Source organism: Treponema sp. OMZ 840 (genome assembly GCF_050937815.1).
Classification (GTDB): domain Bacteria; phylum Spirochaetota; class Spirochaetia; order Treponematales; family Treponemataceae; genus Treponema_C.
In genome coordinates this window covers 1-52,677 of the sequence record NZ_JACDIJ010000013.1, presented here as the reverse complement: position 1 = coordinate 52,677, position 52,677 = coordinate 1, and the positions used below count along the sequence as shown (strand labels likewise).

The window sequence follows — 52,677 nt, the reverse complement described above, 5'->3', positions numbered from 1 at the left end:
TTTGATATGACAAAAAAACAGACTTTTTCCGGAAAAAATGCACATTTTTAATTAACCGCACCGGGAAACCGCAAGAAGCGCAGAAACCGCAGGAGGAATTTGAGGGGCCTTCTCTACTGCTTTGCGAACTTTGCGCAAAGTGCGGTTTTCCCCAAAATACCTCTTATCCGCTGAACATCGGTATATGCCGTTAATTTAAAACTCCTATTTGATTTTTTCGGCCGTATCGCATATAATAAGTAAAATTCATATTTATTACGGAAGGTAGTTGTTATGGTTATTTTAACGCTGAACTGCGGAAGTTCGTCCGCAAAATATCAAGTGTACGATTGGGACGCCAAGGACGTCCTCGCGTCGGGGGTTGTGGAGCGGGTTACGCAGGAGGGGTCGGGGATTACCCATAATGCCAAGGGAAAGGACGAGTTTGTCAAATTAAAGCCCTGCCCCACTCACAAAGAAGCGATTGAATTGATTATCGAAACCGTTACCGATAAGACTGTCGGCGTTATTTCGGATATGCAGGTTATTAAGGCGGTCGGCCACCGCGTGCTGCACGGCGGCGATAAGTTTACAAAGTCGGTGCTGGTTACGCCGGAAGTGCTTGAAACCTTCCGCTCGGTTCAGGATTTGGGCCCTCTGCACAATCCGGCAAATATTATGGGTATTGAAGCGGCGCAAAAGGTGCTGCCGGATGTTCCCCACTGTGCGGTTATGGATACGGCCTGGCACCAGACAATGCCGCCGTCTTCTTTTATGTATGCGATTCCGCACGAATGGTACGAAAAATATGCGGCCAGACGCTACGGGTTCCACGGAACTTCGTTTTTATACACGGCAAAGCGCGCAAGTGTGCTTTTAGGAAAAAAGCCTGCCGACACGAATGTGATTATCGCCCATATCGGAAACGGCGCTTCAATGTGCGCGGTTAAGGGCGGCAAGTGTTTCGATACCTCGATGGGTATTACGCCGCTTGAAGGCTTGGTTATGGGTACGCGCTGCGGCGATATGGACTGCGCCCTTCCCTTTTACATTATGCGCAAAACGGGTATGACGGCCGCCGAAATGGATACGGCTTTAAACAAAAAAAGCGGTTTGCTCGGTATTACGGGAAAATACGTTGATCGGCGCGACGTTACAAAGGCGGCCCAAGAGGGCGATGAACGGGCACAGCTTGCCCTCGATATGGAATGTTACCGGCTTCGCAAATACTTCGGTGCATATTTGGCCGCGGTCGGACCGGTGGATGCGATTATCTTTACGGCGGGCGTCGGCGAGTTTGCCCCCCTTATCCGTGCAAAATCGGTTGAAGGCCTTGAGTTCCTCGGCATTAAGATGGACAGCGCGAAAAATGAGCTTGCACGCACGCGCAATGCGGAAACCTGCATAAGCGCCGACGATTCAAAGGTGAAGATTTTCGTTATTCCGACTGATGAAGAATTGGTTATGACCGAGGACGCCTACGCTCTTATGAAGGGAACCTACGATGTGCACACGAACTTTACCTACAGCTTCCAAAGCAAAGATTATGTAAACAAGGCGCGCGCCGAGGGTTTAAAAAAGGATTTGGAAAAAAATCCGGCTTTGGCAAAGATTATCGCCGAGCCTAAATAAGCGGTACGGTCTAAAAAGTTGGGTACTTTTTAGACCGCGTATTGTTCCACGACTAACTTACAAATTTAAAATATAAAGGGGCGGCGCGGCTAAAAAGCCTAAAACAGCATGCCCCTTTTTACATCGGAAGCGGTTTTAGAGTCGGTAAGCAGGGCGGCCAATTCAAAGCCGAGGGCTGCTGCCGTACCGGGTCCGCGCGATGTGAGCACCTTACCGTCGAGGACGGTTTCGCGCACAAGATATGTTCCGGGTTTTGCCTGAGGGGCCGTTTTGGTTACGTCTTCGGTTCCCGGATAGCCGGTAAAACTTTTTCCGTCAAGCAAGCCCAACGGGGCAAAGACAACGGCGGGGGCGGCGCATATTGCGGCAAGGATTCCTCCGTTTTGTTTTACCGCATGCAAAACGGATACGGTATCGGCGCTTTTTACCAAATTGGTGCTGCCCGGCATGCCGCCCGGACAAAAAACCGCATCGGGTATGTTTCCGTTTTCAATTTCGGCAATCAGTTCGGCGCTTGTCGTATCGGCTTCAATTTTAATTCCGTGAGAACCTTTTACGCACGGCGCCGTAGTGCCGCTTCCCGTGCATTCTACTGCAACAAGACGGACTTGAACGCCTGCACGGCGCAATATATCGGCAGGTACAACCGCTTCGGTTTCTTCAAAGCCTTCGGCCAATAACACAACGCATGTTTTCATAGTTCCTCCTTGCAAACAAAAGAGTTTTTTGAGAAATTAAACAAATTTTTATTCATAACCCGTAACAAAGTATTGTAATAATAGCCGTTTTAAGATAAAATGTATACATATGAAACAAGTTTTGCTTATAGACACACCGCCTCTGTTTCGTGAGTTTCTAAAAGAAAAACTCACTTCGGAAAAAATAAGCGTCGAAACGCTTGGCGGAAGGCGCGATGCGTTTGCAAAAACCGTTTCAATGCTGCCGGATCTCATTATTATCGACATTTCCGATACTTTCGACGATTTAACCGAATTTTGTGAAAAAAAGCGATCCGACCCGAATGCATATTCAATACCCATAATACTCACCGGGCCGATACCGCCCAGAGAAATACTTACAAAGCTTCCCGCGTATCAAGTAATAAAATATTTTAACAAACCGATTAAGTTCGATATCTTTTTCGATTTTATCGGGCAAACGCTGCGTATTCCCCTTTCCATAGATACGACCCCGTCTATTATGGAAATTCACTTAAATAAAAATATTATCTTTATCGAATTGGCTCAGGGGTTAAACAGAGAAAAGCTGTCGCTTCTAAAATACCGGCTCGACGAAATGATAGAAGCGAATAAACTTATTTCTCCCAAAATAGTATTAATGATAAGCAATTTAAAATTGTCGTTTGTAGATGCCGTCAACTTGGAATTGCTTTTAAGTAATGTTACCTTCGATCCGCGCATTCAGCGGAAAAACATTAAAATATTATCTACGGATAAATTTATCGGCGAATTTGTAGAAGGCCACGAAGAGTTTAGAGGAATTGAAGTTGCCGGAGAGCTGTCGCAGGTATTGCGCACACTGGTAAATGCAAACCCCGCCGATAATATTACCGATATAATAAGCGAAGATATTCTCAGATCGACGGGCGATACAAAAGAAGGAACCGTCGAAATGCGTTTTTTTTCGGAAAGCGGCGTTTTTAATTCCGGTAACGGTGTTGAAAAAAATCAAAAATTACAAATAGCGATAGTTGACGACGATCCGATTACCCGCAAAATACTTGAGTCGGCCTTTGCTTCTTTAAACAGCACTATCGAAACCTTCGATTCGGGTGCGCGCTTTCTTGTTGCGGCAAACCAAAAAGTATATGATTTAGTTATCTTGGATATCTTTATGCCCGGAATTTCCGGTTTTGATATTCTTGTAAAATTGCAAACAAAGCAATACCCCAGTCCCATTATCGTATATTCTTCGGCAGCACAAAAAACGTCGGTTATTCAAGCTTTAAGCTTGGGGGCAAAAGCATATCTTGTTAAACCCCTAAAACCGGAAGCTATTATTCAAAAAGCTTTGGAAGTTTTGAATGCCAGGATATAGGCTATGAAAAACCAAAGAATAGACAATGCGGCCGACAGCCAATTTCTTGCAAACACTATACACGAAATTCGCACCCCCATTCAAACCATTATAGGAACGGTGGAGCTTTTACAGCAAACGAATTTGGATTCCGAGCAAACCGAATATGCGCGGCAAATACAGTTCGGTGCGGATATTCTTTTATCATTGGCAAACAATATTTTGGATTTTGCAAAAATTCAATCGGGTAAATTTACCGTAGAAAAAATACCGATGAACGTTATCGATATTACCGAACAAGCGGTCGATTTGATTTGCATAGAAGCTCACAACCGCGGTTTGGAAATCGTTACCGATATCGATTATAATATTCCCGCTTTAATAAAGGGGGATCCGATCCGTATTCAGCAAGTTTTATTGAATTTTATAAAAAATGCGGTAAAATTCACATCACGCGGCTATATCCGTATCAGACTTTCGAGAATTCAAAACGGCCGTTCTTTACTTTTTGAAGTTGAAGATTCGGGCATCGGTATTCCGGAAGAAAAGCAAAAAAACCTGTTTAAGGATTTTTATCAAGTCGATACGTCAACTACCCGTAAATACGGCGGTACCGGTTTAGGACTTTCCATATCCAAGGGTTTGGTCGATGCAATGTCCGGCCAACTCGGTATGAAATCAAATCCCGTCGGCGGTTCGATTTTTTGGTTTGCTATTCCGTTGGAGCAAGTAACTCAAGAGGCCGGCAATTCAGCCGAAAACGGACAACCGCCGGTTTTACCTGCGCCGGCTTTACCGGAAATTCCGAAAAACGTTTCTATTTTGCTGGTAGACGACAATAAGCTTGCTCAAAGAAGCTTGTGTGCAAAACTCCAGCTTTTTGATATAGAACATATAGATACGGCTTCTTCGGGCGAACAAGCCCTCAAACAAATGAGAAATGCCGCCGCTGCGGGGACTCCGTACTCTTTGGTTTTTATCGATATGCTTATGCCGAGAATGGACGGCTGGCACCTTGCTACGGAGATAAACAGCGACACCAGTATAAATGCGACAAAACTTTATTTAATGATTCCCGAAGGCCAAATGGGCGGCGAAGCAAAAATGAAATTACTCGATTGGTTTAACGGGTATTTATATAAACCGATAAAATTCGCCATGCTCACTGAAATGTTGGTCAATCATTTTAATACTCCCCTCGACTTGGAAGTTATAGAACCGTCCGTTCCGAAAGATGAGTTTTCGGCGGCCGGACTTACCGTTTTGGCCGTAGAAGATCACCCGGTAAACCAAAAATTGATAAAAACGTTTATTAAGCAATTCGGAGCCGAAGTATTGACGGCGAACAACGGACAGGAAGCTATAGATTGCATAAAAGAAAGTCCGTCCATAGATTTGATTTTTATGGATATATTAATGCCGATAAAAACGGGATTACAGGCAACGATAGAAATACGCGCGGGCGGTTATACGGGTATTATTATCGCTTGTACGGCAAATACCGATACATCGGATTTTAATTTGTATTTGTCGAACGGAATGGATGATATTTTAACAAAACCGTTTAAACGTAAAAACATTGAGGACATTTTAAAAAAATGGGAACACCGCTTACGCGCACATCACAAACAGGTTTTGCCCCCGCCTCCAAAACCGCCGCAGGTAAAAACTTTTTCACAAGCCGGCATCGATACCGACTTTTGGGATATCGGCGTTTTAATGAATGCGTCGAAACAAAGTCCGAAAAAAGCCCGAGAACTTATAGACCGCTTTATGTTTCAAAGCAGGCATCTTATACGCAAAGCCCGCGAATGTTGTGAAAAAAAGGAATTTTTGCGTTTAAGCCGTATAGGTTCGACGCTAAAAACAAGCTCGGCATTAATCGGGTTTTATTTTTTGCACAATGCGGGCAAACAATTCGAAGAATGTGCCGTAAAGGCGGATACGGAAGAACTGTATAAAATCTTGGCTTCTATAGAAACCGGTTTTGCCGATTTTAAAACGGCGGCTGTTCAATTGCAATCTTACCGGTAAAACACGGAGAACATCAGCATGTATATTACCACAAATTATCATACGCATTCTACTTTTTGCGACGGAAAAAACACACCCGAAGAAATTGTCCGCGAAGCCGAAGCACAAGGTATCGCCGTTTTAGGTTTTTCATCTCACACCATGTACCCGTTTACAACACGCTGGCACTTGAACCCCGGCAAATACGAAGAATATTTTTCGACAATAGAAAAATTAAAAAAAGAATACCGTGATTCGATGGAAATTTTATGTGGTATAGAAGCCGAGTATTTCAGCGGGGTTACGGTTCCCGACAAAGCCTTGTATGCGGCCTTTAAGCCAGACTATATTATCGGTTCTGTCCATTATATTTTTCCCGAAAAATCCGGCGCTTTGCCCGCTTTTTTTGCCGTTGACGGAGGCGACAGAGAACTGCGCGAGGGAATACAAAAGCATTTTAAGGGCAATGCAAAAAAGGCCGTGCAAACTTATTTTGCGTTTGAGCGGGATATGATACGAAACTGCAACTTTGATATTATAGGGCATCCGGACTTAGTACGCAAAAAAAACGGCGCCTTACGTTTTTTTGACGAAACGGAAAGCTGGTATCGCCGCGAATTAAAAGAAACGGCGAAGGTAATTGCACAAAGCGGCAAGGTTGCCGAAATAAATACGGGCGGAATGAGCCGTGCCGGCATGACAAGCCCGTATCCGTCGGCGGACTTTTTACGTTTGCTCCGCACGTACGATGTGCCGCTTATGCTGAATTCCGACAGTCATGAAGTGAAAACGCTAACGGACTATTTCGAAACGGGCTTACAGGCTGCCCGGCAAGCAGGATACGAAGAATTATGGTATTTAAGCGGCGGCGTGTGGCGGCGGCAAAGCATACCGGCGCCCACATGCTGGGGGGGGGGGGGGGGGGGGGGGGGGGGGGGGGGGGGGGGGGTAGAGTATAATGAACTGACCCCACATTTTAGGACAGTTTAAGCCGATTTTTTGACCGGCGGTTGCCAGCCCAGATTTTTTTGAATACGTTCATTATTGTAGTATGTTATAAAATTGTCAATCAGAGCTCTCACTTCTTTTTCTGTCGGCGTTCTGACTTTGATCAGTTCGTTATATCCGCTTTCGACTTTGAGAGTTCCGAAAAAATGTTCCATACAAGCATTATCCCAACAGTTTGCCCTGCGGCTCATGCTTTGAGTGATTCTTTTTTCTATAAGGCGATTTTTATATGCATTCGAAGTGTATAGTACCCCTTGATCGGAATGAAGAAGCGCTCCATGTGCAAGTTCGGGAAGTTTATCCAACATATCCATAACCAATTGTTCATCATTATGAGTCGACATATGGTAGGCAATAATTTGCCTTCGGTACAAATCGAGTACAGGACTTACATACAGCCAACCTTTTGTAGTACGCAAATATGATATATCCGTACATAGTTTTTTAAGCGGTTCTGCCGAACAGAATTGACGATTCAGAATATTCTCGGGCAGATGCTGCTTGTTTTGCCTGTGTTGTTCGTAATAATGCTTAGGGAACTTCCTTCTCCTGTTCTTCGCAAGAAGGCCGTATGCACGGCAAATGCGTTCTATACGCTTGTGATTCACAACAACAGCGAATCTCTGTCTGAGAATATTCGCTTTTGCCTTATTTCCTCGCCGTAGTAGGATTTTCTTGGGTAGTGTCTTAAGCAAAGTTACGATTTCTGTGTCCTTCTGTACCTGCATGTCGTTATTCCGGTTGTAATAGAATGTTGACTTTGAAATCCCTGCAACTTCACACAGTTTCCGTATCTTCGTTTGCGGTGCTATTGTCAGACTGTCCTTCAGCGTTTTCAAAACGAGTTTTTTTTTACCTTGTTTTGCAAGTTCTGCTTCGATATTCTTTGCATATGTTTCCCAAAAAAGAGCAGCTGTTTTGTAATATTCAAGGTCCTGCTCTTCGTTGTTGATGTGTTTTTTGCGAGCCATGGAAATTACCTCTTGCAGATGTGGATTCAGACACCAGTCTCGCACGGTGTCTCGAGAAACTCCGTATGCTCTGGCAAGCTTCTTGTACCCGTATATTCCCTGTTTGTATTTTCCTACAACATGTAGTTTGAAGTCAATACTATACTTCACTGTTTTCCCCATTACTACACCTCCTGTAAGTGTCCTAATTTATGGGGTCAGTTCAGAAAGTTTTCATATTCATCATGAGCCTTAATTTTGTCCGCACTGTATGCAAAACTGAAAAACCAATATGTTGCATGCGCACCGCGTGCAAAAAAAGGAGCAGCTTATGAAACAAAACAAAGCACTTGTATTTTTGAATGTATTGTGGATGCTTTCCATCCTCCTCTTTTTTACCGGATGTCCGCAATCAACCGGCAGCGGAGGCTCGCCAAACAGTCCTGTCAGCGATAGGGCGGGAATAATTGTTTTAAAAGACGGTACCTTTGTCGAACCGGCTGACTATACGGCATTTGATGCGGAAAATCCGCCCCTGGCGATTTTAATCGGCACAAAGGATAAAAACGGAAAAGCAATCGCTATCGCCCTGCATTCGGGTACCTCTAAATACTGGGCAAAGACGGGTACAACCGGTTATACTACCAAATTCGACAGCATAGTGTGTACGCCGAGTGCAACGGGACCCGGGACGGCCGCAACAGCAACCTTTACCGGAGATACTGACGGAAGCGATAACTGGAGCGAAATCTGCAACACGGAGCCGGCAGGAACGGCAAATGCGGCAGAAAACTACCCCGCCTTCCATTGGGTAAATACCTATAACACAAGCTACGCTGCCGTCTTGGCAGGGGCAACTCCCGCCTGGTATATGCCCAGCCTTGCAGAACTGTGCGACGTGTATAAAAATAAAGATGCAATAAACGCAAGCCTTGCAAAAATAAAGGGGCTTAACAGCGCCGCCGCCGACAGCAGTCTGAAAAACTGGTATTGGGCATCGTCGCAGAATGATTTCCACGAAACCCTTGTGTGGTCAGTCGCTTTCAGCAATGCCGCGGTGGAAACAGCCGGTAAGGCAAACCCTCTTTCGGTGTGTTGCTTGGCGGCCTTTTAATGACACACAATCGGACGTCCTGTCCGATTGTGTGTTTTAAGTTTGCCATGGGGCAAACTTGCTTACATACAGCTTTCCCGTACGTCCTGTACGGGCGCAAGTGAGCGGCTCATATAGCGCCGCTCACTTGCACGACGAGTTTTGCTTCGCAAAACATCGCAGCGCGGTATCGGTCAGCGAAGCTTCCAGACAGTCTTTTTGAGCGTGTATCCGAACGCATCGACAACCGGAACAATCAAACGTAACTTCGATTTTGAATTAAAAAATCGTTCAGTAAGATATATCTTCTCTCAGTTTTTGATGACAAATCCTTAAAACTATTCTATAATGGTGATTCGGACGGCTATTATGATAAGCCGCATTAATGGAGGATGTATGAAAAAAAGCGAACATTTTGTGTTGGGTGCGGATTTCGGTTCGGATTCGGTACGTGTTGTTGTCTTGGATGCCTTTGACGGAAGTGTTGCCGGTTCAAAGGTAAGCTGGTATCCGCGCTGGAAAAAAGGTTTGTTTTGTAACGCAAAAGAAAACCGTTTCCGCCAACACCCGCTTGATTATATAGAAAGCTTCACCGAAGCGGTAAAAGGCGCCGTTGCACAAGCCGCCGAAAAAAGCGGTATTGCCGGTATTTCATCCCGTATATGTTCAATCTGTATCGATACAACCGGTTCGACGCCCGCCTTTACGGATAAAGACGGTATGCCCCTTGCCCTGTCAAAGGAATTCGCCGATGACCCGGACGCGATGTTTGTTTTATGGAAGGATCATACCGCCGTTGCCGAAGCCGATGAAATAAACCGTTTGTGCAAAACATGGGGCGGTCAGGATTATACCCTCTATTCGGGCGGTACATATTCGTCCGAATGGTTTTGGTCGAAACTGCTTCATATTGTCCGCAAAAATCCGAAAGTAAAAAAAGCCGCCGTTTGTGCAGTCGAGCATTGCGATTGGATGACAGCCCTGCTGTGCGGTACTGCCGCACCCGATAAAATAAAACGCAGCCGCTGTGCAGCCGGACACAAATGTATGTGGCATAAAAGCTGGGGCGGTTATCCTTCAACGGCTTTTTTAGCAAAACTCGATTCCAAACTTGCGGACATTCAACCGCTTTTGGGAAGCGAAACGTTTACAACCGAAAAAAAACAAGGATTGCTTACAAAAGAATGGAGCGATACGCTCGGCTTAAAAGAAGGAATCACGGTGTGCGTCGGCGGTTATGATGCCCATGTCGGTACGGTCGGCGGCGGTGTTGCCGACGGCGTTATGGTAAAAAGCATGGGAACGTCAACCTGTGATATTATCGTCGCCCCGCTTCCCTCTTCCGACCGCCAAGAAACATGTATTGCCGGAATCTGCGGCCAAGTTGACGGTTCCGTCATAGAGGGTAAAATAGGCTATGAGGCAGGTCAATCGTCCTACGGCGATTATTACAATTGGTTCCGTACGCTGCTGCTATGGCCTTTTAAAAACGGTGCAGGAAAAGCGGTACTCGGCAGGGATCCGACCGAAGAAGAAATCGACGCATATGAAAAACATATATTGGCAGATTTGGAAAAAGCATGTGAAAATATTCCCGTAACGGAAACGCTGCCGGTTGCATTGGATTGGATAAACGGCAGAAGAACGCCGCACGCAAACCAAAATCTTACCGCATGGATGAGCGGTATATCTTTGGGAACCGATGCCCCCGCTTTTATGCGTATGCTTTTGGAAGCGACCGCCTTCGGTTCGCGTTCCATTCTCGAATGTTTTGAAAAAAACGGAATTGCAATTAATAAGATTATTGCAGTCGGCGGGGTTGCCCGAAAAAGCCGTGCGGGTATGCAGATTTTAGCGGATGTAACAAACCGTGAAATTCAAGTAACCGAAAGCGATTTATCGCCGTCGATAGGAGCTGCCGTATTTGCCGCAACAGCTGCGGGTTTATACAAAACAGTTGAAGAAGCCCAAAAAAAACTCGCCCCCGGCGTTGACCGGACATATAAACCGGATCCGAAAAAGCATGCCGTTTATGAAAAACTCTATAAGCAATATCTTGAACTGGGTGCAGCGGCGGAAAACGGTTTAAAAAATCGCGGCAAAAGCGAAAAATAAACATAGTTCTCCACGAATAAAAACGGAATTTACAGGCCGGAAGCGGTAAAAAAATCGCGGGCGATTACGATATCTTTTTTTACCTGCTGTTTTACCGCTTCAAGGCCGTCCAATTTCAGTACGTCGCGAATAAAGCTGCATATTTCAAGTTTAATTTTTTGCCCGTAAATCTGTTCGGAAAAATCGAACAAAAAAGTTTCAATCGTTACGGTGTTTTCATTATCAACCGACGGACGCCGGCCGATATTGGTAACTCCCCTATGAACTTTGCCGCCGATATGCATGAGAGTTGCGTAAACTCCCTCAGGCGGGCGCCTTTTGCAAGCCGGAATACTTAAATTAATTGTAGGCATCCCGACTTTTTTACCGCGGCCTTTACCGTGTATAACGGTTCCCGTCATACTGTAGGCGCGGCCGCATAAACGCGAAACGGCAGGAAAATCACGTCGAGAAAACGCATCGTCAAGAGCAATCGAAGAAATTATCGTGTCGCCGTCGAAAATCGGTTGACAAGTCATAATAGGAACCGTCCGTTTATTTTTGTGTACGTTATACGGCACAGAGCAGGAGCCGGTACCTTCGGCAATAAAAGAAGTATCAAGTCTGTGTATAAAAAAACGCATATCGATTTCCGATACGCCCACTGCGGGATGGGAAATAAGCACATCAAGATTGTTTTCTTTTAATATACATTCTTTTTCTTCTTCGGTTGTATATACGGCAGTTTCACCGACATTGATAAAATCGACTAAAACCGACGTTAATCCGCGCTCACAAGCTTCTTTTACAAGTGTTTGAACCAAAGACAGGTGCCCGCGATGCAAACCGTCAAAAGAACCGAATGCAGCGCAGGTTTTTTCCATTTTTTCAATCGTATATAAATGTTTCATAGCATCGGTTTTAGTTCATTGCATATCACAATAAGCTGCAAAAAACACATCCTATTTATAATATTTTCCGTATTTTTCTTTTATAAACGAAATTGCCTGTTTTGCAGCCGTATCGGGATCCGGAACGGGGAATATTTCCACCGACGTCCAGCCGTCATATTTAATATCCTGCAAAGCCGCAAATATTTCATCCCAATTCATATGCCCTTGACCGGGGGCATACCGGTTAGTATCGGCAAAATGGACATAATCCACATAGTCCTTGTTACGGCGCAGTGCTTCACCGATATGCGCATCTTCTATATTCATATGAAAAACATCGGGCATCATTTTCAAGTTCGTGCATCCGGCTTTTTTAATCAGTGCGGCGCATTCATCGGTATTGTTTATAAAATCGATTTCATAGCGGTTAACCGGTTCCAGCAGTAAAGTTACTCCCCTCTTTTCGGCATAATGCGCTAAATAACCGGCCATATCGATAAATAAATCTTCGCAAAATCCTTGCTCTCTGCCGTTAAACCCGCCCCGTATACGTCCCATATTCACTTTTTGTCCGAAATCGGATGCAAGATCGATAAAACCGCAAAAAGCTTTTTTTAATTCTTCGCGTTTTTGAGAATCTTCATCGGTAAAAGACAACTTTCTCGCCGACCATACTTGACCGGTTGAAACGGCGGAAATAGATAATCCGTTTTCGCGCAATACGGCTTGCAAATGATTTTTTTCAACTTCATCGGAGCTTTTTAAAGCCAACTCAACACCGTCATAACCTAATTGCGCGGCTTTTTTTATTGAGGTATCAATTCCCCGAAAAACAACAAATGCACTGGGGAGCGCATCCGCACCCGCTATTGCAACAGACAACTTCATACTAAAACTCCTTAATTATAATTTTACAGCAAATACGTCATGTGTTTCAATAATATTGCCGTGTAAAAAAACCTTATTAACTTTGGACAATGCCCGACAATCGGAAAGGGGATTTCCGCTAACAGCTATCAAATCGGCATCATAACCGACAGTCAATTGCCCGGTCATACGGTCCGATATTTGTGCAGCATATACGGTTATACCTTTTAAGGCTTCTTTAATATCCATGCCTAAACACAACATACATTCAATTTCGCGGTATAAAAGCCCGTGGTACGCATCCGAACCGATAACAAAACGCGGCTTTGCTGCAACAAATCTCGAAAGCCGTTTTTGCGATTCTTCTCGTATTTTTAAAATCTTATCGGCATGATCGGATGATAACATGGGTAAGCGCGAATCGTCCATAATAATACCCGAAGTAAAACATACGCAAGCATTGTGTTTTATAAAGGATTCAATTTCCGTATCGGTAATCCAATAACAATGGTCTATGATATCGACCCCCTCGCAAAGACAATGCTCAAGACCTTTTCCTCCGATACAATGGGCACTGACTTTTAATCCGCAGTTGCGGGCTTCTTCTACAACGGTACGGACTTCTTCCCGCATTAAAAAACAATCTACACTTTTATTTTCTTCAAGCGGAGGCAAGCCCGGACTCATAAATATTTTTAGCCAATCGGTTTTATGATATATATTTTCACGGCTTTGCCGCCTAAAATCTTCCGCACCCGAAAAACCTTTGCCTACATATCCGTGCCCGTGAAGCCCCTTCATACCTATACCGGCAACTTGCATCCACGGCAAGTTAAGATTCCCGTTTTTTTGCAAATCCCGAAGCATTACGTCAATATAATACCGGTCTCCTACGCATCGCAAGCCCGTAATACCTGCGGCCAAATTATCGCGGGCCGATTTTAAAGCCCGCAGTAATTGTTCTTTTTCCGAGTCATCGGTAGTTCCCAAATGGTTCGGAATGCGCGCATCGAGGGCAAGATGGGAATGACAATCGATCATACCGGGCATTAATGTAATATCGCCGTCCAAAACAATATCCGCACCCTCAGGCAAACCGTCTTGTATGGATACTATTTTTCCGTTTTCAACAACAAGAACTTGATTGATTTTTACTTCAAGTTCCGGGCCGGCTAATATGCGAGAGGCAAAAATTTTCATCTTTTTTCACTCCGTTTTTTAATTTTTTTACTTATCAGCGGCCAAAATAAAGACGCAATAATAAAAAATGCAAAGATATCAACAATCGGGCGCGTAAAAATCATAAAAAAGTTCGGATACATTGTTCCGGTCAACATTATAGATTCTTCCAGCATCGGCCCCAGCAATAAACCGAGCGCTATCGGAGAAAGGGGGTATTTATATTTAGTTAAAAAATATCCGACAATGCCTGCAATAAACATTGTAATAACGTCGCTTATATTTTGCTGAATGGAATAAGAGCCTACCACGGTAAGTATAATGATAAGGGTTACAAGCACTTGCTTGGGAATGATAAGAATTTTTTTTGCAACCTTACAAAACAGCAAACCCACAAAAAGTATCATAATATTTATAACGGCAAAGCCGACTATCAAAGTATATACTTCGGACGCATGGCTCGTAAAAAGAAGAGGGCCGGGGCGCAATCCTTTTATAATCATTGCTCCGAGGAAAATAGCCGCCGGAGCGGAACCCGGAATCGCCAAAGTAAGCAAGGGAATAAGAGAACCTCCGGTTACCCCGTTGTTTGCACTTTCGGAGGCAATAAGACCTTCACATGAGCCGTGTCCGTACATATGCTTATTTTTGCTTGCTTTTTTTGATTCGTTATATGCAAGAAAAGAAGCAATATCGGGGCCTGCCGCCGGTATTATACCGACTACAATACCGATAATCGATGAACGCAGTAAATTCAACCAATTTGTATTTATTATTTTCCACGGAAGTGTAACTTTATTTTCGGAAGAAGCAAGGATGAGTTTTTTTTCATCACGAATGGAAATTACGGTTTTAAAAACCTCCGGAAGACTGAATAAACCGATTAAAACGGAAACAACCTCAAGACCGCCGGAAAGTTTATAGTTCCCGAACGTAAAACGGGGAAATCCGAGTACGGGATCTTGGCCTATACAGGCAATAACTAATGAAACAAAACAAATAAAAACACCCCGCACCATATTTCCTTCCGAAAGCATTGAAACAACCGAAAGGCCTAAAACAGCTATCATCATTTGCTCCGGCGGGCCGACACGCATAGCAATCAAAGCCAACAGAGGAGCACAAATCAATAATGCAATCGATGAAGTTAAACCTCCGAAAGAAGACGCAAAGGTTACAAGACCGAGAGCTTGTCCCCCCTCGCCCTTTTTCAACATAGGGTGTCCTTCCATAGAAGTCGGTACACTGGCCGGCGTACCGGGGATACCCAATAACACAGCCGGTATGGATCCTCCGTAAATTGCGCCGCAATATACTCCGCTTAAAAGCAGCATAGCGGATCCTGCATCAAGAACATATGAAAAAGGAACAAATACCGCTACTGCCATAGTGGCGCTGAATCCCGGTAATGCCCCGAAAATAATACCGACAACAAGTCCGATTACCATAAAAAGAAAATTATATGCAGTAAATACACCTGCAAATCCCAATGCAATATTTGTAAACATGCAAATCTCCTTGTTACAATGCAACGCTAATTAAAAATCCCTCGGGCAAAAGTACATGAAGTACTTTGTTAAACAGAAAGTAAATTATTAACGTAATGCAGATGGGATATAAAAAAAATAAAAGTTTATTGTTTTTTAAACCTAAAAAAAACAAAGCAGCATATAAAAACAACAAGGATGCAATAATATAGCCTACGGCATTTTGTAACAGTATATATATAAGAACCATAACGCCTAAAATTACACAGTCCAAAACTTGACGTTTTGTGAATATTTCCGATGACCCTTTTCCGGCTTTAAAAACTATAATGTATATACATAAAACCGTACTGGCAATGAGTAGAACCATTGGGTAAATACGACCGGCCTGTGGAATTTCGCTCAATTGTGTAAAAAAAGCTATCAAGGCCGTTAAAATGCACAATAAAAAGAGCCGTTCATCCGTGATTTTTTTCTTATTCATAGTAATACCTCATTCAAAAAGAAAATCAAACTGTTTTAAAATATTTTTCAATAGTCCGCCGATTTTAAAATCAAGGAACTGTCCGAAAATCAAAATTTTCGGACAGCCCCGCCCTTGTCTTTCAATTCATTTTATACTATCGAAAATTATTTGTTATCAGTCGATTTTAAAGCATCCGTAATCAACTTATTATAATTGTCATGAGATTTATGAAAATACTCTTTAAATTGGCTGTAGGGCATATACTCCATTGTCGAGCCTGCCAACGCAACTTCTTTTTGGTATTCGGGATTAGCGAACACTTTTGAAAGCATTGCATCAAGTTTGATTAAGATATTTTCGGGTATATCTGCCGGTCCTACCAAAGCCCGCCACATTGCATGGCTGAAATCCAAGCCCTGCTCTTTCATTGTCGGTATGTTGGGAACCATATTATTTCGTTTATCGGATGAAATTGCAATCGGTATAACATTTCCTGCCTGTATTTGTGCAAGCGCTTCGGAAACAAAGGGAACTGCCACATCACAATTTCCTCCGGCAACGGCAGTTACGGCGGCAGCACCGCCTTGAAACGGCATCCTTCTGAATTTAATTCCTAATTGATTTTCCAATTTAATACGTAAAAAATCATGGCTTGACCACGCTCCTCCCAAACCGAAGGTAACGGAATCGGGATTTGCTTTGACTTTGTTGATTAAATCGGACAGGGTTTTGATACCCGATTTTTTGGAAACAATTAAAATGTGCGGATCGTTTGCAAACTGTGCAATGGGACTAAAAGACGTATTGTCATACTTTATGCCTTCAAAAAGCAGTTTTCCGTTTGACATATTGCAATCTCCGTAGCCGAATGTATAACCGTCCGGCTTTGCTTCGGTAATTGCACTAAACCCGATAGTACCGCTTCCTCCCGTTATGTTCGCAACAATAACGGGTTGCCCGATTTCTTTTTCAAGCCATTTTGTAATCAAACGAACCGTAATGTCAGCTCCGCCGCCTGCTCCGTAGGGAACGATTACCTTTATGGATTTATTGGGCCAATTCGTGCTGTCCTTTGCATCGGTATCGCTTTGTCCCGCAGCAAAAGCCGTCAACGAACAAAGCAATAAAAAAACAATAACTAAACCGAATCTTTTTTTCATACACATACCTCTTTTACATTATTCGTATCGAACTGTAACGTATTTCAAAACTTTTTATTTCGAACTTCAAACGGGTTTTATACGGGACTGTCTTAAAAGTCGATTGCTTTTTGCTTTTTCGATAGCCCCGTAAAAGATACACGCTATTTAAGAATATTGATAATATCAGTGCCGTATTGGGCTGCAAACATATCTACCGAACCGCTCATAGCTTTTTTAAAAGCTTGTTTGTCGGGATTTTCGTTAACTTTTACACCGGCATCCTTGATTTGCTTCAGCAGTTTTGCCGAATTTTCATCATTTATGCGGTATACTTCTTGCTGAGCTTCTTTAGCGGCTTTTTTCAGTGCATTTTGCTGTTCCGCAGTCAAGCGATTCCAGGTAATGGAACTGGCGCTGAGCAGCATCGGAGTGTACACATGTCCGGTAAGAGAAAGATACTTTTGCACTTCATAAAATCTTTGGTTGTAAATTTCACTTAACGGATTTTCCTGTCCGTCTACAACACCCTGCTGGAGAGAGGAATAGAGTTCGGAAATATCCATCGGAACGGGAATGGCACCGGCAGCTTCCCAAGCTTTTACTTGGAATGTTGCAGGAAGACATCTGAGTTTTACACCTTTAAGATCTGCAGGCGTATTTATCTCTCTTTTGTTGTTTGTCAATTGGCGTACACCGATTTCCCAAAAGGCTAAGGGTTGGATTCCTTTTTTTGCAAGTTTTTCCATTATAAAATCGCCGGCTTTACCGTTTATTTTGGTTCTTGCTTCGGAAATTGAATTAAACATATAGGGTAATTCAAATGCTTGAATTTCCGGAACCAAACCCGAATAGTAAGCATCTCCGCACACGCAGATATCAACGGTGCCCTGCTGCAAGCCGTTCACCAAAGAAGAAGGATTTCCGAGCGTGGTGTCGTAGAATACCTTTACAGTAACAGAACCGTTTGAATACTCGTTGACAAGCTCGGCAAACTTTGTCAAGGCTTTTCCTGCGGGGCTGTTTACGCTCATACCGCCTGAAGATGCGGCCAATTCGATTTTTGACCCCTCTTTTTGCCCGTTTGCAAATACCGCAGCAAATAAGAGAACCGATACCAATGCTGATAAAGCAATTTTTTTCATACATTACTCCTTTTTATTATTTAGCCATCATCGGCAATAATAAACTTAACTGGGGTACCAAAATAATGATAACCACCGAAACAAACATGGAAATAAGGAAAGGCATAATTTCTTTAGACACGGACATAACAGGACGGTTTCCGATACCGGCGGAAACGAACAATGTCATTCCTACCGGCGGCGTAACAAGTCCGATACAAAAGGTTGTAACCATAACCACACCGAAATGAATCGGGTTGATACCCATTGCCGTAGCTGCAGGTACCAAAATCGGGGCAAAAATCAAAACTGCCGGAACGGGATCCAAAAAACACCCGACTACCAATAAAATCAAACTGATAACCAGCATAAATACACTGGGATTGTCGCTGATTGTCGAACAAAGGGCGGCAATTTCTTGAGGCAAGCCCGCACGGGTAAGAATCCAACTGAAAAGCTGGGTTACCGCAACGATTCCGAGAATCTGGCCGACTATTTTAACGGAATTATACAAGCAGCGCATAAGATCTTTGATTTTAAGCTCTTTATAAACGAACAATCCTACAATAATCGCATAAAAGCAGCTTAAAGCGGAAGCTTCCGTAGGCGTACAAATTCCGCTGTATATACCGCCCAAAATAATGACCGGAGTCAACAGGGCAAAAATAGAATCTTTAAAATTTTTCCAAATATTCTTTAAACTGATTGTTCCTTCGCCTTTGTACCCTCGTTTTTTTGAAATAAACAATGTTACGAGGATGAGGTTAAAAGCCACAAGCAATCCGGGAAATAATCCGGCAAGAAGCATATCCCCTACACTGTTGCCGGTCGAACAGCTGTACAGCACCATCAAAATACTGGGAGGAATTATCGGGCCAAGTGTACCGCCGGCAGCTTGAAGCGCACAGGAAAAATCCACATCATAGCCGTTATTCACCATAGCCGGAATCATCATACCGCCTATAGCCGCAACACAAGCAGCTCCCGAACCGGTCATAGCGGCAAAAAAAGCGCTTGCAATAACAACAACAAGCCCCATGCCGCCCGAAAAAGGGCCGACAATGGAAGTTGCAAAGGAGATTATGCGTTTACTGATACCTCCCGATTCCATAAGAGCGCCGCTTATTATAAAGAACGGAATTGCCATTAAGGGAACGGAAGAAACTCCTGCCAAAACCTGATTGCCGACGATATTTAAAGGAATATTCATAAATCCTACTATATAAACAACCGCAGCAAGTCCCATTGCCCCTATCACCGGAAGCCCTAAAAACAATAAAATTAAAAAAAACAAAATCATCAACGAACTAAGCATGTAGGGCCTCCTTGCTCGCCAGCTGCTTAATAAGCATTACCGTTTTTGTAATCATTACCGCCAGCCATGCGGTTGCTCCGAGTACTAAAGACAATGTGGTTATCCATACGGGTAAATTCAATATTGCGCTATGCTGCCCCGTAGATATCTGGAGTTTACAAATAGAATAGCTTTGCCAACACAAAACGCCGATAAATATCATTAAAAGGAAATTTTGAATTATCTTCAAAATCAGCTTTTTATTTCCCGTAAGTGCATCGGTTAAAATTGAAATCTCGATATGCTTATCATCAATGCTTGCAAGAGCTATTCCGATAAAAATTATCCAAATAAACAAAAGTACAAAAACTTCTTCACTCCAAGCGAACGACAGTTTTAAAATGTATCTGGAGAAAATGGCAAAGTTTTCCAAAATTATCCAGAAAAACACTACGCCCCCCAAAAACAGTTTGAACCATTTTTCAATTTTTAAAAACAGCTTTTTACTCATACCATCTCCTTTATTACACTTTGGCGACCGCCCTCACCGGACATCCGTCTATATGATCAAGTTTTAAGGGTAAACAGAAAAATTCGCATGTATCCAAGGGTATCAAATTAAAATTGCTCAAATACTCGATAAGCAAAATATTATTTTTGAGCAGCAAAGAATGAGTTTTTTGTTCTTCCGGGCCGACAGGTCTTTCTATAAGAAGGCGGATGGAGTAGTCTTGAGGAAAATCAAAAGCAATTGCATTGATATCTCCCCTATGCCGCAGCCAGTCAATCGCATCATCGGTCAGATAGGGTGCTTTAGTCCAGAATTCCTTTTCCATATGAGAACATTCAAGTCCCCAGTCGCTTCTGAGCAAAAGAATTTTTTCAAGCTTGTCCCTTCCCTTACATGCGCGTTCCAAATCCTCACTTGTAAAACCGTAATTTTCCACGCTTTTTTTTGTTAAATTCAATACCGATGCGTTGCCGTTATAATAATCAAGAGGGAACTCGTTGCTGTCGGGATACTGTATTCCTATATGGCGCGGAAAATCCATATGACTGAACCAATGAGAACCAAGATAAAAACCGGTAACTTGCCAGAGATTGCCGTTTTCAAAAGACTGTATTTTTTCTCTGTGAAATTTACCGTAGCGCCAATGTTCTTCTATCGTCCAAGTTAAATCTATTAACATATCTCTCCCTTACTTTTTTTATTATAACAAATGAATAAACGGTTAGATTCGAACCCGCATCTTTATGGTTAAAATACCGATTTTTCATATCGTCATTAAAAAATCAGCAATTTTTTGTTGACACAGGCGGGGTGATGCAAGCGCCGGAATTCCTGTAACGGCTATTATTTGATCCGCCATATGCGCGGTTGACGCTTGTGCAAAAACAATTACATCCGCATTTTTAACTTTTTGTGCCATTTCCAATACTAACGTATCATGTGTTTTTTTATCGCCGCTTTTTAAAGCGGCAATTGCTTCAGGATTGCAATAAGAAACTACTTTTAAATTTCTGCCTTGCATTTGTCCCATCGATTCCAATTTTTGTACGATAGGAGTAACGGCCGATACGGCTGTAGCCAAAACCGCAACGGTATCGCCTTTTTTTAAAGCTTCTTCACACATCGCATCGTCGATAGCCATAATGGGAGTTGTAAAATAAGTGCGCAATTCGGGAATATACGGCGACAAGGTACTGCACGTTACAACAATTAAATCGGGCTCTGCAAGTTGAGCGCTTTCCAAATCCTTGTGTAATCTTAATCTGTTGTTTTTTGAAAAAACACCTTCATTACGGGCAGGATCATCGGCAAGAAAATCGTCGAGGATATTATTTAAAATAATATCTTCCTTTACCAATTCTTTTAACTGCGCTCCGAAAGATTCATAAACCGTTTTTACGGTATGAAGTAACATTATTTTTTTCAATGCAAAGCCCTCATAAAACGGCTTTCGACGAAATCCGTCAAAAGCCGCAAGCTAAGAATCTTATTTTCCCTTGCCGATTTTTTTCAGATATTCCGTTTCAAATTGAGCCATAAAAGCGGCGGCTTCTTCCCAAGTCATATATTGCTTAATTAAACCGTTTTTTGCTATGTAATCATTATCCCATTCGGATGTGGTGCTGACTTTTTTCATTAAATCGCTGTAAAATTTAACGGCGGCATCCGACATGGCGGCAGGTGCGGCAACGCCGCGCCAAACGGGAACTTCTACGTTTTTATATGAACCGACTTCGCTTAAGGTCGGCGTATTGCTGAAAACACCGCCGAATCGTGTTGTAGAAAGCGCCAAAACGGCTTTCATTTTACCGGATTCGACATAGGCTCTGGAGGCGGCAGGTTTTCCCATAGCGACGGTTACATGTCCGCCCAATACGGATGTTAAGGCATCGCTGGTCGAATCATTATTGATATAGGGAACGGTTTCTTCGGAAAATCCGAGTTCGGCCATCAATGCTTTGTACGTCATATAGTCGTCTTCACGGCTTCCGGCAATGGTTAATTTTTCGCCGGCTTTTACCGCGTCGATGAAGGACTGCATCGTTTGATACTTCGAATCGGCTTTTACAAGCAAAATCTGCTTATCGACAGCCATTAAGGCTATCGGTTTAAAGTTAGCCAATCTATTATTGGTATTTTTTACCATCGGCATTAAATCGCCGCTGTTAAAAGTTAATAAAGTATAATTGGCAAGATCTCCTTTTGTCGTTGCAACGGCATTCCGTCCCACTTCACCGCCGCCGTCGGTTTTATAACCGATTAAAAAGTTTTTATCCACAAAACCGTTTTTTTTGGCGATGTCAGTTATCATTCTTGTGTATATGTCCGAACCGCCGCCGGGCTTTGAAGTTACCGTCCAATTGATATCTTTTACAGGCTTAAACGCCTGATCCGTTCCGCCTTCCGCGCCTCCCATTGCCTGCAAAAATACGGCAAGAGACATTGCTACAAAAAAACATACGCTTTTTTTCATTTTTTTACTCCTTTTCATTCTATATTGACAGAGGCCTCGCCTCGTATCCAACTACTATTGTTTATGCCTTTTGTTCGGCTTTCGGTTTGATAATGCCAGTCTTTGTCAGTATTGCACGTACAGCCGGTGTCAAAACAATCAAAAATAATAAAATCATAAAAAAACATGCTATCGGCTTATTAAAGAAAATCGAAACGCTTCCGCGGCTTATAATAAAGGCTTTACGCATCTTTACTTCAAGAAGCGGCGAAAGAACGTATGCAAGCAGCATGGGGCTTGTCGAATATCCGTGTTTTTCCAAAATATAACCGATAACACCCGATATGCCCATAACAATAACTCCGTACATGGAATACGTCGCACTGTAAGAACCGACGACACAAATCGCTATAATACAGGGTATCAACACTTTAACCGGGACGGCAAGGATTTTGAGCAAAAAGGGAATTAATCCGAGTGCGATTCCCAATGTTAACAAATTTGCCATAAACAAGGATGCAATGAGTCCCCATGCAAAATCGGGATGCTGTGTAAACAAAAGGGGTCCGGGATTAAGCCCCCACATCATTAAACCGCCGAGTAAAACCGCCCCCGTTCCGGATCCGGGAATGCCTAAGGCAAGCAAGGGAGCAAATGCACCCGCCGCCGCCGCATTATTCGCCGCTTCACTGGCTGCAATTCCCTCTATGGCACCGGTACCGAGCGGTTCCTTTGTTTTAAATCCCTTAGCCATAGCATAACCTAAAAACGAGCCGGTAGTAGCTCCCGCTCCCGGCAAAACACCGACAAAGGTACCCATAACTCCGCTGCGTGCGGCAAAGGGAAGCAAACGTTTAAGGTCGGTTTTATCTAAAAGACTTGCTTTAATAGTAAGTTTGTCATAATTCATACTCACTTTGTCTTGGCGGGTTTCCATTAAGCGCATAACTTGGGCAAAGCCTACCGTACCGATAACAAAGGGAGTAAAGGGAATGCCGCCGAGCAAATACATACTGCCGAAATCGAAGCGGGGTGAACCGGTTAAAGAATCCATACCCACACAGGCGATAAGAATACCTAAAAAAGTTAAGAGTACGCCTTTTATCGGGTTCGCACCGAGCAGCCAGCCGATACTTGTCATAGCTACCAATAAAAGAGCAGTCATTTCCGGATCTCCGAATTTCAAACCGATTTCAGCCAAAAGAGGGCCAAGCATAACCAATATGAGCATCCCGATCATACCGCCCACAAATGAAGAGGTGTTTGCCGTCATAAGCGCTTTACCGGGCAGTTTACGGCGGGAAGCCATAGGATATCCGTCTAAGGTAGTCATAATAGCCGGACTGTCGCCGGGAATATTCAATAAAATTGCACTATAGGAGCCGCCGTACATATTCGAATAATACAGGGCGCCCAGCATAATGATAGCCGTCGTAGGATTAAATTTATACGTTAAGGGTAACAAAAGCGCAACACCGGCTAAAGAACCGATGCCGGGCATGGCGCCTACAATAATTCCCAATACGGCTCCGGTAAAACAGGCAAAAATATTTTGAAAAGCAAAACAAACTTTAAAGCCTTCGATTAACATCGCAAAATTATTCATACAGCCCTCTTAGAACAATAACGGTAACAATAATCCTTTCGGAAATTCAATTTGCAGCCACATTTGAAACACAAAAACAACAATAGCCGTCATTACGGCACTTGTTATAAGCGTGGTTTTCCACGAAAGTTTTTCCAATTTTCTAAACCACAGCAATAAAAACACCGCCAAAGAAGGCACCATACCGATTACATACGAAGATATGACGATTAACAACAACGCAAGCGGTACAAGCCAATTTGCTTTGGGCATAACGGCTTTAGTTGATTTGAAAGATTGAAAAAAAGCCGGAATACTGATGCCTATTAAACACACGGAAATAATTGCAGGATAAAAACCGGACTTAGGTCCTATAACATTATCCCAAAAACCGTACTTAATTAAACTGAATGCAAGTATAATAAGGCCCAAAATAAAACACAAAAGAGGAATCAACTTATGTACAAAGCTGCCGTTTTTTTTATCTTTTTCCGCCATCCTAATTCCTTCCGGCTATATGATTTGCCATTCGCGCCGCCATTTTAACTGCATTTTCGAACGAATGCGTTTTCACAAGGTTTTTACCGGCAATATCGTATGCCGTTCCGTGTCCGCATGTAACAATCGGATACGGCTGCCCTCCGCCGATAGTAATGCCTTCATCAAAACCTTTGAGTTTTAAAGCTATTTGCCCCTGATCGTGATACATCGTAACAACACCGTCAAATTCTCCTTGAAAAGCTTTTATAAAAAGTATATCACTCGAATAGGGGCCGAATGCCGCAATCCCTTGTTCATTTGCTTTTTTTATTGCAGGCTCTATTATATCGATTTCTTCGCGCCCGCAAAGGCCGTTTTCACCGCAATGAGGATTTAAAGCGGCAACCGCTATACGCGGCGATGCTATTCCGCTGTTTTTAAGCGTGGAAGAACAAAGCGAAACTGCTCGAAGAATCCTTTCGACCGACAGATTTTGCGAAACATCTTTTATAGGAATATGGCTGGTAGTTCTCGTAGTCCATACCGAGCCTACCACGTTTATTTCGCAAAAGGGACCGGTTAAATGGAATAAGTCGGCAAGATAGTGATGCTCGCTTTCAAAATGCATACCGGCAACCTTCATACTCGCTTTATTTAGAGGCGCAAAACAAAAACCTTCTATTTTTTCAGTTTTACATAATTCAACGGCAATATTAAGCTCCGTAAGACAGGTTTTTCCTCCGGCCAAAGACACTTTTCCGAATTCGCAAAGTTCCGCATTCGGATCGTCAATATCAAACAATTGAATTGCATTTGAATTAAAATCTATAGATTCCGCATCCCGAACGGACACAATCGGAACCTTAGAACCGATTACATCAAAAGCTCTTTCAAGTACACGGCGCTCACCTATAACCACGGGATTGCAATATTCTTTTATAAAACCGTTGACAATGAGTTTTGCAATAATTTCAGGTCCGACTCCTGCCGGATCTCCCATTAACATTCCAAGAACAGGTTTTTTCATATAGTTCCCCTTTTTTATACAACAAAAGCAAGAATCGTGCCAATTTTTTTTCTATTCCGGAAAACAAAACCTTATTTTATTTGTATACGGTATAATAAATTAAATATACGAATTTTTATTTGTGGAAAAATATGAAAAAATATTACAGCCATATGAAACAATTTGTTTCATATGGCTGTGTAGCTGAAACAAATACAAAACAAAATGTTTCACATTAAGCTGTCTAAACCAAGCCGTGATTTAAAACGGTTCTTTATTGCTTTTTTCCGATTGCATACGCCGCCAAAGTGTCGTACGGCTTATTCCCAATGATTTGGCAAAATCTTCTTGCGACAGTCCGCTTATCCGCAACTGTTTGCGAAGCGTTTTTTCGGTATCGGACACGGGCGATAAAAAACTTTTTGCATGTACCTCGTTAAAATTGTCTACAGAGGTGGCATTAATATCCAATTCCAATATTTGTTCTTTGCCGACTACCGCGGCGCTGTTTAAAATTGCAAGGCGTTCAGCATAGTTGCGTAATTCCCGGATATTACCCGGCCATGAATACTGATTTAATATTTCATAAGCTTCAGGTAAAATGTGCGGAATACGAAAGTTATGTTTATCGCAATAATGTTTAACAAACCATTCAAATAAAACCGGAATATCATCCATATGTTCCCGCAAAGGCAGCAAGCGGATACTCAATAAACTGATACGGTAAAATAAATCGATACGAAACAATCCTCTGCTCACTTTTTCACTTATATTGACATTTGTCGCGCTGATTATCCGGACATCCACCGGTATATTCGTATCGCCGCCCAATTTGCGTATTTCCTTTTCCTGAAGCACTCGAAGCAATTTTGCCTGTAAATTGATGGACATTTCTCCGATTTCGTCTAAAAAAATCGTTCCGCCGTGGGCAAGTTCAAACAAACCTATTTTTCCGCCTCGGCGTGCACCGCTAAACGCACCTTCCACATAACCGAACAGTTCGCTTTCCAAAAGATTTTCCGGCAAAGCGGCGCAGTTTATTGCAACAAAGGGATTGCCGTGCCGCCGCGACGAATTATGTATGCTTTGCGCAAACAATTCTTTTCCGGACCCCGTTTCGCCGATTAAAAGAACGGACTCATCCACTTGGCTGTAGCGATGCGCTTTTGCAACTAAAGCTTGCATACGAAAATTCTGCGTTAAAATATTTTGAAAAGTATATTTTGCGACAAGGCCCTTATGCGCCAATTCCGTCCGTATTTTTTGTTCAACACGTTGTAATCGTTCAATATTTTGAAACGTCAATAAAACACCGATTCCCGAAATCGGCTGCTGGACAACCAACATATATTGGCCGCGGACAGTTTGCACCATTTCAATTCTGTTGTTTTTTGAAATCGCATCACACCAATTTACTTGGGGATACACCTTTTCTATACTCCCCCCTTTCAAATCTTCACCGAACAAAACGGCGGCGACTCTATTTGAAGCTATAACCGTTCCATCGGCATTTACCGCCACAATAGCGTCTTGTGCATTATTAAGAAGAGTCGCCAATAAATTCGCCCTTGATACGGACATCTCCAAAGAACGGCCGGCTGCAATGGCTTCGTCTATCGCGCTTTCTATAGCATGAACGCTGGTTTTTACATGCACGTAAGAAAAACCCACATCTTCACAAAAGCGGCACACGGTAAGCCCGCCGACAAAAACCTCACAGCCCATATCATGCAAATATTCTACCGAACCGGCAACATCAAATTGATCCGATATCTTTGCATAAAGTAATTCACACCCTATAACTGCCGAGATTTCAGCCGATACGCCTTCCAAATCGTATTGGCTTCCTATCCATCCTATTTTTTTCCCCGGATAAAGTTTTTTACATGTATAGAGGGCTTCCAAAAAATCATATACGAGTAAGGGAATACCGATTACGTGAATGTCGGGTCTGTTTTTGGATATCGCTTCTTTGGTAATCCCGCGTGCAACAACAATATCTTCATCTATGTCGGCAATAGCTTTTTTGTCCGTACCGTAAAGATGCATCGACTTAACGGAAAACCCTGTCGAATCTATAGAACGGAGTTTTGTATCTACAAATACTTGAAGTTCCTGATACGGAACAATGACAAGGATTCTAATCATTGTTCGCTATAAATCACGCATATAGGCCGATAAAATAAATGAAAGTCTTGTACGTAAACATAAATCAATTTACTCCTGTTTAAGAATTTCAAAAACAATACCGTTTGGAAGCTTTATCCAGTTAAAACCTTGAGGTAAAGAGATTCCTCCGTAATCGTACAGTTTTTCGATTACCGCATCCGTATCCGAAACGCAAAAGGCAAGATGTCCGAATACTGTATTTTCAGCACTAATTATATCACGAACTTCATTTAATTGCAAAACATTGTCAAGCCACACTTGGGAGGGATGATTTGAATCACCGTTATATTTGCTTATCTTCATACCGAAAACATTTGAAAATAATTCGATACACCACAAAATATCACTTACCTGCAAACATACGTGATCCAAAATCATAAAAATCCCTCCGGTTTATGATAATGAATTTGCGGCATTCATTATCATGTATATGTATTAATCTCGCAATGTTCCGCCGTTAACGGCCATCGTTTCCGCAGTAACAAAAGAAGCTTCTTCACTTGCCAAATAACATACTGCATAGGCAATATCGGCCGGAGAACCGAGTCTTTTGATAATACTTTTATCCAAAAACTTTTGCGTTTGTTCCGGTGTCGCCGTTGCGGTCATTGCAGTTTCTATACGGCCCGGGGCGATTGCATTAACGGTAATGCCGTCAGCACCCACTTGTTGCGCTAAATTCCGTACAAAGCTGAGCACGGCGCCTTTTGTTGCGGCATAATGCACGGCCGCTACCGTACCCCCATTTTTTCCCGCTTCCGATGAAATACTGATAATTCTTCCGAATTTACGCTTCCGCATGCCCGGTATAACCGCTTTGCAAAAAAAGAAATGAGCCTTTATGTTCACCGCAAACACTTTATCCCATTCATCACTTGAAATTTCTTCAATCGCATGTAAGGGATGAATCGCAGCATTATTTACCAAAATATCTATTTTACCCAACTGTCGTTCCACATCGGAAACGAATTGATTTACCTGTGCCTCGTTTGAAATATCGACTTTCTGCATATACACTTTTTTTCCCGTAGCGTTTTTTAATTCGGCACATGCAATTTCCAATTCATCTTTTTTGATATCACAAATAGCAATATCGGCACCTCTCTGAGCCAAACCGAGTGCAATGGCCTTTCCCATACCCTGGGCGGCTCCGGTTACTACTGCAACTTTTCCCGTTAAATTTCCAAAGCTCATAGAAACTCCTTTTTGTTAAGTTTTACTTAACATTGTCCTTTTATATTTTTCTTTGTTGTGCCCGTTTTCCTAACTTTGTATACGGCACAATAACAAATAAAATCGATACTATAAAAAATATAGTGGCAACAGGTCTACTGAATAAGTCTAAAAAATTACCGTTGGAAGCAATCATACCGAGTCTATAATATTTTTCCACAATGGGGCCGAGTATGTAGCCTAAGATAACAGGGGTTAAATCAATATTCAATTGTTTTAAAACATATCCTACAATTCCGAACAGTATTAATATCCACACATCAAAAATACGGTTATTCATTGCAAATACGCCGAGTACGCAGCATAAAATTATAGCCGGAAATAATAAGGAAAGTTTTATATTAATCATTTTTACAAACACTTTCATAAGTCCCAATTCCATAAAATACATAACAAAATTGGCTATAAAATACACCGCCATGGTTGCGCCTACTACGTCGATATTTGTTGTAAACAGCAGCGGTCCCGGCTGAATACCATGAATCATTAAACCGCCTATCATCATGGCAGTAGTCATATCACCCGGAATACCGAGAGTAAGCAAGGGTATGAGTGCCCCTCCGTTTACAGCATTATTTGAAGACTCCGACGCACAAATTCCTTCCGGACTTCCTTTTCCGAATTCTTCCGGATTCTTTGAAACACTTTTAGCATAATTATATGAAAGTATTGTCGCTGCATTTTGTCCGATACCGGGCAATATACCGATTCCGGTACCGATCAAACTTCCGCCCAAAATGGAGCGGCCGCATTGTTTTAACTCTTTCCATGGAGGTAAAAACGAAACTTTTTCCAATCGAATTTTTTCACGGCTTTTATTCATATCTTTCGTTTGGTCAAAAATCTCTCTTATTGCAAACAATCCCATCATCAGCGCGGTTGAAGTTATACCGCCTTGAAGTTGCCATTGACCGAAACACAGTCGCGACGAACCTGTAATAACATCCAAACCTACTGCGCCCAAAATCAATCCGATGAGTGCTCCCATCAAACCGCGTATCAAATCGTTCCCGCTCATCCCGACAACAATTGCGACACCCATTAACGAAACGGCAAAATATTCCCAATTATTAAAATACAGTGCAACTTTAGCAAGCTGAGGAGCTATACCAAACAGAACTATTGCCGAAAAAGTTCCACCTATCAAAGAAGCTACAACCCCCAGCGCAAGCGCAACATCGGGTCTTCCTTTTTTTGTCATCGGATACCCGTCCCAACAGGTAAAAATTGAAGATGGAGTTCCGGGTATATTAATTAATGTCGCTGTAATAAGACCTCCGCTTATTCCGCCGACATAAATACTTACAAGCAGTGTAATTCCGGCAACGGGAGCTAACTTATACGTAAAGGGAATCATAAGACACACACCGAGAGTTGCCGTCAATCCAGGAATCGCGCCAAAAAAGATTCCCATAAAGATACCAAAAGCCACTAATAATAAGTTCATCGGATTTGCAAAAAGAACTTCAAAACCCATTAAAATTGCATTCATGCCAGATTCACCTTTTCAAATAAATAACAGGACTTGTCTTAAAAGAGTTTCTTTTTTTGAAAGCCCGGGCGTACTTACAATCAAAGCGTGAGTCTAAAAACTGAGTTTTTAGACTCACGCAAACATCTGAAAAAATAACATCAATTAAACTGTGAAAAAAACGGCGTCAATTCTTCCACCCATTTTTTTACTTGCGCTTTGGAAGAATCACCGTCAACATATTCAACCTGCCATCCGAGTTTTTCAACCGTTTCTGCAAATTCAGGCATTTCTGTAACCTTTTTTATTGCATCCGCAAGATAATCCAATGCATATTGGGGGGTTCCCTTGGGAGCATAATATCCGCGCGGTTTTGCCGTTGTTATATTGATTCCTTTTTCAACGGTAGTGGGAACATTCGGCAAAGCCTTAATTCGATCTTTGGCAACAACCATTAACGGAATTTCATCTCCCGACAATAAAGAAGAACGAATATCGGCACTTGAATTGGTTTCTACTTGAATATGGTTACCCAAAAGAGCGGTTTTTGATGCCGCACCGCCGTCATACGGAACTAAAGTTACCAAACCCTTTAATCCCAACGCTTCGACAATTCTCAATGTATCGACCATGTTCACAGTTTGCGCTCCGGTAACACCCCAGCGAATTTTACCGGGATTCGCCTTTGCATAGGCAACCATTTGTTCAAGTGTTTTCCATCCGCTTTGTTTGTTTGTGGCAATGACATTAAAATCAGAAACAACCATGCAAATAGTTTCCAAATCATTCCAGACGGGAGTGTCCGTTTGCCCGCTTAAAGTATAGGAAACGACATCCATCGCGTTATGAGCTAAAATCGTATAACCATCGGCCTTCGTATTATAGGCTTGCATACATCCTATATACCCGCCGGCACCTTCAACGTTAATTGCCACAAAAGAACGATCCATCTGAACATACTTCATAATCGTTCTTGTCAAAATATCAGATCCGCCTCCCGGAGCATAGGGAATGATAACACTGATATTTTTAGTCGGATACTGAACTTTTCCGTTCCCGTCAGATTGTCCGCCGGCAAAAACAAATGAAATTGCACAAAGCAAAATCATAACACTCAATAATACCCTTTTCATTTTATACCTCCTATTTTTATGGCAATGAAATGCCAAATAAATACGTAAACAATAAATACATAAGAACAACTAAAATAACAGTATAAGCGAAATCCATTATTAAAAGTTTTTTTATCTCGCGTTTTTTAAGAACTGTATCCTGAATATCGCGCAATGAAGGTGTTGCAAATAAAAACACAAGGTAAAAAACCAAGACAGTTGTAGTAATTGCAAATCCTACTATGGGTAATAAAAAAGCATATAAAATTAATGCAATTGTCGCATACACAATCTCTCTATTCAAATAAAAATGAAATTTGTTATCGGTATTTTCTTTTGAATCATTTATCTTTCCAATGGATTTGAATGCAAGGATAAGCGCCAATAGCATAAGCGATACTGAAAGCATTTTTAAATAAACATCGGGCCGGGCAAAAAAGCCCCCCTCTTGCTTACTGGACATATTCGTTACCACACCGGGTGCAAACGTAATATAAGAGCCGATAGCGAAAGTAAAAATCGATAAGACAAAATTATTCATATGCTTTATGCCGAATTTAAATCCCTTTGCCATAATCCGAACGCTCCTAAATGATATAAATAGTAACTTTTATAATTGCCGTAAACTTTAGTAACACTAAAATATATATAGCCGAACTGAAAGTGCATTATGCAATATACATAAAAAAATGTAAATATACCGAATCCGTTTTTAATTGAATTTTATAAAAAGATTTTTACTCCTTTATACCCGTTGACTTTTACTTGCAAAAAAACATTGACAACTTAAAAATGAGGATTTATAATAATGGTGTTGAACCGGTTCAACACCATTACAACAACAAGGACTTCTAGTGTCAAAAATAACCATAAAAGATGTTGCTGCCGCGGCAGGCGTTTCCGTAGGTACCGCATCTATGGCAATAAATAATTCTCCCCGTATTTCAGCACAAACAAAACACTTAGTACTTGATACCGTTACCCGCTTGAATTACCGGCCTAATCCATACGCGCGTTCCTTTAGTCTTTCATCTTCAAACACAATAGGATTTTTAGTTCCGGATTTGCTCAATTCATTCTTCGGAGAGATGGCGGGATATTTGCAAAAAGAAGTTGAACGCCGCGGGAAAGCCCTTATGTTCGGACTCACAAACGAATCGAGCAAACAAGAAGCAAAATTAACGCACCAATTCATTGATCGCGGTATCGATGGGCTTATTATTGTACCCGTTATCGAAAACAAACCCGATTTAAGCCATATATATAAACTACAAGAGGATAATTTTCCTTTCGTTTTTATTTCAAGTTATTATAAACACATTTCAGCTAATTGTGTAATGACGGATTTATATAAGGGTTCCTACGACCTCACATTAGAGTTATTGGATTCCGGCCACCGGTATATTATATTAATTTCCGGAAACCCTCATTTAGTTCCTTTTGCGGAGCGAATAAGAGGGTTTATCCAAGCACATAAAGACCGACATATCCCTTTTTCAGAAAACCAAATTATAACAACCTTATCAATGAGTTTTCAAGGGGGATACGACGCCATCAGAAAAGTATATTTTGCACGAAAAATAGATGCAATTCTTGCAATAAACGATGTTATGGCAATGGGAATTATAGGCAGCTTACGTGCATGCGGTGTACGCATTCCAGAAGATGTATCGGTTGCAGGATATGATGATATTTCCATCGCAGGCTTACAAGAGACACCTTTATCAACGGTACATCAACCTTTGGATGAAATGAGCCGTATCGCAGTGGATATGTTATTCCGACATATTGAAGGCGATACCACTATTACAAAACCGATATGCCTTAAACCGACCCTGATTCTTCGCAAATCAAGCACAAAGGAATAAATGTGCAATACATAATCATTATATGACTGAAAAATGTCTTTAGGAGGAAATAGTGAAAACCGCTGCAGAATATCGAGATGATTTATCGAACATATTATGTAATAAAATAATTCCGTTTTGGTTAGAACGTGCAGTAGATACAACATACGGCGGTTATCTAACCAGTTTTAATGAAACCGGAGAATTATTTGGCAGCCTAGAAAAAAATATTGTAACACAAAGCCGTATGGTATGGGGTTTTTCGAATCTCATCCCCTTTGCGCGGGAAAAAGATAAAACCAACATGAAAAAAGCAGCATCACAAGGTGCACGATTTTTGATAGATTGTTTTTGGGATACAGAATTCGGAGGTTTTTACTGGCTTTTAAATCGTGACACAACTGTTAAAGATCCTGCAAAATTAACATACGGACAAAGTTTTGCCATTTATGCATTATCAGAGTATTATTTAATGAGCAAAGACACACAGGCACTTGAATATGCAAAAAAAGGGTTTGATTGTCTGCAAAAATATGCAACGGATACGCTACACGGCGGATATTTCGAGAACATTGAACGGGATTGGAGCCTGTCCCCCAGCGGTAATTATGCTGGCGATCGAAAATCATTGGATATTCATATGCACTTGCTTGAGGCTTATACAACACTCTATGCTGCCACAGGAGAACATATCCATGCACGCAAACTGAGAGAAGTATATGATTTAATTATCCGCTATATGGTCAATAAAGAAAAAGGATACGGTTACAATCAATTTGATTTGGATTTTAATAAACTTCCGGCTATCAATATACAGAGAACGTGGAATGCGGAACGGGAAAGCGGTGAAAAAATAGATAATCCTACAGATACTACCAGCTACGGCCATAATGTAGAATTAAGTTGGCTTGCAGACCTTGCGTTGAAAACACTTAATGAACGATCGATAACGGACACCGATCTTATGCGAAAACTTCTCGACCATGCGCTTGAATACGGCTACGATTATGAATTCGGCGGTGTGTATCGAGATGGAATTGCAGATACAAAAGCATTGATATACGACAAAGAATGGTGGCAAAATTTCGAAGCTATGACAGGATTTTTAAACGGTTATATTTTGTTTGGAGATAAAAAATATTTTAAAGCCTTTGCAAATACCTGGGAATTTATTACTACATACTTTTTAAACCACGAACAAGGCGAAAGCAGACAGTTATTGAAGCGTTCGGGACAACCGCTTATTTCAAACCTCGGGAATGCATGGAAAGGCATTTATCATACAGGACGGGCGTTAGCGGAATGTATTAAGCGCCTGAATTGTTGTAAATAGAGAGGCCATATGAGTGACTATGTTGTAAAAATGGAAAATATTTGCAAAACCTTTCCCGGCGTAAAAGCGTTGGATAATGTTTCTTTGCATTTGAAGGCGGGAAGAGTTATGGCCCTGCTCGGTGAAAACGGAGCCGGAAAATCAACGCTTATGAAAGTGTTGAGCGGGATTTATCCGTATGACAGCGGAAATATAACATTATTCGGAAAGCCTATCGGAAACCTGAATCCTAATTCGGCAAAGGAAAAAGGAATTGCTATCATCCACCAAGAACTTAATTTATGTCAACATTTAACCGTTGCGGAAAACATCTTTTTAGGAAGAGAAAAATGCAAACAAAAATTCATCATCGATAATGCTGCCATTCAAAGAGAAGCCGCAGCTATTTTAACAAAGCTTGGCTGTGATATAACTGTTAATACCTTGGTCGGAGATTTACCGATATCAAAGCAACAAATGGTCGAAATTGCAAAAGCTTTGTCACTAAATGCCAAAGTTCTCATTATGGATGAACCAACAAGTGCATTAAGTACCAGAGAAATAAAAGAACTTTTTGCCATTATCACACAATTAAAAAATGAAGGCTGCGCGATCGTATATATTTCACATCGTCTTGAAGAGTTAAAATATATCGCCGATGACGTGACAATAATGCGCGACGGTAAATTTATAACTTCAGGTCTTTTTAATGATTTTAATATAGAAACAATCATTACCAACATGGTCGGCCGGACAATAAAGGAAAAATATCCTCGAATTACCTGCCCAATAGGAAAAACTATTCTTGAAGTTCAAGATTTATACTCCAAAACTATGATGCAAAAAGTTTCATTTTCGATCAATGAAGGTGAAATTGTCGGTATTGCCGGTCTTATGGGAGCCGGCCGGACAGAAATGGTTCGAACTTTATTCGGTATGGATCACGCCGAGTCGGGAAAAATATTTCTTGACGGTAAAGAGATAAATATACGCAAACCCTTGGATGCTATAAAACAAGGTATTGTGCTTGTACCAGAAGACAGAAAAAAATACGGACTTTGTACAAAGCTGCCGGTACGGGATAATATTGCTTTGCCGAATTTAGATTTATTATGTAATAAAATAGAAGCCGTCAATCAAAGAAAAGAAGCAAACCTTATCGCAAAATGTATTAACAATTTGCATATTAAAGTATCCGGCCCTGAAGTAGCAGCAAAAACACTTTCGGGAGGTAATCAACAAAAAGTTGTAGTTGCAAAATGGATGGGGCGTCCTTTTCGTATTGTCATATTTGACGAACCTACACGCGGCATTGATGTCGCGGCCAAGGTTGAGATTTATAATTTAATGAATGAATTGAAAAAAAAAGGTGTCGGAGTTTTATTTATCTCTTCTGAAATGCCAGAAATTATCGGCTTTGCAGACCGTATACTAGTAATGTGCGAAGGCCGAATAACCGGAGAGTTATCAGGAACAAATATAACACAGGAAAAAATTCTAACGTTGGCAACTCATTTTAAAAGTAAACTTGCCGTTTAATAGGGAGAGCATTATGAATATTGGAATCAAAAAAAAGTTAAACATGACTCAAGGTACCGGACAAGTATTAACCGTTACAGCCGGCCTTGTATTTTTATGTATAGTATTTGGTATTATAAATCCGAGTTTTTTCTCAGGCCGGAATATCAGCAATCTTTTAAGACAAATTGCTCCTATTTTAATTATCGGTATAGGACAATCATATGTTTTGATTACCGGCAACATTGACCTTTCAATAGGTTCTGTTGTGGGTATGTCTACAATGATAAGTGCAACACTGATGACAAAAGGAATAAACCCGTGGACAGCAGTTTTTATAACACTCGTTTGCTGTCTTACTGTCGGAATAATAAACGGATATCTTGTCGAAAAATTTAAAATTCCGCCTTTTATTGCAACACTCGGAACGATGACCGTAGCGCGAGGTATAGCACAAATAGTTAACAATAACTATAACACAAACAGTATAGGTGAAGCTGCACAAAATTTTCGTGATTTTTTCTATTACGGAAAAACGTTGGGATTGTTTAATACCATTTGGATTTCCGTATTTATATGGATTTGTTTTAATTTTATACTAAGTAAAACAAAAACAGGACGTTATATATATGCAATCGGAAGTAATGCGGAAGCTGCAAAACTAAGCGGCGTAAATCTATTAAGTACCGTCACAAAAGCCTTTTTAGTATCCGCTTTTTGTGCTTGTGTAGTGGGCCTTATTCAATGTGCTTCTGCCGGTATGGGTGCAATGGACGCCGGATCTACATATGAAATGTATGCAGTTGCCGCATCTGTAATCGGAGGAGTTTCAACACTCGGCGGACAAGGAATTTTAATAGGCACCGTTATCGGTGCTTCTATTTGGGCGGTTTTACAAAACGGCTTACAATTTGCCGGAGCACCTGTCGCAATCAGAAATATTGTTATCGGTTGTATTGTCGTCATATCCGTTCTACTTGATATTGTGGTACGAAACCGTTCATCCCCTCAAAGGATTAACAAGTAAATAAGCTGTCATATAATTGAACAGTTTACTAAAAAAGCGGAAACGCAAAAGGAGTGTTTTATGAAAAAGAACGTACTTGCTGTGCTTGCAGTTTTAACTGCATGTGTAACATTATTCGCCAACGGATCCAAAGATTCGGGAAAGAAAAAAGTTTTTCTTATAACGATGGATCAAATGGATCAGCACTGGGTGCAAGTGGATAAGGGAGCCAAAGATGCTGTAAAGGAATTAGGAAATATCCAATATAAATGGCTTGCACCTGATACAAAAGATGATGCAAAGCAAATTGAATGTGTAAATAACGCCCTTTCCGCAGGTGCCGATTGTATTCTTCTTGCAGCAAACGGTCCCGATGCCGTTACATCCGCATTAAAAGAAGCGGCCGCCGCCGGTGTCAAAATAGTGTATGTAGATTCCGCTGCTGACTTTCCCGGAGAACAATTACTCGCAACCGATAACCGCGCAGGAGGATTCCAAGTAGGAGAAACACTTATCAAAGAATTAACATCAAAGGGTATTACAAAAGGCAAAATAGGAATTATCGGCGTAAATGCGGCTACCGAATCATGTAATCAGCGTGAATTCGGTTTCCGCGATGCATTTAAAAAGACAAAATTTACATTGCTCGAAACCCAATATTGTCAAGGCGACGCTTCCGTCGCAAAAGATATGGCTGCAAACTTTATTACGGAAGGCTGTGTTGCAGTATACGGAGCTAATGAAGGTTCTACAGTCGGGGTCGGAAACGCAGTAAAAGAAGCCACCGATAAAAACGTTATAGGCTGCGGATCTGACGCTTCCGATATGAATAAATCTTTGGTAAAAAGCGGAGCGCTTTTATGTATCATGGCTCAAAATCCCTATAAAATGGGATATGAAGGCATCAAAAGTGCTGCAAAAGTATTAGCGGGAGAAAAAGTTTCACCCGCATATTTTGATACCGGTGTTTCGATTATAACAAAATCGGATCTGTAAAAAGAAAAACTAAAATAAAACAACCGGAGTTATGTATGAACTTTATCCTACACCTCCGGTTTTTTATTTACAGCACATCCAGCGCGCGCTGTACACGCTCGGCGGCTTTTTCAGCGCCCAAAATCAATATGGAGCCCATAAGGGGCGGGGAAACCTTGGAGCCGGTTACCGCCATGCGTATGGGCATCATAAAATCGCCGAGTTTTACGCCGAGTTTTTCCGCACAAGCTTTTGCAAGGTTTTCCTGAGCTTCATGATCCAAAGAACCGTCTTTAACGCCTTTATCCAGCGCTTGAATAAAGTTTAACGCTTCTGCAAGCACTTCTTTTGTTTTGGCGGCATCGAGCCTTTTAGGTACGAGTTGTTCGGCGCTCGGCGGCATGATGTTTTTAAACAAAAAGCCCGCCATCTCGGCAGCATCCGTTAAAAAGTGCAGCCTCTCTTTTATAAGCGGCATTAAATCCATGAGCTTTGTGCGGATAGCCGCATCGCTTAAATTATCCGCTCCCGCATCCAGTTCTTTTTGCGAAACCGCAAGGCTTCCGTCCTCTTTTAAAACAAGACCGGAATACTCGCTTCCGACCTTGGGGGCAGGAAATTCTTCGGAAGATTGAATGGGGATTGCCGCATCGCCGGTTCCCGTAATAAAGGGAAGCACGCGGCCGAATAATTCTTCATCGCTCATCATTCTCATATACTGGCCGTTAAACCATTCGAGTTTTTTATAATCGAAAACGGCGCCCGCCTTGTTTAACCGGCTCATTTGAAAGAGTTTTTCCAAGTCCGCAAGGGGGAAAATATCGCGACCTTCTTCATAAGAACAGCCGAGCATGGCGACATAGTTGACCAGCGCTTCCGGGATGTAGCCGCGGGCGCGGAATTCGTTTACGCTGGTTGCCCCGTGCCGCTTTGAAAGCTTTTGCCCGTCCGCACCGTTTACCATCGGAAGGTGGCAAAACTCCGGGTGTTGCCAGCCGAATGCGCGGTACATTTGCACGTGAAGGGGCGTTGAAGGTATCCATTCCTGTGCGCGCATAACGTGGGTGATTTTCATAAAATGGTCGTCCACGATGTTGGCCAAGTGATAGGTGGGGAAGCCGTCGGTTTTTAAAAGGACGGGGTCGGGGCTGATATCTTCGTTTTTCCATTCGATATCGCCTAAAAGCGCATCGTGAAAGCGAGTAACGCCTTCAAGGGGAACTTTTAAGCGGATAACGTAGGTTTTTTTTTCATTTAAATTCGCCTGCACTTCTTCGGGTGTAAGGTGGCGGCAGTTGCGGTCGTAGCCGGGGGGCATTTTGTTTTTTGTTTGAATTGCGCGGATACGGTTTAAGCGCTCTTCATCACAAAAGCAATAGTAAGCTTCGCCCTTTTGCACCAATTCTTCTGCGTATTTTTTATATAAATCAAAGCGCTCGGACTGTACGTAGGGCCCGTATTCTCCGCCCTTGGCTCCGCCTTCGTCCCAACAGATATTTAACCAATCGAGGGTATCGTAGAGGTTTTGTACAAACTCTTCACCGTAGCGGGTGCGGTCGGTGTCTTCCAGCCGCAGGATAAATTTTCCGCCCTTGGAGCGGGCAAACAAATAATTGAATAAAGCGGTTCTTACCCCGCCTATGTGCTGCATTCCCGTCGGCGACGGGGCATAACGAACTCGTACTTCCATAATCAACCATTGTATCGATTTTCGGCTGCTTTTGCAAGCTTTTACCTGTTTCCCGTCGCGACAGTCATAAAAGAAAAAGACAAATGTACACACAACAACAAGCCGGATTTGTTACCGGACACGGACTTTAGCGCTGTGCCGCTTTTATGTTCTATCGGCCTTTATTCCTTCTATCCACTGCATAAAGTAATCGAGAACAAGGCGCGTATTGCCGCAATTACAGTGATTCGATGCGTTTTCGGCTTCGGTAAACAGACGGAAAGTAAGGGAACGCACGTTTTTAAGTGCGGCAATTTCTTTTCCGACAAGGGTATAATCGATAAAGTGGTCGCGGCTTGCCCCTGCAATCAGGATATCCTGCGTTATATTGTGTCCGACATCAAGCATTTGATAGCGCTCCATTTTTTTTACGTATTCATACGGTGTTTTTGCCTCGTATGCGTACATACCGTGAGAAAGACCCCAGCGCGTCAATTCGTCTTTTTGGGCGGCCTTTTTAAGGGCGGCATTCAACAAGCCTTTCAGTTTTAAGCGCAGGCACAACCGTAACATACGGCGGCGGGCGGAAGGCAGACTGCCGAGAAGAATCTCCACAAAAGAAGGAAACACGCTCCACGCAATAACTCGCTTTATGCGCTTTTCAAAGGCGGCGGCCCGGGGAGAAAGCATACCGCCCAAAGAAGCCCCGATAATCGTAACATCGCTTAAGTTAAAATAATCCAAAACCGCCGCAACGGGCTTTTCCCATTCATGGGTAAAATGCTTGTTTTGAAGGCGTACAACGCCGCCCTGCCCCGGCCCTTCAAAAAGATAGACATCGAATCCCTTGGAGGCAAAATACAGCATAGGTATAAAAAGCTCTTCAAAATAACTGTCGTTGCCTCCGTGAAGCACAATGCAGTCTTTGCATTTCCTCTTTGCTGGCGTATACATAACCGGCAGTTTTACGTTTTCGTACGGAACTTCAAAACGCCGTACTTCGCCGCTTTTAAAATAAGCTTGATAAAAGTCGTAAAACAAATCGCAGGCTTTTTTATAATACTTTTTTTTATCGGGATCCCCGTCGTACATAAAAAACTCGCTCATACGGTAATAGGCAATCGCGTTTTTGACACGTTTTTCCGCCAAAGCCTTATCGCCCAAGGCGATAAGTTCGCGTTTCCAGCTTTCGCTGTCCTTTATTTTATGCGATATGCCGCGCACTTCGTCCAAGTCGCCCCCGTCCCACATAATAAGACGGTTTAATTGAAAATCGAAATTGGCTTGATTATTCAGCTTGTATATGCCTGTTTTAAAATTGAATTGCATAACGAACCTCCGTTATAGTCAGTATACGCCGAAGCACATAAAACGGCTTTCATTTTTCTGCACTCTTTCGGGATTTTTAGTTTCAGGTTTTTAAAGCACGGTTAAAAGGGGCGAGCTTTGTTTACGGGGTCGAGTTCGGTAATGCTTAAACCGAACAGTTTTTTGTTTACGGCGGCAAAATGCGAAGCGCTCGAAAAACCCGCACGGACTGCCGCATCGGTTACGCTTTCGCCCGCAAGCACATAGCGGTAGGTTTTCGACAGCTTTGCAAACACAAGATATGAAGCGATTGAAATACCGACCTGTTTGCGGAATAAATGTGAAAGTCCGCTTTCGGATAAAAAAGCTTCTTTACACAAAGCACTCATAATTCCCGCTTCCAAAGTTTCGCTTGTATCGATTATGTCCAGCACTCGGCGGATTCTTTTATCGTATTCAAGCACACCTTCTCTTTCAAGACCGCATATTTTTAAAATTTTTTCGTCCGTACCGGGCTGCATTCCGCACTTTTCATCGGCTTGCGCCCCGTTTGCTTTTTCATCCAATACCGCACACACCTTGCCGCACAGGGTATCCGAAAGTACCGCATAGTCGGCGCCTTTAAGATACAATTCGTTCAAACATTCTGCACGCTTACAGGTTTCATCGAATAAATACACAAGTATCGGGGTTTTATCGGATAAAACCGTGTGCATACAATTCGATTGAATCACAATCCCCCGGCACATGCATTCATCGCCGTTTATTTTGCAGTGTAAAAACCCGTCGAGCGCAAAAATCATATGTTTTGCAAAATGTTTGTGCATACTCGGCGAAGGATAAAAGGCTTTAAAAAATATGTGATCGAAAAAATACTGCATACGCTTAATATCTTAAACATTCAAATTATAAATCAAAAAGATATATACAGTCTATAGAAAAAAAACGCCGCTTATGTTATTATATTAAAAGTGATAAAGCCGGCTTTGTGCCGTACCTCACCGATATCTTATAGGAGATGTTTATGAAAAAAACACAACACTTTATTATGATTGTTTCGGCACTTATGCTGTGCTGTATATTTTTATTTTCCGCTTGTATAAGCACACCCGCAAAAACGGACAAGGCGGAAGCACAAAAACAAGACGGGGTACTCAGAATAGATGTATTGCGCGAAAAAAAGCAAACCGAACGCTACGAGTATTCGGCGGAACTTCCGAGATTTCCCGATTATCCTAAATTAAGTGCAGTTGTACGCGATATTCACGATAAACGGTTTGCCGATTTTGACCGCGAATCTGCTGCAAATTTTAAAACAAGTGCAAACGGTTCTCACTCTTTTTTTATAAATTGGGAAGCCGCCGACCTTACCGATTCAATCATCAGCATTAAAATCGAAACATACGAATTTATCGGGGGAGCAAACGGTATAAATTCAATCGATGTTATAAACTGGCTTCCTGCAAAAAATAAGCGCATTATGACTGCGGATTTACCGGCTTACTTCGGTTTAAAATACAGTCAGCAGGAATGGCTTGAAACGCTTTCACGCAATACGCGCGATATTTTGGAAAACAAATTAAATAAAGCAAAAGATGCTTCCGTATCCAAATTTATTACGGGCGGAACGGAACCCCTTGCCGAAAATTTCAAAAATATAACGGTGTCCGGCAATAATATCACCGTATGGTTCGACAAATACCAAGCAGCGCCGGGTTCCGCAGGTATTTTGTCCGCATCAATCAATATAAAAGATTTACAATAAAATGGAATCTTGCAGACAAAGCAGGGCTGGAGAAAACTATGGATTTTTTTGAAGCGATTGAAAAACGGTACAGTTTCCGCGGGGAATATACGGATAAAACCGTAAGCAAACAAGATATGCGTAAAATTCTTGATGCGGGTATACGCGCTCCTTCGGGCCGTAACGGACAAACAACCTCGTTTATCGCGGTAACCGACAAGGACTTGCTGAAAAAAATTGCCGGCGTTATCGATAAGCCCTGCGTAAAAACCGCCCCGCTTATTATTGCCGTATTAACCGAAAAGGTTGAAGTATTCGAGGGCAGATCTTTTGAAATAGAAGATTACGGAGCCGCCGTGGAAAACATTCTTTTAGCGGCAACCGCCCTCGGCTACGCCTCTTTGTGGCTGGACGGATATACCGGAAGCGGGAACAATTCCCGCCGTTTGGCGGAAATATTGGACGTTCCTTCGCATTTGACGGTGCGCACGATTCTTCCCGTAGGAGTGCCGGCGGAAGAAGGGAAACAGCGCGAACGCAAAGCCTTTGAAGAACGGGTTTATTTGGAAAAATACAGGTGAGGCGAAAAGGTATTAGATTTTATTTCTCTTACCAAATAGTCTTTACTTGATAAAATGGAATATTTTCATCCCTTGTTATTATCGTCAAGTCGTTTTCCTTGGCTTGTGCAATGAGCAGTCTGTCAAACGGGTCTTTATGAATATCCGGTAACTTTTTTATTCTTTCTGCATCATATTCTGTCGGGAAAAGATAAATAAATTCTTCATTTTCTAAAACAGTCCGCAGTTTTGGAATATCGATTTTGAAATCAAGCGTTCCTTTTGTTTGTTTTATCGCAATCTCCCATAACGAAATATAACTGAAAAAACATCGTTTTGTTTCCATCAGCTTTCGCGCTGTTAAAGAAAGTTCATTACTGCCGGTTACATACCAAATTATCGCATGAGTATCCAATAAATACATCACATATACTCCGCAAAGTCTTCAAGAGGTTTGTCAAATTCAGGCGACATCTTGCAAGGAATATCTTTCAAACAACCGAAACCTTTTTTTTGCCCCTTTGTTGCAGTATTTTTTTCCGATGCGGAAAATTTAAAGAAAATATAATCTACATAAGAAGATACTTCTTCAAGTGCTGCTTGGGGAAGCGACTTTAATTTCTTTTCAAGAGTACCGTATAACATAAAATATTCTCCTATATAATTTCAATAATACCATAAATTCCGTATTATTTCTACGATACCTAAAACGTTTTTTCAAAAGCGACTTACAGGGTTCCAAATTTTTGTATTTTTATCTTGTAACCTTTTGTATCGGCAGGAGTTTATCTTACAGTATTGCATGAGCTAAACAAACAGCAATAAGCGGTAAAGATCCCGCAGAAAACGGATAAGCATAAGCTCCTCTGCGGTGTTTTCCGCATCCTCCTCTCCTTTTGCCCCCCTTCGGAATTTTTCCGAAGGGGGGATTTTTTTATGCAGCCGCCTAAAACACAATCGGCTTTTCGGCAGATTCCAAACGTGCAATTTCCTCGCCGGAAAGTTCACGGAAGCCGCCGCTCTTTAACGAAAAATCAAGCATAAGAGAACCTATTGCAATGCGCTTTAAAAAGACAACCTCGTTCCCGGCGGCGCGGAACATCCTTTTTACCTGGTGGTACTTTCCTTCAAAAACGGTAAGGGTACAGGCGGCACAGCCCTTATATTCGGCTGCCTGTTTTTCATCGGCAAAAAAGCGGACGCTTTGTTTTTCGCCGAGCCATTCAAGAATTGAGCTTGAGGCACGGAAGGCTTTTTCCGCTCCTTCGGCGGGAATATCCATGCCGTCTTTAAAGAGGTTCACATAAAACGCCTTATCGCGGGGCTCTTCGGGCATATTTTTAAGGCAAACAAAATAGGTTTTTGCGATATGTTTTTTCGGAGAAATAATGCGGTGGGTAAGTTCGCCGTCGGTGGTACACAAAACAAAGCCTTCGGTATCGGCATCCAAACGCCCCGCAACATGTAAATCGCCGCCAAAAAATCGCCTACACAAGTCCTTGTCCAGTAAATCGAAAACGGTTGTATAGACGGGATCCTTTGCCGAACAAACCGTATTTTTCGGTTTGTTTATCATAAGGTAGAGATTGCTTTTAAGCTCGATTTTTTTTCCGTCAACACAAACCGTGTCGGTGACCGGTCTTATATGCATATCGGCGGCAATACAGGGCGTCCCGTTTACCTCTACCCGCCCCGCCCTAACCAGCTTTTTTACGCCGCTTCTCGTACCGAAGCCTTGGCGGGCAAGGAGTTTATCGAGGCGAATCGTACCGGAAGCGAGGTTTTCCGATACACCCGGTGCACCGGATGCCCTCGATGTTTTATTTTTTTGCAGGTCTTTATCCGCGTTCATGAATCGGTATATAGGTGCGTTCGGGCAGTACGTTTTTGTAAGCGGGGCGGTATATGCGGCCGCCTGAAACAACTTCCTCTATACGGTGAGCGGCCCAGCCCGCAATACGGCTGACGGCAAATATCGGCGTAAACAGTTCGCGCGGTATATTCAGCATGGAATAGACAAAGCCCGAATAAAAATCGACGTTTGCGCAGATTTGTTTGTCGGCTTCTTTTTCTTCGGCAAAAACCGCGGGCGCAAGTTTTTCGACCAAACGGTACAAGCCGTATTCTTCAAGACGATTTTTTTCGCGCGCAAGTTCTTCGGCCTTTTTGCTTAACAAAACGGCGCGCGGGTCGGAGACGGTATAAACGGCGTGCCCCATACCGTAGATAAGGCCCGTGCGGTCGCCCGCTTCTTTTTTGATAATTTTTTTTAGATAGGCGGTAACCTCTTTTTCCGACGACCAGTCCTTTACGTGCTTTTTTACCTTGTCCATCATATCCATAACCTGAGCGTTTGCACCGCCGTGCCGTCTTCCCTTTAAAGAACCGACCGCCGCCGCAACAGCCGAATAGGTGTCGGTATCTGCCGACGAAACGACGTGGATACTTAAAGTCGAGTTGTTACCGCCTCCGTGCTCGGCGTGCAAAATCAGCGACAAATCGAGGATTTCCGCTTCCAACCTTGAATAGCTTTTAGCCGGGCGGATAAGGCGCAAAAGATTTTCGGAGGTTGAAAGTTCCGGCTTGGGATTGTGAATATACATACTTTTACCGTCGTGGTAATGGCGCTTTGCTTCATAGGCGTAGGCGGCAAAGGTTGAAAAACGGGCAATCAATTCAATGCACTGGCGCAAATTATTCGATGCGCTTCGGTCTTCGGGGTTTTCGTCATAGGAATAGGAGGCAAGCACGCAGCGGGCAAGCTTGTTCATAATGTCGCCGGAAGGAGCTTTCATAATCATATCTTCGGCAAAGGTTGCAGGAAGCTGCCGCTTCGAGCCCAAGAGGATACGGAAATCGTCCAAATCTTTGCGCGACGGCAATTCTCCGAAAAGCAAAAGATAAATCGTTTGTTCAAAAGCAAACTCATCGCAGCGTTCGGCGTCTTCCACCACGTCTTTAATATCGTAGCCGCGGTAAATCAATTTTCCGGGAATGGCGGTTTTTACGCCGTCAATCATCTCGTAGCCGACAACATCGCCCACGCGCGTAAGTCCGACAAGAACGCCGCGTCCGTCCGCATACCGCAGGCCGCGCTTGACATCGTACCGGGAATATAAATCCTGATCGATGGGGCTGTTGCGCGCCGACAGGGCGGCAAGCTTTTCAAACAATACCTGTTCGGAATATTCACTCATTTATGTATCCTCTCCGAAAAAAGAGTATACAGGAAAGCGGCAAATCTCACAATACACCTTGCGAAACAGATACGGTTTATAAAAGGGTGTATTTATTAAGACTGTAATACATACAAGCCGTATTGTTGATTTTTATCTTTGTCAAAACAATCTTTTATTATTGAATAATATGTATCATCTTTATGTTCAAAATATCTGAATAACGAAAAGGCTATTAAATCCGCAAGTTGAATTGAACGTGAGATTCGTAAATCCAAAAAAAGCGGAACTTCAGCGAAATTATTCAATTTTTCTTTCCACATGTTCCCTAATGATTGATAGAGTCTTGACCAACTTTGATATTGATTTTCCAATTTTGATTTGTCAAAAACAGCGAAACCTCTTACAGCCTCATTGTACTTTAAGAATTTCCGCTTGAGGAATTTATCAAAGCGGCTTGTTATCTGTGTAAACAACATTTCGTCGACATCATCGGTTTTATTATCAATAACGGCACCGAATAAGATACATTGCCAAGGATAATTTTTTCTTATGTGTTCAAGGCAATCTTTTAAAATCGCGTTTCGCTTTCCTTTCGGGATACCTCTCCATACGCCGCGGCCGCTTCTCATAGGGCTTGCATGAAGTTCCAAATCCGTTCTACCGATATGTTTAAACATAATCTCATCAACCGCTTTTTCAATCCAAAAAGGCTGATCCTAATACGCAGCAAAACCGGCGAGAACACTGTATTTTGTATCCGGATTAGAGGCATTTCCTGAATCATCTGCATAAAGAAGATACATAAAACCACTCCGAAAAAAAAAGAGAGCCAAGCGAGAAACCTCGACGCACCGCATAAAGGCAGCACTCTTGACTCTTAACATAAATATATCATATTTTACACAAAAGTCAAGGTTTTTAAATTAATCCTTTTTACTATTCTCACAATACACCTTTGACAGCTGTAAGTGCGCATTGTATAATAAATACTGTTGCATGCATATGAGCAAAGGCAAAACCTGTGTTTCCCCGCAGTTGTTTTCAAAATCGAGGGATTGTAAAAATGAGTAAAGATTATTCAAAACACTTTTTAATGAATACGGACGACGTAAAAAACTACGTTATACACAAGGGCTTTTTCGATTCAAATGCAGATCTTGTATGCAGCGAAATCGGCGACGGCAATATCAATTACGTATTCAAGGTAATCGACGAAAAAACGGGTAAATCCCTCGTTATCAAACAGGCGGATAAACTCCTTCGCTCTTCGGGCCGCCCTCTCGATTTACACCGCAGCAAAATAGAAGCCGAAATTTTGCGTATAGAAGGCAGCCTTGCCCCCTCTATGGTGCCGAAGGTTTATTTGTACGACGATGCCCTGTGCGCCCTCGTTATGGAAGATATTTCCGCATATAAAAACCTCAGAACACAGATGCTTGAAGGGCATACCTTTTCGCATTTTACCGAAAACATCTCCGACTTTTTGGCGGCAACCCTTATTCCGACCACCGATTTGGTTATTGCCCGTGCCGAAAAAAAAGAGCGGGTTAAGCTGTTTACGAATATCGAGCTTTGCGATATAACCGAAGATTTGGTATTAACCGAGCCTTATTACGATTATAAAAAACGCAATATTATTACAAGGGGCAACAAAGACTTTGTAGAAACTCACTTGTATAAAAACGAAGCTCTAAAAGCCCAAGCGGGAATACTCCGTAACTCTTTTATGAACGAGGCGCAAGCTCTTATACACGGCGACTTGCATACAGGTTCAATCTTTATAAACGAAAAAGGCATCAAGATAATCGACCCGGAATTCGCCTTTTACGGCCCTATGGGTTACGATATCGGAAACGTTATAGGCAATATGTTTTTTGCCCTTGCACATAAAAGCTTTTGCGAAAGCAAAAACAAAGCCTTTATACAATGGGCCGAACAATGTATCGCCGACATCGTTGACTTAACCGAAGCAAAACTCGCAAAAAAATACGACGAGTGCGTCAGCTTTCCCCTGTATACGGACGGCTTTAAAAAGTCTTACCTCGCCCGCGTAAAAGCCGACTCCCTCGGTTTTGCGGGAACGGAAATAATACGGCGGGTAGTCGGCGACACAAAGGTTAAAGAACTCTCTTCGGTAAAAGACGGTGCGGTAAAAATCCGAATGGAACGCGCTTTAATCCTTACCGGCGAACACCTTATTATGAATCGGCACAAAAACCTTTCGGGTAAAAACATCGTCAATCTTTTTAAAAAAGCACAAAAAGAGGTAGCCGAATGAACGATATACAACGCTCGGATGAAGGCTTGGCCTTTTTACTCAGATACGAAAACATCGCCTGGTACGAAAACGCAGCGGTACGCATTTTGGACAGACGGGTGTACCCCGCGCAAACCGAATTCGTAACCTGCACCGATTACCGCGAAGTCGCTCAAGCCATAAAAGATATGGTAACCCAAAGCGCAGGCCCCTACCTTGCCGCCGCAATGGGTATGGCCCTGGCCGCTTATCAAGCCGTCCATGCAAAACGCAGTGACGGTGCAAGCGCATCCGGTGCAAGCACCAAGGGTGTAGATATAATCGCATACTGCGAAAAAGCCGCCTATGAACTTTCCCATGCGCGGCCGACAACGGTTGAGCAAATGAAGGGCATTGTAAACGGTTCGCTTGACATTATAAAAAACCTTGCCGGAAAAGCTTCCGCAGACGAAATCGTTCAAGCCGCCTTCGACTACGCTTTTAACTATGTAAACAACAATTATAAAAAATACACGGTTATCGGAAAACACACGGCCGCCCTTATACCGCAAAACGGCACAATTATGACCCAGTGCTTCGGCGACACGATTGTCGGCACTATGCTGCGCGAATGCATAAAAGCCGGCAAAAACGTTAAGGTTATATGCGCCGAAACCCGCCCCTATTTTCAGGGCTCCCGCCTTACGGCAAGCGTCGCCTGCGATATGGGAGTGCCCGTTACCGTTATAAGCGATAATATGTGCGCCTTTACGATGAAAACCAAACAGGTGGATATGTTTACCTCCGCATCCGACGTTATCACAATTGACGGCCATATTATCAACAAGGTCGGCACCTTTCAAATGGCCCTTGCCGCTCACTATTACGGCATACCCTATTACGTTACCGGCACCCCCGACCCCAAACACGCCGACCTTTCAACCGTGCATATTGAAGAGCGCGACGGAGAGGCGGTATTGACGCTTTGGGGTAAAAAGATCACAATGGAGGGAGTGAAAGGCTATTATCCCGCATTCGATATTACACCTCCGGAGCTTTGCACGGGCGTTATTACCGATTTGGGTGTGTATGAACCGCAGCGCTTAGCGGATTACTTTAAAGCCGGCCGGCATTGATACCGGTTTATAAAAATAATTGATTTTTTATGGGAGTCATAAAAATGGAAAAAAAGGACTATTTTGAAGAAAGAACACTTGTTGCACGCTACATGAAAAGGATGTATGACCGCAATCTTACAACCATAAGCGGAGGCAACATCAGCCTGCGCATAGACGACGAACGATTTTGCATTACCCCTTCCGGCCTCGACAAGGGAAACTTAAGCGCCGACGTAATTGCAATCGTACGCTTCGACGGAACCAATTTAACGCCGCATTTAAAGCTTAGCATAGAAACGGAAATGCATCGTGCGGTTTTATCAAAGCGCCCCGATATAAACGCGGTTATTCACGCCCATCCGGTGTATGCAAGTTCCTTTGCAACCGCAATGCCCTGCCAAATCAACACAAAGCTTAATGCCGAAACCTATTACATCTTGGGAGAAGTCGCAAACGTTCCCTACCGCTTAATGGGCACAACGGATCTTGCACAAATTGTTGCAGAACATATAAAAGACCATAACGCCCTATTGATGGAAAACCACGGAGCCATTGCCGTGGGAACGGAACTTTTAACCGCATTCGACCGTATCGAGTTATTGGAACGCTCGGCCGTTATGACCGTTATTACACGAGGTATAATCGGCAGCCATGAGCTTTCTCCGGAGCAAATTAAAGAAATCCAAGAAATGCGCGGCTATTAAGATTTTCAGCGGGCACTGCGGACAATCCGAATACTCGCCTTGATAAAAATCGAAAAAAATGCTATGACTGTTATATGAAAATCACATTAATCAAAGACATCCTCGTGTCCGAACCGGACGGACGGACAGTACACGTATACGGCTGGGTGCGCACCAAACGCGACTCCAAAAACCTTTGCTTTATTCAGGTAAATGACGGCTCATGCTTTGCCTCGATACAGCTCACCTTCGACCGTGAAGCCGCTCCGGCAGGCGGCATGAGCAGCGGACAAAGCGCCGCAGACGGTGCAGCCGCAGCCGACAATTCCGCCGCAAGCGGTACACAAAGCGCCGCAGACGGTACGGACATCGAAAACGAACTTAAAAAAATAAGCACGGGCGCTTCCGTTCACGCCGAAGGAAAACTCATCCCCTCGCCCGCTTCGGGACAAGCGGTGGAAGTCGCCCTTGAACGCCTTGAAGTTCTCGGAGAAGCACCCGCGGAAACCTACCCCTTACAAAAAAAAGGACACAGCTTCGAGTTTTTGCGCGAAATAGCGCATTTGCGCCCCCGCACAAACGCATTCGGTGCGGTCGCCCGCATGAGAAACCAAATGGCTTTTGCAGTGCATACCTTTTTTCAGGAACGCAGCTTTAACTACGTTCACACCCCCATCATCACCGCAAGCGACACCGAAGGCGCAGGCGAAATGTTTCAAGTAACCACCCTCGACTTGGCAGCCATAGCCGAACGCGGTATAAAAGCCGGCGCAAAGGGCATGAGAGCCGATAAGGCCGCCGACCTGGTCGATTATACAAAAGATTTTTTCGGCAAAAGCACCAACCTCACCGTATCCGGCCAATTGGAAGCCGAAACCTTTGCAACCGCCCTTTCGCGCGTCTACACCTTCGGCCCCACTTTCCGCGCCGAAAACTCCAACACACCGCGCCACTTGGCCGAGTTTTGGATGATAGAACCGGAAATGGCCTTTTTCGACCTCGACGACAATATGGACTTGGCCGAAGACTTTATCAAATACCTTTTAAATTGGGCGCTCACCAAATGCGCGGACGACATGGCCTTTTTTAACGAACGCATACAAAAAGGCCTCATCGACACCCTCACGCAGGTTGCATCTTCCGACTTCAAACGCATAAGCTACACCCAAGCCGTCGAAGAATTGGAAAAAAACAACGAACGCTTCGAATTCAAAGCCTATTGGGGCTGCGACTTACAAACCGAACACGAACGCTTTTTAACCGAACAGCTCTATAAAAAACCCGTTATGGTTTACGACTACCCCAAAAACATCAAAGCATTTTATATGAAACTGAACGACGACGGCAAAACCGTCCGCGCCGTAGACGTCCTTGTCCCCGGTATCGGAGAAATAATCGGCGGCTCCCAGCGCGAAGAAAACTACGACAAACTCCTTACGCGCATCCGTGAAATGAACTTAAACCCCGAAGATTATCAGTGGTACCTCGATTTACGCAAATACGGAACCGTCGTCCATTCCGGCTTCGGCCTCGGCTTCGAACGCCTCCTGCGCTACGTTACCGGCATGGCAAACCTGCGCGACGTTATCCCCTTCCCCCGAACCCCCAAATCCGCCGATTTTTAAAATCGATTTTTGAACCCGGCTTTTTTATACTCCTTTTTTTTAAGGGCGCTGCGGGGCGAGCGCCCCGCCGGGTGCTGCGTGCTTCCGCATCCGCTCCATACCGCCGAAAGCCCAAGCTCCAAGCGCACGGCGGTACGCCTTCGGCGGCACTGCGCCCCCTAGCGCTCCTTCCCTTCCTTAAAACAAATTAAAAAAACTTTCCCCGAAACTTTGTTTTTTTAGGAATTTTGTGTTACAATGTTTAAAAAGAAAACATCCTGTTTTCTTTTTAACTTAAGTTTTGCTTCGCAAAACTTGTTACCTAAAGCTTTTCTGCACGTCCGTGTGCAGGCATAAAATCGGACGTCGTGTCCGATTTTATGCTTCGAGTTTTAGTCGGTGTGTACACCGCCTAAAACATCGGGTATTTGCAGCTTTTACCGGCATCCGTGCCGGGAGTATACTAGGGGAAATACTTATGATGTAAAACATCTGATGCGGGATGTTTTATCTAAGATATTTTCCGCTTACGTACATCTGTGCTGTGCGTTATATTAACTTTTTACGAGGACTTATGAACGGTAAGACAGATACTACCTCTTTTATCTTTTCCGCACAAAAAGGGCACAGGGTACTTGACAAAG

Annotated in this window: 48 protein-coding genes; 17 read left to right on the top strand and 31 right to left on the bottom strand. The window is 42.8% G+C overall.

Annotated elements, in window-relative coordinates:
- Positions 1-273: 273 nt before the first annotated feature.
- Positions 274-1,611 (top strand): acetate kinase, encoded by a 1,338-nt coding sequence (locus tag H0R92_RS12400; protein WP_432965373.1) that lies wholly within the window; start codon positions 274-276, stop codon positions 1,609-1,611.
- 98 nt (positions 1,612-1,709) lie between these two features.
- On the opposite strand, the gene H0R92_RS12395 is transcribed toward H0R92_RS12400, so the two are convergent.
- Positions 1,710-2,309 (bottom strand): DJ-1 family glyoxalase III, encoded by a 600-nt coding sequence (locus H0R92_RS12395; RefSeq protein WP_432965370.1) that lies wholly within the window; start codon positions 2,307-2,309, stop codon positions 1,710-1,712.
- Between the two features lie 109 nt (positions 2,310-2,418).
- Here H0R92_RS12395 and H0R92_RS12390 point away from each other — a divergent pair, with 109 nt between their 5' ends.
- The 3 genes from H0R92_RS12390 to H0R92_RS12380 are packed head-to-tail and all read left to right on the top strand — an operon-like array spanning position 2,419 to position 6,651.
- Positions 2,419-3,669, top strand: a complete 1,251-nt coding sequence (locus tag H0R92_RS12390) for a response regulator (protein ID WP_432965367.1) — start codon at positions 2,419-2,421, stop codon at positions 3,667-3,669.
- A 3-nt stretch (positions 3,670-3,672) separates the two neighbouring features.
- Positions 3,673-5,682: a response regulator gene (locus tag H0R92_RS12385; RefSeq protein WP_432965364.1), complete on the top strand. Its 2,010-nt coding sequence runs from the start codon at positions 3,673-3,675 to the stop codon at positions 5,680-5,682.
- Between the two features lie 18 nt (positions 5,683-5,700).
- Complete coding sequence (locus H0R92_RS12380; RefSeq protein WP_432965361.1) at positions 5,701-6,651, top strand: histidinol-phosphatase; 951 nt, start codon at positions 5,701-5,703, stop codon at positions 6,649-6,651.
- Here H0R92_RS12380 and H0R92_RS12375 read toward each other — a convergent pair.
- Positions 6,648-7,802, bottom strand: coding sequence for an IS3 family transposase (locus tag H0R92_RS12375; protein ID WP_432965358.1), 1,155 nt, complete (start codon positions 7,800-7,802; stop codon positions 6,648-6,650). The two genes, H0R92_RS12380 and H0R92_RS12375, sit on opposite strands and share 4 nt — an antisense overlap.
- A 148-nt stretch (positions 7,803-7,950) precedes the next feature.
- Between H0R92_RS12375 and H0R92_RS12370 the strand changes: the two genes are divergently transcribed.
- Both H0R92_RS12370 and H0R92_RS12365 read left to right on the top strand, forming a co-directional pair.
- A complete protein-coding gene (locus H0R92_RS12370; RefSeq protein WP_432965355.1) occupies positions 7,951-8,733 on the top strand; it encodes a hypothetical protein in 783 nt (260 codons plus the stop codon).
- Positions 8,734-9,108: 375 nt separating this feature from the next.
- Complete coding sequence (locus H0R92_RS12365) at positions 9,109-10,827, top strand: ribulokinase (RefSeq protein WP_432965352.1); 1,719 nt, start codon at positions 9,109-9,111, stop codon at positions 10,825-10,827.
- A 29-nt stretch (positions 10,828-10,856) separates the two neighbouring features.
- Here the strand turns inward: H0R92_RS12365 and H0R92_RS12360 are convergent, their stop codons facing one another.
- The 21 genes from H0R92_RS12360 to H0R92_RS12260 form a co-directional block, all read right to left on the bottom strand.
- Positions 10,857-11,717, bottom strand: a complete 861-nt coding sequence (locus H0R92_RS12360; protein WP_432965349.1) for a riboflavin kinase — start codon at positions 11,715-11,717, stop codon at positions 10,857-10,859.
- Between the two features lie 51 nt (positions 11,718-11,768).
- On the bottom strand, positions 11,769-12,587 hold the full coding sequence (locus H0R92_RS12355) for a TIM barrel protein (RefSeq protein ID WP_432965346.1): 819 nt from the start codon (positions 12,585-12,587) through the stop codon (positions 11,769-11,771).
- Positions 12,588-12,602: 15 nt separating this feature from the next.
- Positions 12,603-13,766 (bottom strand): amidohydrolase family protein, encoded by a 1,164-nt coding sequence (locus H0R92_RS12350; RefSeq protein ID WP_432965343.1) that lies wholly within the window; start codon positions 13,764-13,766, stop codon positions 12,603-12,605.
- On the bottom strand, positions 13,763-15,253 hold the full coding sequence (locus H0R92_RS12345; RefSeq protein WP_432965340.1) for a tripartite tricarboxylate transporter permease: 1,491 nt from the start codon (positions 15,251-15,253) through the stop codon (positions 13,763-13,765). The genes H0R92_RS12350 and H0R92_RS12345 overlap by 4 nt, the downstream gene beginning before the upstream one ends.
- A gap of 13 nt (positions 15,254-15,266) precedes the next feature.
- The gene (locus tag H0R92_RS12340; protein ID WP_432965337.1) at positions 15,267-15,716 is read right to left on the bottom strand and encodes a tripartite tricarboxylate transporter TctB family protein; all 450 of its coding nucleotides are present in this window, start codon (positions 15,714-15,716) and stop codon (positions 15,267-15,269) included.
- A 146-nt stretch (positions 15,717-15,862) separates the two neighbouring features.
- Positions 15,863-16,858: a Bug family tripartite tricarboxylate transporter substrate binding protein gene (locus H0R92_RS12335; RefSeq protein ID WP_432965334.1), complete on the bottom strand. Its 996-nt coding sequence runs from the start codon at positions 16,856-16,858 to the stop codon at positions 15,863-15,865.
- Positions 16,859-17,001: 143 nt separating this feature from the next.
- Positions 17,002-17,982 (bottom strand): DctP family TRAP transporter solute-binding subunit, encoded by a 981-nt coding sequence (locus tag H0R92_RS12330; protein ID WP_432965331.1) that lies wholly within the window; start codon positions 17,980-17,982, stop codon positions 17,002-17,004.
- Between the two features lie 16 nt (positions 17,983-17,998).
- A complete protein-coding gene (locus H0R92_RS12325) occupies positions 17,999-19,276 on the bottom strand; it encodes a TRAP transporter large permease (protein WP_432965328.1) in 1,278 nt (425 codons plus the stop codon).
- Positions 19,269-19,766, bottom strand: coding sequence for a TRAP transporter small permease (locus H0R92_RS12320; protein WP_432965325.1), 498 nt, complete (start codon positions 19,764-19,766; stop codon positions 19,269-19,271). Before H0R92_RS12320 ends, H0R92_RS12325 begins: the two co-directional genes overlap by 8 nt.
- Positions 19,767-19,779: 13 nt before the next feature.
- Positions 19,780-20,445 (bottom strand): cyclase family protein, encoded by a 666-nt coding sequence (locus H0R92_RS12315; protein WP_432965322.1) that lies wholly within the window; start codon positions 20,443-20,445, stop codon positions 19,780-19,782.
- Between the two features lie 84 nt (positions 20,446-20,529).
- Positions 20,530-21,192 carry an aspartate/glutamate racemase family protein gene (locus tag H0R92_RS12310; protein WP_432965319.1) on the bottom strand — a complete coding sequence of 221 codons (663 nt, stop codon included), beginning with the start codon at positions 21,190-21,192 and terminating at the stop codon, positions 20,530-20,532.
- A 60-nt stretch (positions 21,193-21,252) separates the two neighbouring features.
- Entirely contained in the window at positions 21,253-22,239 is a 987-nt protein-coding gene (locus H0R92_RS12305) for a tripartite tricarboxylate transporter substrate-binding protein (RefSeq protein ID WP_432965316.1), read from the bottom strand.
- A gap of 61 nt (positions 22,240-22,300) precedes the next feature.
- Positions 22,301-23,824, bottom strand: coding sequence for a tripartite tricarboxylate transporter permease (locus tag H0R92_RS12300; protein ID WP_432965313.1), 1,524 nt, complete (start codon positions 23,822-23,824; stop codon positions 22,301-22,303).
- A 9-nt stretch (positions 23,825-23,833) separates the two neighbouring features.
- Positions 23,834-24,301, bottom strand: a complete 468-nt coding sequence (locus tag H0R92_RS12295) for a tripartite tricarboxylate transporter TctB family protein (protein WP_432965309.1) — start codon at positions 24,299-24,301, stop codon at positions 23,834-23,836.
- Between the two features lies 1 nt (position 24,302).
- Positions 24,303-25,310 carry a 4-hydroxythreonine-4-phosphate dehydrogenase PdxA gene (locus H0R92_RS12290; protein ID WP_432965306.1) on the bottom strand — a complete coding sequence of 336 codons (1,008 nt, stop codon included), beginning with the start codon at positions 25,308-25,310 and terminating at the stop codon, positions 24,303-24,305.
- Between the two features lie 240 nt (positions 25,311-25,550).
- Positions 25,551-27,437, bottom strand: a complete 1,887-nt coding sequence (locus H0R92_RS12285) for a sigma 54-interacting transcriptional regulator (RefSeq protein ID WP_432965303.1) — start codon at positions 27,435-27,437, stop codon at positions 25,551-25,553.
- 69 nt (positions 27,438-27,506) lie between these two features.
- The gene (locus tag H0R92_RS12280) at positions 27,507-27,836 is read right to left on the bottom strand and encodes a VOC family protein (RefSeq protein ID WP_432965300.1); all 330 of its coding nucleotides are present in this window, start codon (positions 27,834-27,836) and stop codon (positions 27,507-27,509) included.
- 57 nt (positions 27,837-27,893) lie between these two features.
- Positions 27,894-28,652, bottom strand: coding sequence for an SDR family NAD(P)-dependent oxidoreductase (locus tag H0R92_RS12275; protein ID WP_432965297.1), 759 nt, complete (start codon positions 28,650-28,652; stop codon positions 27,894-27,896).
- A 40-nt stretch (positions 28,653-28,692) separates the two neighbouring features.
- The gene (locus H0R92_RS12270) at positions 28,693-30,183 is read right to left on the bottom strand and encodes a tripartite tricarboxylate transporter permease (protein WP_432965294.1); all 1,491 of its coding nucleotides are present in this window, start codon (positions 30,181-30,183) and stop codon (positions 28,693-28,695) included.
- A gap of 140 nt (positions 30,184-30,323) precedes the next feature.
- Positions 30,324-31,295, bottom strand: a complete 972-nt coding sequence (locus H0R92_RS12265) for a Bug family tripartite tricarboxylate transporter substrate binding protein (RefSeq protein ID WP_432965291.1) — start codon at positions 31,293-31,295, stop codon at positions 30,324-30,326.
- Between the two features lie 16 nt (positions 31,296-31,311).
- Positions 31,312-31,848, bottom strand: a complete 537-nt coding sequence (locus H0R92_RS12260; RefSeq protein ID WP_432965288.1) for a tripartite tricarboxylate transporter TctB family protein — start codon at positions 31,846-31,848, stop codon at positions 31,312-31,314.
- A 280-nt stretch (positions 31,849-32,128) separates the two neighbouring features.
- Here H0R92_RS12260 and H0R92_RS12255 point away from each other — a divergent pair, with 280 nt between their 5' ends.
- The 5 genes from H0R92_RS12255 to H0R92_RS12235 are packed head-to-tail and all read left to right on the top strand — an operon-like array spanning position 32,129 to position 37,953.
- Entirely contained in the window at positions 32,129-33,142 is a 1,014-nt protein-coding gene (locus H0R92_RS12255; RefSeq protein ID WP_432965285.1) for a LacI family DNA-binding transcriptional regulator, read from the top strand.
- A 52-nt stretch (positions 33,143-33,194) separates the two neighbouring features.
- Positions 33,195-34,454, top strand: coding sequence for an AGE family epimerase/isomerase (locus tag H0R92_RS12250; RefSeq protein WP_432965282.1), 1,260 nt, complete (start codon positions 33,195-33,197; stop codon positions 34,452-34,454).
- 9 nt (positions 34,455-34,463) lie between these two features.
- Positions 34,464-35,972 carry a sugar ABC transporter ATP-binding protein gene (locus tag H0R92_RS12245; RefSeq protein WP_432965279.1) on the top strand — a complete coding sequence of 503 codons (1,509 nt, stop codon included), beginning with the start codon at positions 34,464-34,466 and terminating at the stop codon, positions 35,970-35,972.
- A gap of 13 nt (positions 35,973-35,985) precedes the next feature.
- Positions 35,986-36,978 (top strand): ABC transporter permease, encoded by a 993-nt coding sequence (locus tag H0R92_RS12240; protein WP_432965276.1) that lies wholly within the window; start codon positions 35,986-35,988, stop codon positions 36,976-36,978.
- Between the two features lie 60 nt (positions 36,979-37,038).
- Entirely contained in the window at positions 37,039-37,953 is a 915-nt protein-coding gene (locus tag H0R92_RS12235) for an ABC transporter substrate-binding protein (protein WP_432965273.1), read from the top strand.
- Between the two features lie 67 nt (positions 37,954-38,020).
- On the opposite strand, the gene gltX is transcribed toward H0R92_RS12235, so the two are convergent.
- The 3 genes from gltX to H0R92_RS12220 form a co-directional block, all read right to left on the bottom strand.
- On the bottom strand, positions 38,021-39,622 hold the full coding sequence (gltX, locus tag H0R92_RS12230) for a glutamate--tRNA ligase (RefSeq protein WP_432965270.1): 1,602 nt from the start codon (positions 39,620-39,622) through the stop codon (positions 38,021-38,023).
- A gap of 144 nt (positions 39,623-39,766) precedes the next feature.
- Positions 39,767-40,930 carry an alpha/beta hydrolase gene (locus H0R92_RS12225; RefSeq protein ID WP_432965267.1) on the bottom strand — a complete coding sequence of 388 codons (1,164 nt, stop codon included), beginning with the start codon at positions 40,928-40,930 and terminating at the stop codon, positions 39,767-39,769.
- 101 nt (positions 40,931-41,031) lie between these two features.
- Positions 41,032-41,736: a helix-turn-helix domain-containing protein gene (locus H0R92_RS12220; protein WP_432965264.1), complete on the bottom strand. Its 705-nt coding sequence runs from the start codon at positions 41,734-41,736 to the stop codon at positions 41,032-41,034.
- A 197-nt stretch (positions 41,737-41,933) separates the two neighbouring features.
- On the opposite strand from H0R92_RS12220, the gene H0R92_RS12215 reads away from it, so the two are divergent.
- Both H0R92_RS12215 and H0R92_RS12210 read left to right on the top strand, forming a co-directional pair.
- Entirely contained in the window at positions 41,934-42,674 is a 741-nt protein-coding gene (locus H0R92_RS12215; protein ID WP_432965261.1) for a PdaC/SigV domain-containing protein, read from the top strand.
- A gap of 38 nt (positions 42,675-42,712) precedes the next feature.
- Positions 42,713-43,234: a nitroreductase family protein gene (locus tag H0R92_RS12210; RefSeq protein WP_432965258.1), complete on the top strand. Its 522-nt coding sequence runs from the start codon at positions 42,713-42,715 to the stop codon at positions 43,232-43,234.
- A 28-nt stretch (positions 43,235-43,262) separates the two neighbouring features.
- On the opposite strand, the gene H0R92_RS12205 is transcribed toward H0R92_RS12210, so the two are convergent.
- The 5 genes from H0R92_RS12205 to H0R92_RS12185 form a co-directional block, all read right to left on the bottom strand.
- The gene (locus H0R92_RS12205) at positions 43,263-43,637 is read right to left on the bottom strand and encodes a type II toxin-antitoxin system VapC family toxin (RefSeq protein WP_432965255.1); all 375 of its coding nucleotides are present in this window, start codon (positions 43,635-43,637) and stop codon (positions 43,263-43,265) included.
- Positions 43,637-43,858: a DUF2281 domain-containing protein gene (locus H0R92_RS12200; RefSeq protein ID WP_432965252.1), complete on the bottom strand. Its 222-nt coding sequence runs from the start codon at positions 43,856-43,858 to the stop codon at positions 43,637-43,639. The genes H0R92_RS12205 and H0R92_RS12200 overlap by 1 nt, the downstream gene beginning before the upstream one ends.
- A 301-nt stretch (positions 43,859-44,159) precedes the next feature.
- Positions 44,160-45,065, bottom strand: a complete 906-nt coding sequence (locus H0R92_RS12195; RefSeq protein WP_432965249.1) for a pseudouridine synthase — start codon at positions 45,063-45,065, stop codon at positions 44,160-44,162.
- Positions 45,052-46,410: a citrate/2-methylcitrate synthase gene (locus H0R92_RS12190; RefSeq protein ID WP_432965246.1), complete on the bottom strand. Its 1,359-nt coding sequence runs from the start codon at positions 46,408-46,410 to the stop codon at positions 45,052-45,054. Before H0R92_RS12190 ends, H0R92_RS12195 begins: the two co-directional genes overlap by 14 nt.
- Before the next feature lie 95 nt (positions 46,411-46,505).
- Positions 46,506-47,069: a DUF3800 domain-containing protein gene (locus tag H0R92_RS12185; protein WP_432965243.1), complete on the bottom strand. Its 564-nt coding sequence runs from the start codon at positions 47,067-47,069 to the stop codon at positions 46,506-46,508.
- Positions 47,070-47,455: 386 nt separating this feature from the next.
- On the opposite strand from H0R92_RS12185, the gene mtnK reads away from it, so the two are divergent.
- The 4 genes from mtnK (at position 47,456) to asnS (ending at position 52,054) form a co-directional block, all read left to right on the top strand.
- Positions 47,456-48,670, top strand: coding sequence for an S-methyl-5-thioribose kinase (gene mtnK, locus H0R92_RS12180; RefSeq protein WP_432965240.1), 1,215 nt, complete (start codon positions 47,456-47,458; stop codon positions 48,668-48,670).
- A 5-nt stretch (positions 48,671-48,675) separates the two neighbouring features.
- Positions 48,676-49,764: an S-methyl-5-thioribose-1-phosphate isomerase gene (locus H0R92_RS12175; protein WP_432965376.1), complete on the top strand. Its 1,089-nt coding sequence runs from the start codon at positions 48,676-48,678 to the stop codon at positions 49,762-49,764.
- A gap of 44 nt (positions 49,765-49,808) precedes the next feature.
- On the top strand, positions 49,809-50,450 hold the full coding sequence (locus H0R92_RS12170) for a class II aldolase/adducin family protein (protein ID WP_432965237.1): 642 nt from the start codon (positions 49,809-49,811) through the stop codon (positions 50,448-50,450).
- A gap of 74 nt (positions 50,451-50,524) precedes the next feature.
- Positions 50,525-52,054 carry an asparagine--tRNA ligase gene (asnS, locus tag H0R92_RS12165; protein ID WP_432965234.1) on the top strand — a complete coding sequence of 510 codons (1,530 nt, stop codon included), beginning with the start codon at positions 50,525-50,527 and terminating at the stop codon, positions 52,052-52,054.
- Positions 52,055-52,677 lie beyond the last annotated feature (623 nt).

What these genes read in the sequence shown, in the direction of transcription:
- H0R92_RS12400 (WP_432965373.1), top strand. Translation starts at nt 274, where the DNA reads ATGGTTATTTTAACGCTGAACTGCGGAAGTTCGTCCGCAAAATATCAA.
- H0R92_RS12395 (WP_432965370.1), bottom strand. Translation starts at nt 2,309, where the DNA reads ATGAAAACATGCGTTGTGTTATTGGCCGAAGGCTTTGAAGAAACCGAA.
- H0R92_RS12390 (WP_432965367.1), top strand. Translation starts at nt 2,419, where the DNA reads ATGAAACAAGTTTTGCTTATAGACACACCGCCTCTGTTTCGTGAGTTT.
- H0R92_RS12385 (WP_432965364.1), top strand. Translation starts at nt 3,673, where the DNA reads ATGAAAAACCAAAGAATAGACAATGCGGCCGACAGCCAATTTCTTGCA.
- H0R92_RS12380 (WP_432965361.1), top strand. Translation starts at nt 5,701, where the DNA reads ATGTATATTACCACAAATTATCATACGCATTCTACTTTTTGCGACGGA.
- H0R92_RS12375 (WP_432965358.1), bottom strand. Translation starts at nt 7,802, where the DNA reads ATGGGGAAAACAGTGAAGTATAGTATTGACTTCAAACTACATGTTGTA.
- H0R92_RS12370 (WP_432965355.1), top strand. Translation starts at nt 7,951, where the DNA reads ATGAAACAAAACAAAGCACTTGTATTTTTGAATGTATTGTGGATGCTT.
- H0R92_RS12365 (WP_432965352.1), top strand. Translation starts at nt 9,109, where the DNA reads ATGAAAAAAAGCGAACATTTTGTGTTGGGTGCGGATTTCGGTTCGGAT.
- H0R92_RS12360 (WP_432965349.1), bottom strand. Translation starts at nt 11,717, where the DNA reads ATGAAACATTTATATACGATTGAAAAAATGGAAAAAACCTGCGCTGCA.
- H0R92_RS12355 (WP_432965346.1), bottom strand. Translation starts at nt 12,587, where the DNA reads ATGAAGTTGTCTGTTGCAATAGCGGGTGCGGATGCGCTCCCCAGTGCA.
- H0R92_RS12350 (WP_432965343.1), bottom strand. Translation starts at nt 13,766, where the DNA reads ATGAAAATTTTTGCCTCTCGCATATTAGCCGGCCCGGAACTTGAAGTA.
- H0R92_RS12345 (WP_432965340.1), bottom strand. Translation starts at nt 15,253, where the DNA reads ATGTTTACAAATATTGCATTGGGATTTGCAGGTGTATTTACTGCATAT.
- H0R92_RS12340 (WP_432965337.1), bottom strand. Translation starts at nt 15,716, where the DNA reads ATGAATAAGAAAAAAATCACGGATGAACGGCTCTTTTTATTGTGCATT.
- H0R92_RS12335 (WP_432965334.1), bottom strand. Translation starts at nt 16,858, where the DNA reads ATGAAAAAAAGATTCGGTTTAGTTATTGTTTTTTTATTGCTTTGTTCG.
- H0R92_RS12330 (WP_432965331.1), bottom strand. Translation starts at nt 17,982, where the DNA reads ATGAAAAAAATTGCTTTATCAGCATTGGTATCGGTTCTCTTATTTGCT.
- H0R92_RS12325 (WP_432965328.1), bottom strand. Translation starts at nt 19,276, where the DNA reads ATGCTTAGTTCGTTGATGATTTTGTTTTTTTTAATTTTATTGTTTTTA.
- H0R92_RS12320 (WP_432965325.1), bottom strand. Translation starts at nt 19,766, where the DNA reads ATGAGTAAAAAGCTGTTTTTAAAAATTGAAAAATGGTTCAAACTGTTT.
- H0R92_RS12315 (WP_432965322.1), bottom strand. Translation starts at nt 20,445, where the DNA reads ATGTTAATAGATTTAACTTGGACGATAGAAGAACATTGGCGCTACGGT.
- H0R92_RS12305 (WP_432965316.1), bottom strand. Translation starts at nt 22,239, where the DNA reads ATGAAAAAAAGCGTATGTTTTTTTGTAGCAATGTCTCTTGCCGTATTT.
- H0R92_RS12300 (WP_432965313.1), bottom strand. Translation starts at nt 23,824, where the DNA reads ATGAATAATTTTGCGATGTTAATCGAAGGCTTTAAAGTTTGTTTTGCT.
- H0R92_RS12295 (WP_432965309.1), bottom strand. Translation starts at nt 24,301, where the DNA reads ATGGCGGAAAAAGATAAAAAAAACGGCAGCTTTGTACATAAGTTGATT.
- H0R92_RS12290 (WP_432965306.1), bottom strand. Translation starts at nt 25,310, where the DNA reads ATGAAAAAACCTGTTCTTGGAATGTTAATGGGAGATCCGGCAGGAGTC.
- H0R92_RS12285 (WP_432965303.1), bottom strand. Translation starts at nt 27,437, where the DNA reads ATGATTAGAATCCTTGTCATTGTTCCGTATCAGGAACTTCAAGTATTT.
- H0R92_RS12280 (WP_432965300.1), bottom strand. Translation starts at nt 27,836, where the DNA reads ATGATTTTGGATCACGTATGTTTGCAGGTAAGTGATATTTTGTGGTGT.
- H0R92_RS12275 (WP_432965297.1), bottom strand. Translation starts at nt 28,652, where the DNA reads ATGAGCTTTGGAAATTTAACGGGAAAAGTTGCAGTAGTAACCGGAGCC.
- H0R92_RS12270 (WP_432965294.1), bottom strand. Translation starts at nt 30,183, where the DNA reads ATGAATGCAATTTTAATGGGTTTTGAAGTTCTTTTTGCAAATCCGATG.
- H0R92_RS12265 (WP_432965291.1), bottom strand. Translation starts at nt 31,295, where the DNA reads ATGAAAAGGGTATTATTGAGTGTTATGATTTTGCTTTGTGCAATTTCA.
- H0R92_RS12260 (WP_432965288.1), bottom strand. Translation starts at nt 31,848, where the DNA reads ATGGCAAAGGGATTTAAATTCGGCATAAAGCATATGAATAATTTTGTC.
- H0R92_RS12245 (WP_432965279.1), top strand. Translation starts at nt 34,464, where the DNA reads ATGAGTGACTATGTTGTAAAAATGGAAAATATTTGCAAAACCTTTCCC.
- H0R92_RS12240 (WP_432965276.1), top strand. Translation starts at nt 35,986, where the DNA reads ATGAATATTGGAATCAAAAAAAAGTTAAACATGACTCAAGGTACCGGA.
- H0R92_RS12235 (WP_432965273.1), top strand. Translation starts at nt 37,039, where the DNA reads ATGAAAAAGAACGTACTTGCTGTGCTTGCAGTTTTAACTGCATGTGTA.
- gltX (WP_432965270.1), bottom strand. Translation starts at nt 39,622, where the DNA reads ATGGAAGTACGAGTTCGTTATGCCCCGTCGCCGACGGGAATGCAGCAC.
- H0R92_RS12225 (WP_432965267.1), bottom strand. Translation starts at nt 40,930, where the DNA reads ATGCAATTCAATTTTAAAACAGGCATATACAAGCTGAATAATCAAGCC.
- H0R92_RS12220 (WP_432965264.1), bottom strand. Translation starts at nt 41,736, where the DNA reads ATGCACAAACATTTTGCAAAACATATGATTTTTGCGCTCGACGGGTTT.
- H0R92_RS12215 (WP_432965261.1), top strand. Translation starts at nt 41,934, where the DNA reads ATGAAAAAAACACAACACTTTATTATGATTGTTTCGGCACTTATGCTG.
- H0R92_RS12210 (WP_432965258.1), top strand. Translation starts at nt 42,713, where the DNA reads ATGGATTTTTTTGAAGCGATTGAAAAACGGTACAGTTTCCGCGGGGAA.
- H0R92_RS12205 (WP_432965255.1), bottom strand. Translation starts at nt 43,637, where the DNA reads ATGTATTTATTGGATACTCATGCGATAATTTGGTATGTAACCGGCAGT.
- H0R92_RS12200 (WP_432965252.1), bottom strand. Translation starts at nt 43,858, where the DNA reads ATGTTATACGGTACTCTTGAAAAGAAATTAAAGTCGCTTCCCCAAGCA.
- H0R92_RS12195 (WP_432965249.1), bottom strand. Translation starts at nt 45,065, where the DNA reads ATGAACGCGGATAAAGACCTGCAAAAAAATAAAACATCGAGGGCATCC.
- H0R92_RS12190 (WP_432965246.1), bottom strand. Translation starts at nt 46,410, where the DNA reads ATGAGTGAATATTCCGAACAGGTATTGTTTGAAAAGCTTGCCGCCCTG.
- H0R92_RS12185 (WP_432965243.1), bottom strand. Translation starts at nt 47,069, where the DNA reads ATGTTTAAACATATCGGTAGAACGGATTTGGAACTTCATGCAAGCCCT.
- mtnK (WP_432965240.1), top strand. Translation starts at nt 47,456, where the DNA reads ATGAGTAAAGATTATTCAAAACACTTTTTAATGAATACGGACGACGTA.
- H0R92_RS12170 (WP_432965237.1), top strand. Translation starts at nt 49,809, where the DNA reads ATGGAAAAAAAGGACTATTTTGAAGAAAGAACACTTGTTGCACGCTAC.
- asnS (WP_432965234.1), top strand. Translation starts at nt 50,525, where the DNA reads ATGAAAATCACATTAATCAAAGACATCCTCGTGTCCGAACCGGACGGA.